Origin of the sequence: Micromonospora sp. DT63, assembly GCF_049841615.1 — a bacterium.
Taxonomy (GTDB): domain Bacteria; phylum Actinomycetota; class Actinomycetes; order Mycobacteriales; family Micromonosporaceae; genus Micromonospora.
In genome coordinates this window covers 1-56,453 of record NZ_JBNCKQ010000001.1, presented here as the reverse complement: position 1 = coordinate 56,453, position 56,453 = coordinate 1, and the positions used below count along the sequence as shown (strand labels likewise).

Sequence of the window (56,453 nt, the reverse complement as noted above, 5' to 3'; positions counted from 1 at the left end):
GGAGCAGTCGAAGCCGACTTTTTTGACTGGGTGCTACATGCTGACGGTGGTTCGGAATTCGTTAGCGAATTGGCGCACCGAATCGCTCGATTCGACTGGAACCAGGTCGAGCACGACGTACTTAAGGTTCTTTACGAGTCAGTCATTAGCCAGGATGAGCGCCGAAGTCTCGGCGAATACTACACTCCCGACTGGCTTGCCGAGAAAATGGTAGAGGAATCAGTATCTAGACCTCTGGAGCAGAGGGTTCTGGACCCTTCCTGCGGCTCAGGAACTTTTCTGTTTCACGCTATCCGCCGTTATCTCGCAGAAGCAGAGTCGGTCGGCATGCCTCATGGAGCACAAGTTGCGGGTGTGGTTGAACGGGTATACGGGATGGACGTGCACCCGGTATCAGTAACGCTCGCCCGGGTGACCTACCTCCTTGCCATCGGGAACGAGCGCCTTTCAGCCAAGGACCGTGGACCAATCTCGATTCCTGTTTACCTTGGAGACTCCCTGCAGTGGGAGCAGCGGCGGGACCTCTTCGGGGGTGCTGAGGATATCCGTATTGCGACTTCGGGGGACGATCTCGTCGAAACGGGCCAGGGCACCCTGATCGACGATGATTTAAACTTCCCCGCCCGAGTCCTCCACGATGCCGGAGATTTCGATCGGCTGGTTGATGCGATGGCGAATCGCGCAGTCATGGAATCAAACAAGTCAAGCGCCGACCTAATGCGGCCCATCCTTCGTCAATTCGGGATCCACCAAGGCGACGTTTCGATGCTAACCACAACCTTCGCTACGATGAGGCGGTTGCACCAGGATAAACGGAATCACATTTGGGGCTACTACGTCAGAAACCTGATTCGCCCCCTGTGGCTATCGCAGCGAGATCATCGCGTCGATGTTCTCATAGGAAATCCTCCCTGGCTCCGCTACTCCTCGATGACCAGCGGCATGCAGGCGCGCTACAAGGCCCTGGCAAAGGAGCGAGGACTACTGACAGGTGCTCTTGGAGCGTCTAGTCGTGACCTTGCAACACTTTTCGTGGCGCGCAGCGTTGAACTTTACTTAAATGATTCCGGCTGCTTTTCATTCGTTATGCCGTACGGAACTTTGACCCGAAAACCCGCTGATGGGTTCCGTTCGGGGCGGTGGGGCGCAAATCTGTCGGTCCGGTTCGGGCCATCCTGGGACCTGGAAAAAACACCCACCGGATTTCCTATGGTGTCGTGTGTCATTCACGGCTCTGTCACTGCCGGCAAGCCCACCCACATGCCTGCGGAGGTGCAGGTGTGGAGGTCAAAGGTTAGGACCCCTAATATCACCTGGTCCAAGCTTCGCGACAAAATGTCGATCGAAGCCGGGGCTGTCCACCAGTTGAGCTCGCAAGCGAAACCAGCGGAGTCGCCATACAAGTCACGTTTTCGAAATGGTGCAATCCTTTATCCTCGCGTGCTGCTGTTTATTGATGAAGAGCCCACGAGCCCTCTCGGAAGCAGTGCGGGCCGAGCAATGGTGCGCACCCGACGCTCGGTGAAGGCTCAGTGGGTTGGTGTCGAGTCGCTCAGAGGGCCGGTAGAGCAATCTTTCATTCGATCCGTGTTCCTGGGTGAGAACATTCTTCCGTTCCGTACGCTCGACCCACTGAAAGCGGTTCTGCCAGTAACCGATTCAACCGTGTTAGACGCCGATCAGATCGAGGGGCACCCTGATCTTTCTGATTGGTGGGCTATCGTCGAGCAGACCTGGGAAGCCCATAAGGCGAAGAACGACATTTCACCATTCCTGCGCCGGATCGACTACCACGGCCAGCTTAGCTCGCAGCTCCCCTCTGCGCGGCACCGAGTCGTTTACAGCAAATCGGGCAACCAGCTAGCGGCGGCTCGGACGGAACAACCAGATGTAATCATAGAAAACCGCCTTTACTGGGCGGCAGTGAGCGGCATTCGCGAAGCCCGCTATTTGACCGCCATTCTCAACTCGGAGATGGTTCTTGAGCGGGTCAAGCCCCTGCAGGCCCTAGGTTTATTCGGCGGACGAGATTTCGATAAGAATGTTTTCTCGGTGCCCATCCCGCCGTTCGATGAAAACAACCTCGCGCATCAAGAGTTGGTGGACTTGGCGGGCGATGCCGAGGAAATGGCAAGCGCCCTGGATATATCGGCAGCACGTGACTTTAAGATTGCAAGGGGAATAATTCGACGGCAATTGATCGACAGTGGCCTGAATTCAAAGATCGAAGCTGTAGTAGCCGAGGTAGTTCCTCCGGCGGCAATCGATAAGGTATAGCGGCTTTGAAGATGCGAGATCAAACGGTTATCATAGCGCCACGATCGCCGCAGTCTCCGCCGGCAACTCGATCCGGTCCCGCATCACGGTGACTCCCTCGCCGGTCGCCAGCAGCACCCGCCGAGCCACCCCAGGCAGCGAGACCCCCTGCCCCCGCCCAGCCAGGTTTGCCACCACAAGCGTGTCCCCCCGTCGCATGAGCAGGAACTGGTCCCCGTGCTGCACGGAAACCGCGTGCAGCCGAGGATCCGACAGGTCCGGCACCGACCGCCGCAGCCCAATCAACCGCTGGTAGAACGCCAGCATCGAAGCATGCTCAGGCTTGTCCAGCTCGGCCCAGTCCAGCCGGGACCGTACGAACGTCTGCGGGTCCTGCGGATCGGGCACGTCCCCCTCGGGCCACCCGTGCGCCGCGAACTCCCGCCGCCGCCCGGTCCGCACCGCAGAGGCCAGCTCCGGCTCCGGATGCGACGTGAAGAACTGCCACGGCGTAGAGGCGGCCCACTCCTCCCCCATGAACAGCATGGGAGTGAACGGCGCGGTCAACAGCAACGTGGCCCCAACGCGGAGCAGCGAAGGCGACAACGAAGCCGAGATCCGGTCCCCGGTGGCCCGGTTACCAATCTGGTCGTGGTTCTGCAAATAGGCCACCATCCGGTGCCCAGGAATTCGTGGATCGACAGGCCGCCCGTGGTGCCGGTTCCGGAAGCTCGACCAGGTGCCCGCGTGGAAGAACCCACCCGTCAGCACGTCAGCAAGCGTCTCCAGCGAGCCGAAGTCGCCGTAGTACCCCTGCCGCTCCCCCGTCAGCAACGTGTGCAGGGCGTGGTGGGCGTCGTCGTTCCACTGCGCGTGCAGCCCGAACCCACCCGCCTCCCGGGGCGTGATGAGCCGAGGATCGTTGAGGTCGGACTCGGCGATCAGCGACAACGGCCGGCCCAGGTGCGTCGACAGCGACTCGACGGCGATGGTCAGCTCTTCCAGGATGGGCACCGCCCGCGAGTCGAGCAGGGCGTGCACGGCATCCAGACGCAGCCCGTCGACGTGGTAGTCGCGCAGCCACATGAGGACGCTGTCGATGATGTAGCGGCGTACCTCGTCGGAGTGCGGGCCGTCCAGGTTGACCGAGCGGCCCCAACTGTTGCTCTGCTCGGCGAGGTAGGGCCCGAACCGCGGCGCGTAGGCCCCGGAGGGCCCGAAATGGTTGTAGACGACGTCGAGGATCACCCCCAGGCCGCGAGCGTGGGCGGCGTCGACGAACCGTTTCAGGCCGTCGGGGCCGCCGTAGGGCTGGTGCGGGGCATACCAGCAGACGCCGTCGTACCCCCAGTTGTGTTCGCCGTTGAAGGCGTTGACCGGGAGCAGTTCGATCAGGTCGACGCCCAACGACACCAGGTGGTCGAGGCGGTCGATGGCCGCGTCGAAGGTGCCCTCCGGGGTGAAGGTGCCGATGTGCAGCTCGTAGAGGATGCTGCCCGGCAACTGCCGGCCGGTCCACAGGCTGTCGGACCACTCGAAGGCGGAGTGGTCGTAGCTGCGGCTCGGCCCGTGCACCCCCGCAGGCTGCCACGGCGAGCGGGGGTCGGGCAGCGGGGTCTCGTCGTCGTTCAGCAGAAAGGAGTAGTCGGTGCCGGGGCCGGCGTCGGGCACCTCGACCTGCCACCAGCCGTCGGCGGCGGCGCGCATCTCGTGGTCGGTGTCGCCGGCCAGGCGCAGCCGCACCCGGGCGGCGTCCGGCGCCCAGACGGAAAACTCGGTCATGAAACGGCCTCCTCGGCAGCGGTGAGAGGAGCCAGCAGAGCGACGGGAAAGTCGGCCAGAAGAGTGTCCAGCGACGTCTCCCCGCCACTGTAGACCCGGCCGGTGAACAGGTCCTTCACCTCGTTAACACCAAGCGACAGGGCTGTGTCGCACCAGCCGCCGGCGCGCGCCAGACCCAGCGGCAGGCGGGTCGCCACGGCGATCGCGCCACCCCTGTCGAACGCCACCACGTGCCGGCCGACCGGCCCGTGCGCCGGCACCGGCCGGTAGCCGGTGAACAGCTCCGGGTGCGCCCGGCGCAGACGCAGCGTCCGCGACACGACGAGCAGCTTCGCCGCGCCGTCGGTGTCGACCGGGGGACGCCAGCCGCCGTCGAGCCGTGCCAGCATCTCCCGGCGTACGTCGAAGTCGACAGGCCGGCGATTGTCCGGATCGACGAGGGAGTTGTCCCACAACTCGGTGCCCTGGTAGGTGTCCGGCACACCGGGCATGGTGAGTTGGATCAGCTTCTGCCCGAGCGAGTTGCACCAGCCGGCCGGGGTGATGGCGGCAGCGAGTTCGGTCAGCTCGTCGTGCAGGCTCGGGTCGTCGTACATCCGGTCGATGACCGCGTGCATGGCCTGCTCGAAGACCGGGTCCGGGTCCGCCCAACCGGTCGAGGCCGCAGCCTCCCGGGCGGCCTTCTCGGCGTACGCGTGCAGCCGCTCCCGCTCGATCGGCCACGCACCGACGGCGGTCTGCCAGAGCAGGTGGGCGAACGACGCATCGGGCAGCGGCGCGTACTCCATCCAGCTCTTGACCTGCTCCGCCCAACGGCCCGGCAGCTCACTGAGCACGGCGAGGCGGGCGCGCACGTCCTCGCCGCGCTTGGTGTCGTGGGTGGAGAGGGTTGTCATGCTGGCGGGCCAGCGGACCTGCTGGGCGGCGGCGAAGCGGTGGAACTCCGCAGGTGGCACACCGAAGTGGGCGGGGCTGCCGCCGACCTCGTTGAGCGCCACGAACCGGGTCCAGCGGTAGAACGCGGTGTCCTCCACGCCCTTGGCCATCACCGCGCCGGTGAGCTGCGGGAAGCGCATCGCCAGCTCGTCGTCGCTGTCGCGCAGCCGGCGGGTGATCGCGTCCAGGGCGCCGGTCAGGTCGGGGCGGCGGCGGCCGGCCTCGGAGCGGGCGGCCGCGAGGTGGCGGGCGCCGTGCGGCGGGTAGCCGCGGTACACCGGGAAGGCTGCGGCCAGCTCGGCGAGCGCCGCGCGGGCCTCTTCGGTCGGCACCTCGGGGGCGAGCGCGGCCAGGCGGGTCAGCTCGGCCGCGAGCAGCGTCGTCGCGGCGGCCAGCTTCGTGGTGTGGGTCAGGTCCTGCCACGAGGTGTGGTGCCCGGTGAGGTGGGTGTCCAGCACGGTGAAGTCGCCCTCGGCGTCGGTGTCGACGAACAGGCCGTTCACGGCGGCGAGGGCGTCGTAGCCGGTGGTGCCGTCCACCGGCCAGTCCGGCAGTTCCTCGCCGTACTCCAGGATCTTCTCCACCACGAGCCAGGCCTCCGGCGCGGCCTCGCGCAGCCGGGCGAGATAGCCGGCGGGGTCGCGCAGGCCGTCCGGGTGGTCGACGCGGATGCCGACGACCTCGCCCGCGGCGGCCCAGGCCAGGATCAGCTCGTGGGTGGCGGCGAACACCGCCGGGTCCTCCACGCGCAGGCCCGCCAGGCCCGCGATGGCGAAGAACCGGCGGTACGTCAGCTCGGCGTCACCGCGCCGCCAGGAGACCAGCTCGTAGTGCTGCCTGTCGTGCACCTCGCGGGCGCTGCCGTCGCCGGTGCCGTCGGCGATCGGGAAGCGGTGCTCGTGGTAGCGCAGCTCCCCGTCGACGACCTTGAGGTCGTCCAGGGCGGCCGGGTCGTCGGCAAGCACCGGCAGCAGCAGCCGGCCCCGGTCCCAGTCGATGTCGAACCAGTCGGCGTACGACGAGTCACGCCCCCGGCGCAGCACGTCCCACCAGGGCGGGTTGGCCGGCGGTACGGCGACCCCGGCGTGGTTGGGCACGATGTCGACGACCAGGCCGAGCCGCTTCTCGCGCAGCGCCCGCAGCAGCCGCCGCCGGGCGGCCTCACCGCCCAGCTCCGGGTTGACCGTGCGGTGGTCGACAACGTCGTACCCGTGCGCCGAACCGGGCGTCGCGGCCAGCAGCGGGGCCGTGTAGAGGTGACTGACGCCCAGGTCGACGAGGTAGTCGAGGATGCCCGCGGTGGCGTCCAGGTCGAAGCCGGGACGGACCTGGACGCGGTAGGTGGCCTGCGGAGGGGTGGAGGCCATGTCAGATCGTCCTTTCCAGCACCACCAGGGAGCGGTCCGGCACCCGGATGGTGCCGCCCGCGCTGATCACCGTGGCGTCGTCGGGCTCGGGCTCGGCCGTGCTGATCACCCGTTCCCACTTCTGGCCGTACTCGCTGCCGGGCATCGTGAAGTCCAACGGCGCGTCGTGGGCGTTGAAACAGAGCAGGAACGAGGCGTCGTGGTGTTTCTGGCCGTACTGGCCGCGCTCGCGGATGCCCTCACCGTTGACGAACAGCGCCACCGAGCGGCCGAAGTCGTTGCCCCAGTCCTCGCCGGTCATCTCCCGCCCGTCGGGCGTGTGCCAGGCCAGGTCGGGCAACGGCTCGTCGATGCCGCGCCCGCCCACCGGCAGGCCGGTGAAGAACCGGCGACGGCGGAACACCTGGTGCCGCTTGCGGAAATCGGTGAGCGTACGGACGAAGTCCAACAGCTGCTCGTCGACGTTGTCCCAGTCGATCCAGGCCAGCTCGCTGTCCTGGCAGTAGGCGTTGTTGTTGCCGTGCTGCGTGCGGCCCAGCTCGTCGCCGTGGCCGATCATCGGGACGCCCTGCGAGAGCATCAGGGTGGCCAGGAAGTTGCGCCGCTGCTTGGCCCGCAGGGCGAGCACCGCGTCGTCGTCGGTGTCGCCCTCCACGCCGCAGTTCCACGACCGGTTGTGGCTCTCGCCGTCCCGGTTGTCCTCGCCGTTGGCCTCGTTGTGCTTGTCGTTGTACGACACCAGGTCGTTGAGCGTGAACCCGTCGTGGACGGTGACGAAGTTGATGCTGTGGAACGGGCGGCGGCCGTCGTCCTGGTACAGGTCGGCGGAGCCGGAGATCCGCGACGCGAACTCGGCGAGGGTGGCCGGCTCACCGCGCCAGAAGTCCCGCACCGTGTCGCGGTACTTGCCGTTCCACTCGGTCCACAACGGCGGGAAGTTGCCCACCTGGTAGCCGCCGGGGCCGACGTCCCACGGCTCGGCGATCAGCTTGACCTGGCTGACCACCGGGTCCTGCTGCACCACCTCGAAGAACGTCGACAGCCGGTCCACCTCGTAGAACTCGCGGGCCAGGGTGGCCGCCAGGTCGAACCGGAAGCCGTCGACGTGCATCTCGGTCACCCAGTACCGCAGCGAATCCATGATCAGTTGCAGCGAGTGCGGGCTCCGGACGTTGAGGCTGTTGCCGGTGCCCGTGTAGTCGACGAAGTAGCGCCGGTCCTCCTCGCTGAGCCGGTAGTAGCTCGGCGCGTCCACGCCCTTGAAGCTCAACGTCGGCCCGAGGTGGTTGCCCTCGGCGGTGTGGTTGTAGACCACGTCGAGGATGACCTCGATGCCCGCCGCGTGCAGCGCCTTGACCATGCCCCGGAACTCCTGCACCTGCTGCCCGAGGTGGCCCAGCGCCGAGTAGCCGTGGTGCGGCGCGAAGAACCCGATCGTGTTGTAACCCCAGTAGTTGCGCAGACCCAGGTCGACGAGGCGGTGGTCGTGCACGAACTCGTGCACCGGCATCAGCTCGATCGCCGTCACCCCGAGCCGGGTCAGGTGCTCGATCATCGGCGGGGAGGCGATGCCCGCGTACGTGCCGCGCAGCTCCTCCGGGATGTCCGGGTGGCGCATCGTCAGCCCGCGCACGTGCGCCTCGTAGATCACCGAGTGGTGGTACGGCGTACGCGGCGGCTTGTCGTTGCCCCAGTCGAAGTACGGGTTGACCACCACCGACTTCGGCATGAACGGCGCCGAGTCGCTCTCGTTCATCCGCTCCGGGTCACCCATGTCGTAGTCGTACACCGCCGGGTCCCACGCCACGTCACCGTCGATGGCCTTGGCGTACGGGTCGAGCAGCAGCTTGTGCGGGTTGCAGCGCAGCCCGTTCGCCGGGTCGTACGGCCCGTGCACCCGGTAGCCGTAACGCTGCCCCGGCTCGATGCCCGGCAGGTACGCGTGCCAGACGTAGGCGTCCACCTCGCGCAGCTCGACGCGGCGCTCGGCGCCGGTGTCCCACTCGTCGAAGAGGCAGAGTTCGATCCGCTCGGCCACCTCGGAGAAGATGGCGAAGTTGGTGCCCATCCCGTCGTAGGTGGCGCCCAGGGGATACCGCTCGCCCGGCCAGACCTGCATGTCGCTCCTTCAGACCATGGTCATGTGCGCACCGCGCCACGAGCGCGCCGACGACAGGTCGCCCGCGCGCACGCCGGTATTGCCCTGCGCCCCGGTGCGCCAATCCATCCTTTCAGGCGATGACCGGAATCCACCTGTCTGATGCGTGCTACACCCTCAGGTGTCCTCCGTCACCATGGACGGTTTCAAGGTGCGTTCCGGGGCTCGATGCCTTTTGCTTGTCGGGGGGCACGCGTCCGCGCGCGACCCCACTCGGCCCTCGGCCACCCTTTCCACCTCTCGCTCCGCCGCCACTGACGCCGGCGCGCACCACCATGCATGGACGGAGATTGATGTGACGACCCTGCGGGTCGATGAGCAGCTCGCTGCCACCAAGGACCGGGCCCACCGGCCCACCCTGACCTCCCGGCCGCAGCTTCCCGCGCAGCCCGGCCCGACCGCGCAGCCCGGCGCGATCGTGCCCGCGCACTCCGGCCCCGGGGTGCCGCCGCAGACCCGTCGCATCCTCATGTTGTCGTGGGAGTACCCGCCGGTGCTCGTCGGTGGCCTCGGCCGCCACGTCCACGCCCTCTCCGTCGCCCTCGCCGCCGCCGGCCACGACGTCACAGTCGTCACCCGCCACGCCGACGGCGCACCCCTGGAGGAATACGCCGACGGCGTACGCATCCTGCGCGCCCCCGAAGACCCCGTCACCTTCCCCCTCGCCACCAGCAGCCTCCTGGCCTGGACCATGGCCTTCAACCACACCCTCACCCGCACCGCCCTACGCGCCACCCAGGCCGGCAGCTACGACGTCATCCACGCCCACGACTGGCTCGTCGCCCACACCGCGATGACGTTGCGCGACCACCTGGACATCCCCCTCGTGAGCACCATCCACGCGACCGAGGCGGGTCGGCACCAGGGCTGGCTGCCCGAGGAGATGAACCGCACCATCCACGGTGTCGAGCAGTGGCTCAGCAGCGAGTCCGGTCGGGTGATCGTCTGCTCCGGCTACATGCGCGACGAGGTGGGCGCGCTGTTCGGCGTACCGGCCGGCCGCGTCGACGTGGTCGCCAACGGTGTCGAGTCGCACCGCTGGAAGGTGCCGGCGCGGGACGTGGCCGCGGCGCGGGCCCGGTTCGCCGGGGACGGCCCGCTGGTCACCTTCGCCGGCCGGCTCGTCTACGAGAAGGGCGTGCAGCACCTGATCGCCGCCCTCCCCCGCCTGCGCGAGCGGCACCCGGGGCTGCGCGCGGTGATCGCCGGCGACGGCCCGTACCGCGCCGAGTTGGAGGCCGAGGTGCACCGCCGTGGCCTGGGCGGCATGGTCACCATGCCGGGCTTCCTGGGCGGCAACGACCTGCCGGCGCTGATGGCCGCGTCCGACTGCTTCGCGGTGCCGAGCATCTACGAGCCGTTCGGCATGGTCGCCCTGGAGGGCGCCGCCGCCGGAGCGCCCCTGGCCGTCGCGGCCACCGGCGGTCTCGCCGAGATCGTGGAGCCGGGAGCGACCGGGATGACGTTCCGACCGCACGACCCGGACGGGCTCGGCGACGCCGTCGACGCGCTGCTGTCCGACCGTGAGCGGGCCCGCGCCATGGCCCGTCGCGCCCGCCGGATGGTCAACGACCAGTACGGCTGGTCGGCCATCGCCCAGCGCACCGCCGCCAGCTACGCCGCGGCCATCGCCAACGACGCCACGTTCACGGCCGAGCGCGCCGAGCAGCGGATGTCCCAGGGCCGGGCCCTCCCGGCGCTGCCCGAGGGCAACCTGCTCGCCGCCGCCGGCCTGCGCTGACGCTGACCTGATCGACCCGGTCTTCGGGACGTCGGGGTGCCCCGGCGCCGGGGACACCCCGACATCCCGCAAGCCGAGCCGATCCCGCAGCGCCGGCCGTGCCTCGCTCCGCAGCGCGGGACGGTCTCGCTGCTCGGCGCTTGCTGCGACGTCGGCCCTGTCTCGGTGCTCGGCGCCAGGCGGTCGGGCCTGCCAGAATATGCGGATGTCTCGTCCTGTTGACGCCCTCGATTCCGCCTTTCCGGTCGCCGCCGCCATCGCGCTTGACCTGATCCGGCGCCCCGAGGTGTCCGCACAGTGGTCGAAGCCGAGCGCCCTGCCGCACCTGTCCGCGGGCGCCCTGGCGTGCCACCTCGGGCATCAGGCCATACGGGCCGCCGAGCTGCTGCCGACGCCCGCCGACCTGCCCACGCTGGAGTCGGCCGACAGCCACTACGAGCGGGCCGCCTGGGTCACCGAGGGCACTCCGGCCGCCGACGCGGTCGCCGCTGGCTCGGACGAGGCCGACGCGCTCCACGGCCCGGAAGACCTGCACGCCCGCTCCGGTGAGGCGCTGGCGAAGGTCAGGGACCTGCTGTCGCGGGGCGCCGCCCTCGACGTCGTGCCGATCCCGTGGCAGGGCTGGTCCCTGCGCCGCGCCGACTTCCTGCTCACGCGCCAACTGGAGATCGTCGTGCACTCCGACGACCTCGCGGTCAGCGTCGGCGTACCCACGCCGGAGTTCCCGGCGGATGTCTTCGACCCCGTACGCGACCTGCTGGTCCGCCTGGCCGTCCGCCGGCACGGCCAGGCGGCGCTGGTCGGGGCGTTGAGCCGCAGCGAGCGAGCCCGGGACATCTCCGCCTTCTGACCCTCAACGTGCGGCGCGGCCCGCACCCGGCGCCGCGCCGCCGGGCCCGGTGTCCCCGGCCCTCCGGGTGCCTTGTTCGCGTCCTGTCGACCTGCCCCATAAGTGGGGCGGACGCTGAAAGCCAAAAGCGCGGATCCGCGCCACCGAAGGGGCGGATGAGCGTCACCGAAGCGCGGATGAGCGCCACCGATAAGCCGAAGGTCGGAGACCGCTCCCTGACCTACCCCCCCACTTCACCGAGATTGGCCGGGACCGCGCCTTGATCGACTCCACCTCGCCGAGGTTGTGGTGTCCCGACGCCGTGGATACCGCGATATCGGCGAACTGGAGTCGATCATCGGTGGGTCCAGTCCGATCAACCCGCCAAGCCGTCCGTCAGCGTGGCCAGCCGGAATCGGGCGCTTGAAGCCTCCCCCGCCCTGCCCTGCCCCGCCCCTCGCCTCGCCTCGCACCGCGTCGCCTCGCACCGCCCGCACCGCACCGCCCTGCCAGCCTCGCACGGCCCCGCCTCGCCCCGCCCCGCCTCGCACCGCCGTGCCCGCCTCGCACCGCGTCGCCTCGCACCGCCCGCACCGCACCGCCCTGCCAGCCTCGCACCGCCGCGCCCCGCCCCGCCTCGCACCGCCCTGCCCCGCCCCGCCCCGCCTCGCACCGCCCTGCCCGCCTCGCCTCGCCTCGCACCGACCCGCGTCGCACCACCCCGCCTCCCGCACCGCCCCGCACCGCCTCGCCCCATAAATGGGGCAGCTCGACAGGGGCCGAACCAGGCGCTCGGGGTATCGGTAGGAGGGTAGGAGGGCCACCGGCCGGTGCGGGCCCGGTCGGCCCGCCAAGCCCGAAGCGCCCAGTCCGCCAAGCCAATGCGCCGCAAGGCCGCCACGCCGCAAGGCCCGGCGGAAGCCGCACGGGCCGCCACGCGAGACAGCGCAGCCAAAGCCCCACGTACAGCCACGCCGCAAGGCCCGGCGGAAGCCCCACGGGCCGCCGCGGGCGGGCGGCCGGGTACGGCGCAGGCCGCCGGCCCGGATCGGGTCGGCGGCCTGCGGGTGGTGCGGAAGAACGGAGGTCAGCGCTCGGCGAAGGGGAGGTAGTCCCGCTCGGCGGCGCCGACGTAGACCTGCCGCGGACGGCCGATCTTCGTCTCCGGGTCGTTGATCATCTCGCGCCACTGGGCGATCCAGCCGGGCAGCCGGCCGAGCGCGAACAGCACCGTGAACATCTTCGTGGGGAAGCCCATGGCCTTGTAGATCAGGCCGGTGTAGAAGTCCACGTTCGGGTAGAGCCGGCGGGAGACGAAGAAGTCGTCGGCGAGCGCGATCTCCTCCAGCTCCATGGCGATGTCCAGCAGCGGGTCCGGCTTGGCCATCCGGCCCAGCACGTCCTGCGCGGCCTTCTTGACGATCGCCGCCCGCGGGTCGTAGTTCTTGTAGACCCGGTGGCCGAAGCCCATGAGCTTGACGCCGTCCTGCTTGTCCTTGACCTTGCGGACGAAGGACCGGACGTCGCCGTCGCCGGCGTGGATCTGCTGGAGCATCTCCAGCACCGCCTGGTTGGCGCCGCCGTGCAGCGGGCCGAACAGCGCGTTCACGCCCGCCGAGACGGAGGCGAACAGGTTGGCGTTGCTGGAGCCGACCAGCCGGACGGTCGACGTGGAGCAGTTCTGCTCGTGGTCGGCGTGCAGGACGAAGAGCATGTCCAGCACCTTCGACATCACCGGGTCGACCTCGTACGGCTCCGCCGGCACACCGAAGGTCATGCGCAGCAGGTTGTCCACGTACCCGAGGGAGTTGTCCGGGTAGAGCAGCGGCTGCCCGATGGACTTCTTGTACGCGTACGAGGCGATGGTGGGGACCTTCGCCATGAGCCGGACCGTGGAGATCTCCACGTGCTCGGAGTCGAACGGGTCCAGGCTGTCCTGGTAGAAGGTCGACAAGGCGCTGACCGCCGACGACAGCACCGCCATCGGGTGCGCGTCGCGGGGGAAGCCGTCGAAGAAGCGGCGCATCTCCTCGTGCAGCAGCGAGTGCCGCCGGATCCACTCGGTGAACTCGGTCAGCTGCTGCTCGGTGGGCAGCTCACCGTAGATGAGCAGGTAAGAGACCTCCAGGAAGGAGGACTTCTCGGCCAGCTGCTCGATCGGGTATCCCCGGTAACGCAGGATCCCCGCGTCGCCGTCGATGTAGGTGATCGCGGATGAGGCAGCTGCGGTGTTGACGAAACCGGGGTCGTACGTCGTCATCCCGGTTTCCTTCAGCAGCTTGCTCACCCCGATGCCAGCGGGGCCCTCGACCGCGGCGTGTACCGGCATCGACAGCTGCCCACCGGGGTGATCGAGCTTGACTTCCGTCATGTGGTTCCTCGCTTCGCCGGCAGATCTACGTTGAATTGCCTTCGCTTCTACCGTAATTGCGGCTCGGGGGACACTGCCCGCCGTGGTTCGGCGGTGAGGTATGCGTCACCCGATTCCCGACTGGGCCGCCGGGAAACCCACCGTCCCGCCAGGCGGGAGCCGAAGAAACCCCGCCGGGAGGCCGGCAGATCAGGACAACGCGAGGCGTCGTAGCGTACCGTCCGCTGCGACCTGGTAGACGTCGAGCTGATTCGTGCCGGCGCGGAACAGCCGGTCGTCGGTGAGCAGCGCGGCGAAGCGCCGGCCGCCGGGGTCGGTCGGCACTACCGGGACCACCGCGCCGATCCGGCCGTTGACGGCGACGGCCAGGAGCGTGCCGTCCGGTATCGCGTCCGGCACGTCACCCCAGACCAGCGCCGGGAGGGTGCCGGTGTCCGGGTCGGTGGCCCGGAAGGCGGCCAGGTCGGCGACCTGGGCGCTGCCCCCGGTCGGGCCGGCGCGGACCTCGGTGCCCACCAGGGGGTGCGGTGTCGGCAGCGGCGGCGGGGTGGGCACGCCGCCTCCGAAGGTGACCACCTGCCCGGGGGTGTCGTAGAAGTGTTTCGTGGCGTCGGCGCGGGGGGCCTGCCGGGCGGAGTGGCCGTCGACGTGCCAGGGCAGGCGGATGCCGGCTTCGTCGGCGACGGTGGGCAGCAGGTCGACGTGTTCCCAGTTGCGGTCGTCCACCCGGCCGGTCTGCTGCCCGGGTTCCTTGACGAACATGGGCACCCACGCGACCTCGCCGGCGGCGGCCTTGATGGCGTCCATGCCCCGGCCCTGCGCCCCCGGATGGAAGCTCACCCCGTGGTCGGCGGTGACGACGACGAGGGCCTGGTCGTAGAGGCCGCTGGCACGCAGCGTCCGCAGGGTCTCCCCGATCAGCCGGTCGGTGTAGCCGAGCTGGGCGAGGTGCCGCTGGCGGGCCAGCTCGACCCAGCCCGCGCCGTCGTTCGGCAGGTCGTCCGGTGCGTCGTAGCGGGCGCCGGACGGCAGGTACGCCCACGGGGAGTGCGGCATCAGCAGGTGCAGGAAGTGCAGGGCGGGTCGGGGCTGCGGCTTCAGGCCGGCCAGGAAGCTGGTGAACCGGGCCGGCTGGTTGTCGTCGAGGCTGTCCCAGCGGAACTTCGGATCGGCGGGGACCGGCTCGGCGGCGTCCAGGCCGGCCTCGACGCGGGTCTGCTCCCGGTACGAGTCCTCCGGATCGACGCGGGTGTTCGTCGGCCCGGCGACCTGGCCGAGCAGCTTGCCGGTCTCGCGGACCAGCACACCGAGGCCCTGTTCGGGTGCGACGGGCTGCTCGCACCGGCTGGGTGGGCAGAGTCGGGTGATGCTCTCCTGGGCCTGGATGTCGTACAGGCCGCCGAAGGCGGTGAACAGGTTGTCCGGGTACTGCGAGTAGTGCGGCGCGACCGCCCGCGCCGGGTAGCGGCCGGTGAGCATCGCCGGCAACGCGTTCGGCGTCCAGCCGCTGACTCCGGTGGCGTTGCGGTACCAGGTCGAGCCTGCGGCCAGCTCGGCGAAGTGCGGGAACCGCGCCGCGTCGATCCGGCCGTCGCCGCCGAGGAGGCTGACCAGCGGTAGCTCGTCGAGGATCAGCATGACCACCGGCGGGTGCACGGCCGCGCCCTGCGCGGTGCCGACCGCGCCGCCGTCGCCGCGCGGCAGCACGACCGCCGAGGTGGGCGAGACGAACAGGAACAGCGCCACGAAGGCCACCGGTCCGGCGGCGGCCAGTCGCAGCGCGCGGCCGGGCGAGCGCCACCGATGGTGCGCGGCCGCGCCGCCCAGACCGGCCAGACCGGCAAGCACCAGCAGGGGTACGCCCCGAAGCGGCGTCGTGTGCCGGCCCACCTGCACGGCGAGGGCGGCGAGCAGCAGCCCGACAAGCGTCGTGTGGGTGAGTGCGCGGGCGGTGCGGCCGGCCAGTCGGCTCAGTGCGCCGAGCAGCGCCACGGGCACGGTGGGCGCGAGGGCCACCAGGGCGACCAGCAGGAGGATCTGGCCGACGTCGGCGCGGTGAAAGAGGAAGAAGTCGGGGCTGCGGCCGAGTACGTCCAGCAGCGGCTGGGTGATGACCAGCCCGACCAGCGCCACGATCTCCAGCAGCCGGCCCAGCTCGCCGCGCCAGCCCCGGTCCCAGCGCCCGGGTGCCGGCGGGCCGGCGACGGGTCCCGACGGGTCGGCGACGGGTCCCGACGGGTCGGCGACTGCCGGTTCAGCCACCCATCACCGCCCGGTAGAGCGTGCGGGTGCCCGAGGGCAGTTCCAGTCGGTCGGTGATCCGGCCCCGGGTCGCGAGGAGCCGTTCGAAGGTGTCGCGCCGGTAGTCCGGGAAGAGGCCGTCGGGCTTGTTGGCCAGCAGGCGGGTGGCCATCGGGTCGTCCGGGTGGACGAACTCCACCACCACGGCGCCGCCGGGTGCGCTCAGCCCGGCCAGCCAGTCGACGACCTCCGGCAGTGGCACGTTGCGGCCGATCGCCAGGTGGTGCACCAGGGCCAGGGCGAGCACGACGTCCGCCGACGCCCGCTGCGCGAAGCCGGCACGTTCGACGCCGCGCCAACCCCCGCCGGGCGACGGGTCGGCCAGGTCGACGACCAGCGGCAGGATCCGTTGCTGCCCCTCGGAGCGCAACGCCCGGTACAGCTCGTCGACCACCGCCGGGTCCTGCTCGACGGCGACCACGTAGTCCGCGTGTCCGGCGGCCAGTCGGGCGTACCGGCCGTCGTTGGCGCCCAGGTCGAGCACCAGGCGCGGACGGGCGGCGGCGGCCACCGCGGTGACCACGAACTGCTCCTTGGCGACCCGGTCGCGCGCCGAGTAGCCGCAGGTGCGCTGGTAGTCCGACCAGTGGCTGCCCGTCGGGCGGTGCTCCAGCCGGCGGACGAGCTTCTCGATGCCGCGTACGGTGGCCACCTGCAGGTCCCGGGAGTAGCCGGCGGCGCGCAGTTGGGCCTTCACGTCGCTGGTGCTGGCTGCGGCGTTGCGCTGCTGCATGGCGCCGTGCAGGTGCAGGTGGGTCAGGACGCCGGGGCGCAGCCGGCGGGTTCCGCCGAAGAGCGGGCGCAGCTGGTCGGCTTCGATGCCGTCGACCTGGGCGCGCAACCAGGGCTGGAAGTCCACGCCCAGGTGGGCGGTGAGCAGCAGCGGGTAGAGCACGGTCTGGCAGAACTGCCGGTAGCCGGCCCACGGCTCCCCGTCGCGCACCGGCTCGAAGGAGCCGATGTCGATGAAGACCGGTTTCGCGCCGCGCCACTGCAGGTTGTAGGCGGAGCCGTCCTTGGTGGTGAAGCCGTTCGCGAGGGCGGTGCGCAGGATCTCCAGGTGCAGCAGCGCGGCGTCGCGCAGCATGCCGAAGGACCACTCGTACGGGTGGGAGACGAACGGGATGCGCTCGTGGCGCAGCACCGCAGCCCACGGGGTGCCGGCCGCGGCGGGCACCAGCGTGGGCGGCGCGTCCTCGGTGGCGCAGACCTTGCCCGCCGAGACGAGCGTGGGAAAGAACGGGCTGGCCGCGAGGGTCCGCCAGTGCTCGGCGGCCTGGGCGTCGAGCCCACGCAGCACCTCGTCGCCGACGTGGAACACCCGGTTGGCGGGGTCGCGGAAGGAGGCGGGCTCGGGGCGTACCCCGGTGGGTGAGGTCGTCATCGTCGCGGCGACCGCTACCGCTGGTCGGTGGGTTGCCGGCGGAACCGGTCGACCAGCCGTCGCCAGTAGAGCTTGGCGGCGACCGCGGCGCCGGCCACCCCGCCGACGACGGCCTGCACGATCAGGCTGCCGGATCCCGCGTCCAGGTAGGCCAGATGGATCACCGACCGCTCCTTCCCCTCGCCCGTCTCGACACCGGCGTCCCGGGAATGCAGCGGTGAGGCTTTTAACCCAGAAAGCCGGACTTGTCCATCACCGTACGCTGCTCGTTCCCGCCGTCGCGGCCACATCGGAGGACTCCCAGCCTGGCCACAGAAAGCGCCAGCCGTCGGTACGCTGCGAAGGTGCGCTGGACAGTCGTGGACGCGCCACTGGACTCCTCCGGCGCGCGACGCGGCGAGGAGCGGGCCCCGGCCGCCCTGCGCCGGGCCGGCCTGCTGGACGCGCTCACCGCTGACGACGACGGGCAGGTGGACGAGGCATGGCTCCGCGACCTGGCCCGTGACCCGGCGAGCGGGGTGATCGGGGCCGCCGGCCTGGTCCGGGCCGGCGCGGCGCTGAGCAGCCGGGTCGCCGCACTGATCTCCGACGGTCGTCGGCCGCTCGTGCTCGGCGGGGACTGCGCGATCCTGCCCGGCATCTGCCGGGGCCTGCCGCGCACGACCGAGCTGTGGTTCGTCGACGCCCATCCCGACTTCCTCGACGGCGCGACCTCGCCGACCGGCGAGGCCGCCGACATGGACCTTTCGGTGGTAACCGGGCACGGCCCGACCGCCGCGATCGGCGTCGACGAGGCCCTGGTCGACCCCGCACGGGTACACCTGCTCGGGCACCGCCCGCCGTCCGACGACGACGGCCGGGTCGAGGCGTCCCGGATCGATCCGGCGATCCACCAGGTGCCCGCAGCCGACCTGCTGCGCCGGGGCGCGGCTGTGGTCGGGGCGGCCCTGGCGGCCGGCGGCGACGAGCCGGCCTGGCTGCACCTCGACCTGGACGTGGTGGACCCGCGGGACCTGCCGGCGGTGACCTACCCCGAGCCGGACGGGCTGCGCTGGCCCGACCTGGCGGCGCTGGTGACCCCGCTGGCCCGCGCCGATCGGCTGCTCGGGATGAGCGTGACCGACCTGAACGCCGACGAGGACCCCGACGGACGCCACGCGCGACGCGTCGTCGAGGTCCTCGCGGACGTGCTGGGCGGCTGACCGCCGGCTGTCTCAGCTCCGCCGGTGGTGCATGCCGAGGCGCAGCAGCACGAAGCGCAGCACTGTCGCGGCCAGGTTCGCGGCCACCAGGACGGCCAGCTCCACCGGTCTGGCGGGCACGGCGACGAGCGCGTGCAGCACCGCCAGCGCCCCGCTGGTCAGCGCCAGGCCGAGCGCGAACGCCAGCAGCCCCTGCGCGTGGTGGCGACCGGCGTGCCGGGTGCCGGTGATGCCGAACGTCAGCCGCCGGTTCGCCGCCGTGTTCGCCACCGCTGTCACCAGCAGGGCCAGCAGGTTCGCCGGCTGCGCCCCGAGCGCGCCCCGGGTGGCCACGAAGAGCAGCAGGTACGCCAGCGTGCTGGCCACCCCGACGGCGGCGAACCGGGTCAGCTGCCGGGGCAGCCCGACCGGCACCTGCGCCGGCGGTTCGGCCAGCGGCGCCCGGCCGAGCTGCGAGCGCAGCTCGGCCAGCGGCAGCGCGCCGGTCATCAGCGCCCGACCGAGGCGGCCCATCCCCCGCAGGTCGGCCAGGGCGGTGGCGACGATGTCGACGCGGCTGTCCGGGTCGTCGACCCAGTCCACCGGCACCTCGTGGATGCGCAGCCCGGCCCGTTGGGCGAGCACCAGCAGCTCGGTGTCGAAGAACCAGCCGGTGTCGCGTACGTGCGGGAGCAGCCCGGCGGCAACGTCCGCGCGGATGGCCTTGAACCCGCACTGCGCGTCGGAGAACCGCGCCGCCAGCGCGCCCCGCAGCAGCAGGTTGTAGGCCCGGGAGATCACCTCCCGCTTGGTGCCGCGCACCACCCGGGACGTGCGCGCCAGCCGGGTGCCGATCGCCAGGTCGGAGTGGCCGGAGATGAGCGGCGCGACCAGCGGCAGCAGCGCCGCCAGGTCGGTGGACAGGTCCACGTCCATGTACGCAAGCACCGGCGCCGACGACGCGGACCAGGCGGCGGACAGCGCCCGCCCCCGCCCCTTGGCGTCCAGGTGGCGTACGCCGACGCCGGGCAGCTCGGCGGCGAGCGCCTCGGCCACGGCGAGGGTCCCGTCCACGCTGGCGTTGTCGGCGACGGTGATCTGGAACGGGTACGGGAAGTGCTCGGTCAGGTGCGCGTGCAACCGGCGTACGCACGGCCCGAGGTCGGCCTCCTCGTTGTAGACGGGGATCACCACGTCCAGCACCGCGCCGTCGCTGGTGGATCGGGTCCGGACGGCGGCACGGGGGCCGCCGAGCGCGGTCACGACGCCTCCGCGCCGGCGCTCAGGTCGTAGACGGTGATCCCGTCCACTGTCTGCGCCGTGAAGGTCTCCCCGACCCAGGCGGAGATCTCCTGCGAGGCGGAGCTGCCACCGTTGGCCCGGAAGCCGCCACCCCCCACGAAGTAGTGGATTTTGTGTTCGGCGACGTGGCGCTGGAACTGCGCGAGCGTCGGTGACGGGTCGCTGCCGTTGAATCCGCCGATCGGCATCACCGGCTCGCCGGTGGCCAACTGGTAGCCGGAGGCGTTGTTGGAACCGATAGTGGCCGCCACCCAGGTGTAGTCCTCGCTGTCGCGCTCCAGCAGCTCGCGCAGCGCGGCGCTGGGCTCGCGGGCGTCGAGCAGACCGCCCATGCCGCCCCCGGCCTCCCGGGCCCCACCGCCGCCGGGGAAACCGCCCGGGAAGCCCGGCGCCTGCCCGCCGCCCGGAGCACCGGGCGCCTGCGCACCGCCGGGTGCGCCCGGCGCCTGCCCGCCGCCCGGGAAGCCGGGGAACTGCCCGCCGTTCCGGTCGCCGGTGCGGCCGTCGCCAGGGACCTGCCCACCGCCGGGGAACGCCATGCCGCCAGGCGGTCGCCCGCCGGGGAAGCCACCGCGACCGAAACCGCCCGCCACCGCCGGGCCGGCGCTCGGGATCGAGCCGGTGTGCGGGGTCGCGGCGGTCTGCGCCGCGTACGCCGCCGGCCCCGCCAGGGCCGCCGCCGCGCCGACGCCCAGCACCACTGACACCAGCCGGCGCGGCAGTCGGGCGGCCAGCAGGATCAGGGCCGCGCCGAGCAGGCCGGCGACCAGCACGGCGGTACGCAACCACGGGTACCAGTCGGGGCTGCGCCCGAGCAGCACCCACGCCCACCACACGGTGACCGCGAGGGTGGCCGCGAGCGTCGCCGTGGCGGCCAGTGGACGCCACCGCCGCCAGCGGGACGCGGCAACCGGATCGTCAACCGGGTCGGCCTGCGGGCGGCGTTCGCGCCAGAGCAGGGTGACGCCGATGCCGACGAGCGCGCCGACGGCCGGGGCGAGCGCCACCGTGTAGTAGGCGTGGAAGATCCCGGACATGAAGCTGAAGATCAGACCGGTGACCAGCAGCCAGCCGCCCCACAGCAGCAGGCCAGCCCGGGTGCGGTCGGTCCGCGCGGTCCGCCCGGCCACCACCAGACCCGCGACCAGCAGGATCAGCGCGGCCGGCAGCAGCCAGGAGATCTGACCGCCGACCTCGCCGTCGAACATCCGCAGCAGGCCGGTCTGCCCGGAGAACGGGCCGCCGCCACCGCCCATCCGCCCGGCGCCGCCGCCGACGCTGCCCACCTCGTCGCCGGTGATCCGGCCGAGGCCGTTGTAGCCGAGGGTCAACTCCAGGATGCTGTTGCCCTGCGACCCGCCGATGTACGGGCGGGAGCTGGCCGGGACGAGTTCGACGACGGCCACCCACCAGCCGGCGGACACCACCACCGCGAGACCGGCCAGCAGCAGTTGCCGCACCCGCCGCCACAGCCCGGTCGGCGCGGCCAGCAGGTAGACACCCGCGAACACCGGCACCAGCAGGAACGCCTGGAGCATCTTGGTCAGAAAGCCGAAGCCGACAAGCGCGCCGGCCAGCACGATCCACCGGGTGCTGGCCGTCTCCAGCGCGCGCACGACGGCGTACGCGCCGCCGACCAGCAAGAGCACGAGCAGCGCGTCCGGGTTGTTGAAGCGGAACATCAGCGTCGCCACCGGGGTGAGGGCGAGGACGGCGCCGGCGATCAGGCCGGCGACCGGCCCGTACCAGCGCCTGACGCCCGCGTAGAGCACGCCGACGGAGGCGACCCCGCACAGTGCCTGCGGGACGAGCATCGCCCAGCTGTTGAGCCCGAAGACGCGCACCGACAGGGCCATCAACCACAGCGAGGCGGGCGTCTTGTCCACGGTGATCGAGTTGGCCGCGTCCGACGAGCCGTAGAAGAACGCCTTCGCGCTCACCGAGCCGGCCTGCACGGCTGCCGCGTAGAACGAGTTGGCCCAGCCGGAGGCGCCCAGGCCCCAGAGATAGAGCAGGCCGGTGCCCAGGAGCAGGACCACCAGGGCGAGCCGGGTCCAGGTCGCCGCACGGCCCGCCGGCGGCGAGTGTTCCCCGGGGCGCGTGGTCGTGCGGGGCGGTCCCACCGGTTCGGCGGGCGTCGTCGGCAGGGTGTCTGTTCTGTCCATGCGGCAAGCCTCGGCGGCCGGACTGGCGGGACCCCGTGCGCCGACTATGCGTCAGCTGTGGGATTGGGCAGGCGGACGACGAACACGGTCCGCCCCGGCCGACTGTCGACGGCGACGGTGCCGTGGTGGGCCTCCACCACCGCCGCCACGATCGCCAGGCCGAGGCCGGTGCTGCCGTGCGCCCGCGACCGGGAGCTGTCGCCCCGGGCGAACCGCTCGAACATCTCCGGCCGTAGCTCCGCCGGCACCCCCGGCCCGTCGTCGGCGACGGTGAGCACGGCGGCGTCCGCCTCGACGGCCAGCGTGGTGGTGACAGTCGTGCCGGGCGGGGTGTGCACGCGGGCGTTGGCCAGCAGGTTCGCCACCACCTGGTGCAGGCGGGCGACGTCGCCGGGCACCCGGATGACCACCTCGGGCAGGTCGAGCTGCCAGCGGTGCTCGGGCCCGGCCACGTGCGCGTCGCTCACCGCGTCCACCACCAGGGCGGACAGGTCGACCGGGTCCACGGCGAGCGGCCGGCCGGTGTCGAGCCGCGCCAGCAGCAGCAGGTCGTCGACGAGACGTGTCATCCGGGTGCTCTCCGACTCGACGCGGCGCAGCGCGTGCGCCACGTCGGCGGGGACCTCGTCGCGGCCGCGCCGGGCCACCTCGGCGTACCCCCGGATCGCCGCGAGGGGCGTGCGCAGTTCGTGGCTGGCGTCGGCGACGAACTGGCGTACCCGGGTCTCGCTGGCCTGCCGCGCGGACAGCGCGTCGGCGACGTGGCCGAGCATCCGGTTGAGCGCCGCGCCGACCTGACCGACCTCGGTCCGCGGGTCGGTGTCCCCGGCCGGCACCCGGACGGCGAGCGCGACCTCGCCCCGGTCCAGCGGCAGCTCGGTGACCCGGGTGGCGGTGGCGGCGACCCGGTTCAGCGGGCGCAGCGTGGCGCGCACGATCAGCGCGCCGGCCGCGCCCGCGAGCAGCAGCCCGACGGCGGCCACACCGGCCTGCGCGGCGACCAGCGCCCAGACGGTGTCCCGCACGCCCGACAGCGGGATCGCCACGGCCAGCACGTCTCCGTTGGGGAGCTGCCGCGCCACCGCCCGGACATCACCGCCCCCGCCGAGGCCGACGGTGCGCGGCCGACCGTCGGTGGGCAGCGCGACCAGCCGCGCGGCGTCCGCGGCTGGCACGTCGGCGAGGCTGCCGTTCTCGGTACTCCTCGTCGCCGTGGTGACGCCGTCGGCGAGGCGCACGGCCAGCGAGCCCGGCGGAAAACCGCGCGGAGGCTCCGGCGGGGGCGGGTCGACGCCGCCCGGACGTGAGGCGGGCCGCCCGGGGTCGCTGCCCTGGCGGAACCACGGCGGCACGTCGGCGCGCGGCCGGTCGCCCATCGTCAACTGGGCGTCGACCTGGCCGACCAGGAAGTGCCGCAGGGCGACAGTGGTGAGCCCGCCGATCGCCACGCTGACCAGGGCGAGCAGTGCCACCAGGGCGAGTACCAGGCGGGTCCGCAGCGACCGGCCCGCAAGCCAGCGCCGGGCGACGCGCAGCGGCCGGCGGCGCGGCCCCCGGTCAGTCGGCGGGCTTGAGGACATAGCCCGCGCCGCGCAGCGTGTGGATCATCGGCGGTCGGCCGGCGTCGATCTTCTTACGCAGGTACGAGATGTACAGCTCCACCACGTTGGCCTGGCCACCGAAGTCGTAGTTCCACACCCGGTCGAGGATCTGCGCCTTGCTCAGCACCCGGCGCGGGTTGCGCATCAGGTAGCGCAACAGCTCGAACTCGGTGGCGGTCAGCGTGATGAGCTGGCCGGCGCGGCGGACCTCGTGGCTGTCCTCGTCGAGGCTGAGGTCGCCGACGGTCAGCAGCGCCTCCCCCTGGGCGGCGACCGCGAAGCCGGAGCGGCGCAGCAGCGCGCGCAGCCGGGCGATCACCTCCTCCAGACTGAACGGCTTGGTCACGTAGTCGTCGCCGCCCACGGTCAGCCCGGCGATGCGCTCCTCGACCGCGTCGCGGGCGGTCAGGAACAACACCGGCACGGTGGGGGCGTGCTCGCGCAGCCGGCGCAGCACCTGGAAGCCGTCCAGGTCGGGCAGCATCACGTCGAGCACGACGGCATCCGGCTGGAACTGCCGCGCGGCGCTCAGCGCCGCCATCCCGTTGCCGGCGCTGCGCACCTGCCAACCCTCGTAGCGCAGCGCCATCGCCAGCAGGTCGGTGAGCGTCGCCTCGTCGTCGACCACCAGCACCCGGACCGGTTCGCCGTCGGGGCGGCGAAGCTCGATCCGGCCCGGCACGGTCTGCCCCTGGATGACCATGGCCCCCATCGTGGGCGGGTCCGCTGTGTCGCGGCTCTGCCCCACCTGTGCGCCAGCTGTGCGGCCGGGCCGCCGGACCACCGCTCAGCCCTCGCCCGTGCTCACTCGGACACCCCGTAGGCGTCGGTCCGCACGAACCGCATGCTCCACCCGCCCAGGCCGTCCGGCCTGTCGCGCTCGTAGAGGTGGTCGGGACCGGGCTGCGTCGGGCCGGTGCCGTCCGGGTGCCGCATGATCCAACGCCGTGGCGGGGCCCCGTCCGCATCGGCCGGAACCTCGCGGACCAGGCCGTCCGCGGGACCGCCCACGAAGCGTACGGTGACCTCGCTCATCGCGGTGTCCCCCTGGTGACCATGCCGGCACGCTCGGTGCGCCCAGCCCTGGATCGCAAGCTACCGCACCCGCCACCGGGCCGCGCCGGTGTACGCCCGGATCGGCCGCGCCCGATCAGCGCACGGTTTGCCCAGCTCGGACCCCGGGTACCGCGTTCGGAGGCACCCGCCGTCGGCGGGCGAGAGCGAGGAGTGGTCGATGCGCACGCTGGACGGGCGTTACCAGCTCGAACAGCGTATCGGCGTGGGCGGGATGTCCGAGGTGTGGCGGGCCCACGACCGGGTGCTGGACCGGCCGGTCGCGGTGAAGCTCATCTCGCCCGGCCCGGGGGATGTGCACGACCTGGTGGACCGCATCCGCACGGAGGCCCGCTCCGCCGCGCGGCTGGTGCACCCGAACGTCGCGAGCGTGCACGACTTCGGCACGTCCTCGACGCTCCCCGGCCGCCGGACGCCCTACATCGTGATGGAGCTGGCCGAGGGCGAGACGCTCGCCGCGCACCTGCGGGCCGGCCCGCTGGACTGGCGCATCTCGGTACGCGTCTGCGCGGAGGTCGCCGCCGCGCTGTCCGCCGCCCACGCGAGCGGCATCGTGCACCGCGACGTGAAGCCGGCCAACGTCATGCTCACCCCGGTCGGGGTGAAGGTCCTCGACTTCGGCATCGCCACCCCGGCCGGCGTCGCGGACCCGATGCCGGACGGCATGGTGCTCGGCACCCCGGCGTACCTGGCGCCCGAGCAGCTCGACGGCACGCCCCCGACCCCGGCGGCCGACATGTACGCCCTCGGTGTGCTGCTCTACTACTGCCTGACCAGTCGGCTGCCCTACCAGGCGAGCAATGCGGCGGAGCTGCTGACGCAGCGTCGGACCCGGCCTCCGGAGCCGCTGCCCGAGATCGACGGGCTGCCGCCGGAGGTGTCCGAGCTGTGCCGCTCCTGCCTGGCCGACGACCCGGCGGAGCGTCCGACCAGCCTGGTCGCCGCGCTGCTGCTGGCCGAGGCCGTGGACGCCCGGGTGTACGTGCCGATGATGATCCCCACGCCGCGCCGATCCGCGTCGACGTCGCCGTGGACCGAACGGGCCGCCGCGGAGGCCACCGAGGCGCTGTCGATGGTCGACGGGCCCTGAACCCGGGTGGCCCGGCGTTTCGCCAGCCCTCGGCCGGGTAGCCGGGCTGGTGAGTGACGGGAGGAACGCGATGCCGAGTCCCAGTTCCTGGCTGCATGAGGCCACCGCGACGGCCGAGGGCGGCCACGTACGCACCGACGACGGGGGGCTCAGCACGCCGCTGGCGTCGCCGCTGGCGGCGCACTGCACCGGCCTGAGACCGGAGCAGTTGTTGGCCGCGGCCTTCGCGTCCTGCCTGCACCACGCGGCGGTGGAGGCGGCCGGGGAGATCACGAACGAGGCGCACACGGTCCAGGTACGCGCCGAGGCGAAGCTGGGCCGCGACGACGACGGCCGTTACCGCGCCGATGTGCACGCCTCGATCTCGTCGGCCGGCCTGAGCCGCGCGCAGTTGGCCGATCTGGTCGAGTACGCCGATCGGCTCTGGCCGTTCTCCAGCGGAGACAACACGCGGCACCGACTGACCGTGACGCCGGCGGAGAACGGCCGACACTGATCAGTGCCGGTCTGCGGGCTGTCACAGGCCCATCCGCCGGACGACCACCGTGGGCCTCCACCGTCCGGTGGCGCGGACACCCTCCGAAGAGTGGATGCTCGGGGAGCGGCCGGAGTCGGTGCGGGATCCGGCAGCGGTGACCGGGTTAGCCGGGCTAATCGGGAATAACCGGCTCGCCTGATCAGCGAGGTTTCACCATTTCCACCGATCTTCGCCCGATATGACAGCCATGATCCGGGCAAATTGTGGCGCATGCCACCGTACGGGCCGATGGCAGCGGGCCGTCGACTATCTAGCCTCGGCGGGTGCATCCCGTCGACCCCGCCGCCCAGAAGCTGACCGACGCGCTCCCGACCACCCGTTCGGGCGACGCCGCATCAACCGAACGGACGATCGGCCGTCACCGGGCCCCTGACCCGCCGCGCCGCCCCCGACTGGGCTCCACCCCCGTCCGGGTCGCCCTGGCCACCGGCGTCACCTGCTGTCTCGGCCTGGGCGCGTTCGCCGCCGCCCGGGGCGCCGAGGACACCCCGCGGCCCGTACGACCGATGGCCGACGCGCTGGCCGACCGCGCCGCCATCGCCGACGAGCGCGCCTCCCGGTCGCTGGACCGCGACGCCGCCCCCGCCCGGGTCATTCCCACCACCCCCACGGCGTCGCCGACGCCCACCCCCACCGCCACCCGCAAGGCGCCCAAGAAGCCGGTCAAGCCCCGCCGGCCGCGCCCGGTGGCCGGGCTCGACCAGACCCAGATGGACAACGCCAAGATCATCGTGGATGTCGGCCTGGAGCTGAAGATGCCGCGCCGCGCCCTGGTGGTGGCGCTGGCCACCGCGATGCAGGAGAGCAACCTCTACAACCTGGCCAGCGACGTGCTGCCGGAGTCGACGCAGTATCCGCACCAGGGCAGCGGCGCCGACCACGACTCGGTCGGGCTGTTCCAGCAGCGGCCCAGCAGCGGCTGGGGCACGGTGGCCGAACTGATGCGCCCCTCGTACGCCGCCCGGGCCTTCTACACCGCGCTGGCCGAGATCCCCGGCTGGGAGGACATGAGCGTCACCGCCGCCGCCCAGGCAGTGCAGATCTCCGCCTTCCCCGACGCGTACGCCCAGCACGAGGAGCGCGCCAGCACCGTGGCGGCGGCGCTCGCCGTCTGAGCCTGCGCTCAGCGGGCCGGACGCCCGCTGGGCGGTTCGGCGCCCGCGTCCCGGCCGCCGGCCGCCACCCGGGTCGCCGGTACGCCCGTTCCGGCCGCCGCCGTGGGCGTGTCGGCCGGCACCGGCTCGACGCTCACGCCGGTGAGGATCTCGTCGACCAGCGCCGCCCGGCGACGCCGCGCCTGCAACGCCTCCTCGAAGTCCCGCCGGGCCTGCACGGCGTCCGCGTACGCCTGCTCGCGCACGCGCCGGGCCTCCTCGCGGGCCTCGTCCAGCTCGCAGCGGGCCTGCGCCAGGATCTCGGCCGCCTCCCGCCGCACGGCGTCGCCGGCCTGCCGGGTCGTCCCCGCGTCGCCCAGGTCGAGCCGCTGGAGCAGCCCGCTGAGCCAGGTCGCCTCCTGGCGGATCTCGTCCCACTCGCGGGTCGCCCCGGCGGCGCCCTCCGCCCGCGCCGCGAGTCGGGACAACCGGATCCCCAGCTCATCCAGGCAGGAATCCACCTGCCGCTGGTCGTAGCCGGTCTTCACGACGGAGAACCTCATACTGTCGCCCCCAGGCAGCCGCTGTTACATCCCCACCTGGATCCTCGGACGCGGCGACGACGACCGAGGCGGTTCGGGAAAATTGTTCAGCATGCGTGCGCGTCAGGCGGGCGCGGCGCGGCGACGGGCCACGTCGGGCCGGCGGCGGGGACAATGCCGACCGGCCGCGCCGGGCGGATCACTGGCGCTTGGGCAGCACGACCACGCGGCCGAAGAACTCGTCGATGCGGCGCACCACGTCGTTGAAGTCGTCGAGGTCGATCGGCTTGGTGACGTACGCGTTTGCCTGCAACGTGTAGCTGCCCACGATGTCGGTGTCGGCGTTCGAGGTGGTCAGCACCACGATCGGAATCGTCCGCAGATCCTCGTCCTGCTTGACCGCGCCGAGCACCTGGCGCCCGTCCATCCGCGGCATGTTCAGGTCCAGCAGGATGACGTCCGGTCGGCGTGCCTGCACGTGCCGGCCCTCGGCGCGCAGGAACTCCATCGCCTCCTCGCCGTCGCTGACCACGTCAATGATCTTCTCGACGTCGGAGTCGGCCAACGCCTCCTCGATCATCAGCACGTCACCCGGATCGTCGTCGACCACCAAGATGCGTACCGGCTGCGGGCTGTCGCCCATCACTACCTGCCTCGGGTCGGCGGAGAAAGGAGACCGGAACGGTCACCGTGCTGGCGGGGAAATCTAGCTGATCAGGAGGCGCTCTTGAACGCCGGGTCGACCGTGTCCGGAAGGTATCGCAGCACGTCCGCCAGACCGGTGACCCGCAACACACGCTCGACCCGCCCGGTGGCGCCCGTGATCCGCAACCAACCCCCGTCGGCGGCGACCTGGTTGTCGCCGCGGACGAACACGGCCATCCCGGTGGAGTCGCAGAAAGTCAGGTCGGTGAGGTCGAGCAGCACCCGCCGCTCGCCCGCCGCGGTGAGCTTGTCGATGGCGGCAGCCAGCTCGCCGGCGGTGCTCAGGTCCAGCTCACCGGCGAGCCGCAGGCAGGCCGCACCGCCGTCGCGCTCGGCGTGGCTGACGCTGAACGTCACCGTTCTCCCCCTCGCTCCACCCGTCGGGTGGGACGTTTGCAGTCCGGCAAGTATACGCAGGGGGGTACGACGGTCCGCAGCGCGTGGTGATCGTCCGGGCGATCCGTCAGAGCGCGGGACGGGACGCCGCGGGCAGCCCGGCACGGCTGAGCGCGAGCGTGTGTGACGCGCGGGGGAAGTCGCGCAGCACGGCGGCGTAGTGCTCCAGGGTCAGGGCAACCGCACCGGCCGGCACCCCCCGACTCGTCAGGATCTCCACCAGCCACTGGACGAACTCGGTGAACAGCGAGGCGTCGTCGACGTAGAGCGAGGCGGCCAGCGAGTCCAGGACGTGCCCCAGGTCGCTCGCTGTCGAGTCGAGCTGAGCGGCCGTGTAGTCGCGGGTCGCCGGCACCCGTTCGCGCAGGTCCGTCAGCGCGCTGTCGATCAGCTCACCCCTGCGGCGCACGAGACTCGCGTACTCGTCGTCGGCCAGGTGACCGAGCTGCGCCGGGGGCACCCGCCGCAGCGCCCGCTCGTCGGCGATCAACTCGGCCGCCGCCGGCGCGTTCGGCGCCCAGGCTGCGCCGAGCCGGGCCGCCCACCGGCCGTCCGCGCCGAAGCCCCGCCCGCCGACCACGACCGGCACGTCCGAACGCCGGCACGCCTCGATCATCCGGTGGGCGTGCGGCAGCCGCATCGGCAGCGCGCAGGCCAACGCGACCGCCTGCGCGTCATGCCGGTGCAGGTACGACACCAGGTGCGCCGCCGGCACGCTGGCGCCCAGGAAGGTCACCTGCCAGCCGCGCAGACGCAGCACCTCGGCCACCAGCCGGGGCGGCAGCGCGTGCCACTCGCCGTCCATGCAGGCCACCACGATCCGCCCGCCGGTCGGGCGCGGGTTGGCGTGCGTTGCCACCGCGGCCACCACCCGCTCGCTGATGTGGGTCGCCGCGTGCTCCTGGGCCACGCTCCACTCGTTGCGGGCCCACCGCTCCCCCACCTCGGCCTGGGCCGGCGCGACCAGGTCGAGCAGCACCCGCTCCGGCGGCACGCCCGCGTCGAGCAGGCCGAGCGCCACGTCGATCGCGGCGTACTCGTCGGCGTCGGCGAGGCAGGCCAGGTAGCCGGGGTAGGCGCCGGTCAGGTCCGTGGTCGTGGCGGGGGCGGTCACGCGGGGCTCTCCCTCTGCTCGTCGGCGCTCGTCGAGGGGGGCACCGAGTGCAGGTGCCGCGCACCCCGCCCGCCCGGGCTGACCGCCCGCAACGCCAGCACCGCGATGTCGTCGTGGTCGCCGTGCCCCAGCCAGTCACAGGTGACCTGCTCGACACGTTCGGCCAGGGCCGGCGCCGGCATCCGCTGGCAGCCGGTCAGGGCCGTGACCAACCGCTCGGCGCCGAACAGCTCGTCGCCGCGGCGGCCCCCACGGGCCTCGGTCACACCGTCGCTGTAGAGCAGGCACGTCTCACCCGGCGCCAACCGCACGGTCACCTCACCGACGCGCGGGTCGGGCACCACGCCGATCAGCATGCCGCGCAGCGGCACCGACTCGACCTCGCCCGAGTTGCGCAGCACCAGCGGCGGCAGGTGCCCACCCCCGGCCATCGTGAGGGTGACGCCGCCGTCGCGCTGCGGACGGGCCACACCGAGCACGATGGTGGCGAAGCGGCCCTGGCCGTGCGCCTGGGTCGTCTCCAGCAGCGCGTCGTTGAGCAGTCGCAGCAGGCGCCCCGGGTTCGACTCCACCCGGTGCAGCGCCTGGAGACACTGGCGGAGCTGGCCGGTGAAGACCGCCGCCTCGACGCCCTTGCCGGAGACATCGCCGAGGAAGAACACGGAACCGCCGTCGGCGAGCCGGTGTGAGCCGTAGAAGTCGCCACCGATCCGCAGCCCCGCCTGGGCCGGACGGTACGCGGTGCCCCACTGCACACCGGCGGTCTCGACCGGCTCGACCGGCAGCAGGCTGGCCTGCAGGGTGTCGGCGACCTCGGCCTGGTCGCGGTAGAGCAGGGCGGTGGTCAGCGCCGCGCCGGCCCGGGCGGCGAAGGCACGAATCAACCCGACGTCGTCCTCGTCGTACCACCGGCTGGACCCTCGGGCGACCAGCAGCACCCCGACCGGAGCGTCCCGGCCGGGCAGCGGAACGACCCGGGCGACGCTGTCGGCGCCCGTCAGGCCGGGCAGCCAGCCGGCGTCGACAGCCTGCTCCACCAGCCAGTCGAGGGCGTGCGGCTCGACGCCGGTCAGCGCTTCGGCGATCGCGGCCGGCAGGGCGGGGCCGGCCAGCACACCGCTGTCGACAATCGGCGACTCGTCGTCCGCCCGGGAGGCCCGCCACCACCGGGCTCGCCCCGCACGCGGCGCCAGCACCAGCACGGCCACCTCGGCGAGGGTCGGCACGGCGAGGCGGACCACCGCCGCGGCGGCCCGGTCCGGGTGCAGCGGGTTGCCCAGCTTGTCGCCCACCACTGCCAGGAACGCCGAGCGGGCCCGTTCGGCGAGCAGCGCGTCGGCGCGGCTGACGCTCTCGGTGACGTCCTCCACGTACCAGCAGCAGCGACCGGCGGACAGGGGCACCTGGCGGGCGGTGAGCCGACGACCGTGGTGGGTGAAGCCGCCGGGGCGCCCCTCGCCCAGACCGGCGACGCCGGACGCGGCCAGCGCGACACCGGGGACCACCTCGGGCAGCAACCGCTCGGCCACCGGGCTGACGTGTTCGACGACACCGTCGGCGTCGCAGACCGCCAGGCCCTCGCGGAAGTGCTCGACCACCTCGGACCAGTCGGGCGCGGCCCGATCACGGTCGGGGGCCAGCGGCGGCAGCGTGGGAGTCGGCCAGGACGGCGCGTCGGCGGACCACGCCGGGGGCCGTGTGGTGCTCGGCGTGGAGATCCGTCCGTCGCCCGGGTCGGTGTCCCTGACGTCGGAAGCAGTCACCAGCTGAGCCTCACTCCTTGTCGTCCACCCGAACCCGCACCGGAACCGGCGTCTGTGGTCAAATCTCTCCGACCACCCTACGCCGGTCCACCGCGACCGGCATCCCACGGCAGGTCGCGGGGCCTCGGTCGCGTACCGGGCGGACCCGCCCGACGGTTGTTACGATCCCCTCGCACCGGCTGGAACGTCGCGTGCGGAAAGGCGTGATCGTGGCATCGGAAGGGCGCGGCCCCGAAGCGACCCAGCTGTGCATGTCCGTCGATCGATCCGATCCCGACATGCCCCTGATCCGCGTGGGCGGCGAACTGGCGTACCTGACCGTGGCGCCGCTGCGCGCCGAGGTCGACCGGGTCCTCGCCGACGCGCCACGGGCCATCGTGCTGGATTTCGCCGACCTGCACTTCATCGACAGCAGCGGCCTGGGCGTGATCGTGCACGCGTGGCGGGAGGGCCAGGAGGTCGGCACGACCCTGCGGCTGCGGGCGGTCCCCCGCTTTCTGGCGACGATCCTGGACATCACCGGGGTGGCGGCGCTGCTCGACCGGCCGCTGCCGACGACACGTGCGATCGGCCCCGGCTCGCCGCGGTCCGCCGCCAGCGCGTGATCCGGCGGGTCGCGGCCCCGGGGTTTGCGTTCCGCCGCCTGACTGGGAACGATGGTGGAATGTCTCACCAGCTGTTGACCATCGAGGTGACCCGGCTCGACGCCGGTCACGTCCGGCTACGGCTGACCGGTGAGCTGGACTACGACACCGCCCCGGAGCTGATGGCTGCCGCAGCTGAGCTGCACGGCGAGCAGCACGTGACGATCGACCTGGCCGGTGTCGGCCTCTGCGACTCGTCGGGCCTCAGCGCCCTGCTGATGGTGCACCGGGGCGCCGGGGCGATCCGGCTGACCGGGGTCAGCGCCCGCCTCCAGCAGCTGCTGGACCGCACCGGGCTCACCGACCTGCTGGCCGTGGAGCACACCGTCGCCGACGACGACGCCACCCACCTGCGCGCCCTGGGCTGACGACCGCACCCACCCACCGCTTGGTCGCCACCCCTAACCAAAGGGGGGTGGCCCCCGACCCTGGGACCTGGGGTCGGGGGCCGGAGGAATGTCTAGGGCGCGGTCATCGGCTGGAGCCGGGGGCCGCCGTCGCGCAGTTCGACGGCCGACGGAGGTTCGATGTCGTCGGGTTCCCCCGAGTCGGGCGTCTGGTACAGGTAGCGGACAAACTCCCCACCCGCCTCGTTGTCGTCCGCACCCGGCCACTGGCCGATGCAGTCCATTCCGACCACTTCCCGGCCGGTTCCGTCGGCCTCCTCCAGCAACGCCCACAGGCTCACCGGATAGCACCGGGTGGCGTCGGGCGCGAGTTGCCAGCGGGCGTACCAGCCGGGTCGAGCGGGAACGATCTCGACGATCCGTTTCATGACGACCTTCCTTCCGCGTACCTCGGAAGAACTGCGGTCCTGCCCCGATCCTGCGGGCCGCACGGGTGAGCACCCCTCACCCCGGGCGGATGAAGCCTCATCGACGCTCCGCCCTACCGGGCCGGCGGCGTCCGTTTCGGCTCCCGGGGCGGCGGGAACGCGACGGGCGCAGGATCGATCCCCAGCGGAAGGGGCGTCACCATGCGCAAGCAGATGGAGGGCGACAACCAGCGGCGCCGGGCGCTGGCCCGGCAGGCCCGCGAACAGGGCGGTCAGCCCAGTGAGTTCGGCGCGAGCCTGAGCGCCTCCAAGCAGCTCACCAGCCTGGACCAGGGCAAGCGGGCCGGCCCACCACCGGCCGGACGGCACAAGTCGGACACCACGCGCGGTGGACCGGCCCCGCCGTCGAAGGGCACCGCGGACAATCCGCGCCCGCAGCCGCCACCCGGTGGCGCGGCCGGAGTGAACAGTGTCGGCTACCAGGATCTGGTCGACGACGTCCGACGCCGCTCGGGCGTCGACTTCTCGACGGCCAAGGTGGGCGCCGAGGCGACGGTGCTGGTGCTGGCCTTCGCACTGGACGCCGCGGAGCGGCAACGCCTGCTCGCCGCCGTGCCGAACTCGCTGCACGACGTCGTGCCCGTCGACGGCATCGAGCGGCACCGCGACCTGCCCGGCTTCCTGGCCGAGGTGGGCCGGATCAGCGGACGTACCCCGGAGCAGGCCCGCTACCAGGTCGAGGCGACACTCGCCGCGCTCGCCGACCAGGACGGCGACCTGGTCGAGTCGCTGCACGTCCCCGACGGCCTGCGGGAGCTGCTGAACCCGCCGGCGGCCGGCGGCGGCATCGTGGGCGCCTCCACCACCACACCCACCCTGGACGAGGCCCAGCTCCGGGCGGCGCTGGACGACCTGCCGTACTGGGCCGGCGACAGTGGCGGCCTGTACCGCGTGATCGCCCTGCCGCCGGACAACCTGGACCGGGTGCTCGCCCGGCTGGACCGGCTGCGCGAGGAGACCGGGCGCGGCCCGAGCATCGGACGTCCGGGCGGCACGGCCGCCGTGCTGACCGTGCGCACCAACCAGGCCGACGGGGTGACCGCGCTCGACGTGGACCTCGCCCACACGATCGACGACGCCATCGACGAGGTGGGCGCGGGGATGGCCGGCGGCTGACCGTCGCCGACGGCGCACGCGGGCCGGCGGACGCGGGTACCTCCCGCGCCGCCGGCCCGTCCGCTGTGCCGCGCGCGGCCCGTCGACCACCGGCCCGTCGGGTCCGCGAGCCGCTCGGTTAGCGTGCCGTCATGAACCGTGCCGCCGACCGGTTGGAGCTGGTAGCCGATCCGGTCCGCCGAACCGGACGAACGCTGCTCTCCGCCGGCGTCGAGCAGTCGTACGTCGATGTCGAGGATCCCCGGCACCTGCACTTCGAGTACGTCCGGCGGATCGCCTCGGCCGTGGAGCTGGCCGCCCCGGCGGGCGTACCGCTGAGCGTGCTGCACCTCGGCGGCGGCGCGTTGACGCTGCCGCGCTGGTTGGCCGCGACCCGGCCGGGCTCCGCGCAGCGGGTGGTCGAGCGGGACCGGGCGGTGGTCGAGCTGGTCGCCCGGGAGCTGCCGCCGCTGCCGCCCGAGGTGCGGGTGGAGGTCGCCGACGCCCGGGACGCCGTCACCGCCACCACGCCCGGCGCGTACGACCTGGTGATCGCCGACATCTACCGGGCGGCCCGGATGCCCCGCCACGTACGCACCGTGGAGTTCGCGGCCGAGGTGGCCCGTGCCCTGCGCCCGGGCGGGCTCTACCTGGTCAACGTCACGGACCTGCCGCCACTGGTCGGCACCCGGGTGCAGGTGGCAACGTTGCGCGCGGTCTTCGGCGACGTCTGCGTGTTCGGGGACCGCCGGATGCTGCGCGGCCGGCGCTACGGCAACCTGGTGCTCGCCGCGACGCACCGCCCGGGCGGTCTACCGGTCGGCCGGCTCGCGGCGGCAGCCCTGCGCGACCCGATCCCCGGCGGGCTGCTGCACGCCGCGGCGCTGGACACGTTCGTCGCCGGCGCCCACCCGTTCACCGACGACTAGGCCGTGCCTTCCCCCGGGGCCCTTTCAGCGGTGGCCATGAGCGGGGGGCGTGGGCTGGCCGAGGACCGCTTTCGACTCGTCGACGAGTCCGGTCAGGCGCGCGACCTCGGTGTCGGTCAACTGTTCGGCAACGTCGGAAGCTGCGATGTTGGACCGCAGGTGGTCGGTACTGCTCGTGCCGGGGATGACGACCATGGAGGGCGAACGGCGCAGCAGCCAGGCCAGTGCGATCTGGGCCGGTGTGGCACCCAGGCGCTCTGCCGGGCCGGTCAGCTCGTGGTGGCCGCTGAGCCGCCCGGCGGCCAGCGGGAAGTAGGGGATGAAGAGGATGCCCTGGGTCTCGCAGTCGGCGAGGACCTGGACGCCGCTGCGGTCAAGCAGGTTGAAGCGGTTCTGCACCGCCGCGATGGGGGTCATCTGCTGGGCGCGGGCCAGCAGCTGCGGGGACGCGCCGGACAGGCCGATGCGGCGGATCAGCCCCTGGTCTCGCAGCTGGACGAGTGCGCCGAGCGACTCCTCCAGGGGTACGTCCTGGTGCGCGCCGGGGGTGTCGCCGACGAGTCGGAGGTAGGTCAGCTCGCTCGCGTCGGTTCCCATGTCGGTGAGGGCCTCGTGAACCTGCCGCCGGACCGTCTCCGGGCGACCGTCGACGATCCAGGACTTGTCCGGGCCGCGCTCTGCGCCGACCTTGTTGCCCACGATCACGCCCTCGGGGATCGGTCCCAGCGCCTGCCCGATCAGCTGGTTCACCGTTCGTGGCCCGTAGGCGTTCGCGGTGTCGAAGAAGGTCACGCCCAGCTCGACAGCCAGGCGCAACACCCGCCGCGCCGCCTCCGGGTCGTCCGGGAATCCCCAGACGTCAGGGCCCGCAAGCTGCATGGCGCCGTATCCCACACGATTCATCGACCTCTCCTGCCCGTATCACTGCGACGGTATTTTCCGTATCGCTGTCCGAACCAGTGATACGCCTTATGCCGTAGCATTGCAACCGTGGATGATGCGAAGACCCGCAGTCGCCGGCAGATCCTGGAAGTCGCGGCCGAGCTCTTGGAACGGGAGGGCGCCCAGGCGCTCTCCACCCGCGCCGTCGCAGCGGCGGCAGGCATCCGTGCCGCCTCCCTGTACCAGCTCTTCGGCGACAAGGACGGGCTCCTTTCGTCGCTGGCCATCCACGCCTTCGACCTCTACCTGGCGCAGAAGCACACCTTGCCGTCGAGCGGCAACCCGGTCGACGACATTCGCCGCGGATGGGACATGCACGTCGACTTCGGCCTGAAACACCCCGCCCTCTACCTGCTGATGTACGGCACCGACCGCCCCGGCCGGCGCCCACCTGCCGCGCGGCAGGCTCAAGAACTCCTCATGACGTTCCTCGGCCGCGCCGCCTCCGACGGCCGCCTACGGGTGCCGCCCGTCCTTGCCGCCCACCTCACGCTGGCAGCGGTAACCGGCACCACGCTCTCCCTGATCGGCATCCCCGAGAGCGAACGCGACCCGGAGGTCTCACCGCGCATGCGGGAAGCACTCATCGACACCCTGACCACCGACACGAGCCCAGCCCCGGACTCCACCCTCGCCGCTCGCGCCCTCGCGCTCGATGCCGCCCTCGGCGGGGCGGATCCAACTGACGTTCCGCTCCGCCCCGTCGAGACCGCACTCCTGCAGGACTGGCTCCAGCAACTCGCCCACTAGGACGAGCCGGGCCCCTCGAAGACCATTTGTCAGCCACGGCCCAGGACGCGCCCGCGCGTCCGCATTGCCGGGTTTCCGAGGGTGCGCGCGGGGAAGGCCCGCCGGGTGAGCAACGCCGACGATCGGACCACCGCCCGCCGGGCCCTGGTCGTGATCGGCCTGGTGCTGGCGACCGCGCTCGCCCTGGCCTTCGTGTACGCGACCCGCCGGGTGCTGGTCTGGGCAGTGGTGGCCGCCTTCTTCGCGGTCGCGCTCAAACCGGCGGTGGACTGGCTGCAACGTCGCTTCGTGCGGCGGCGGGCGGTGGCCACGCTGCTCGTCTTCCTCGCCGCGTTCGTCGTGCTGGCGGTCCTCGCCACGGTCATCCTGGTGCCGCTGCTGGACGAGCTGGGCCGGTTCGCCGATCGGGGGCCCGAGCTGCTGCGCGACGCGCGCGCCGGCCGCGGCCCGGTGGGCCAGCTCCTGGAACGCACCGGGGCACGCCGCTACGTCAGCGAGCACTCCGACCAGCTGCGCGACGCCGGCAGCCGGCTGCGTCAACCCGCCGTCGGCGTGCTGCGCGGTGTCCTGGAGACCGTCGCGGGGCTGGTCACGGTCGTCGTGCTGGCGTACCTCATGGTGTTGGAGTCGCCGCGGATCACCGGCAGCCTCCTCGCGGCGGTCGGGGACGGTGCTGGCGAGCGACTGCGCCGGGTCGGCCGGGAGGTGTCGCGCACGGTCAACGGCTACCTCACCGGCAACCTGCTGATCAGCGTGATCTGCGGGTTGTTGACGTTTCTGGTGCTGGCCCTGACCGGGGTGCCGTTCGCGGGCGTGATCGCGCTGCTGGTGGCGGTGGCCGACCTGATACCGCTGGTGGGGGCGACGATCGGCGCGGTGCTCGCCGCCGGCGCCGGGTTCCTGCACTCCTCCACCGCCGGGATCATCGTGCTGGTCTTCTTCGTCGTCTACCAGCAGGTGGAGAACCATCTGCTCCAGCCGCTCATCCTGTCCCGCGCGGTCCGGCTCAACCCGCTGACCGTGCTGCTGAGCGTGCTGCTCGCGGCGGAGCTGGCCGGGCTGCTCGGCGCGCTGCTGGCCATCCCCGCGGCCGGCATCGTGCAGATCCTGCTGCGCGAGTACGGGCCGCGACGACTGAACCCACCCCCACCGGCGGACCCCGGCGAACCGCCGCCGCCTGCTGTGCCACCGCGCGGACCGGCCGGTCCCGCCACCTCGCGGGGCTGACCGGCCGGAATCGACACGTTGCGCTCAGCGGCCGTGCATTGCGACCTCCGGCGACGTGCTCTCCAGCGGGACCGCGTTCGCCGGGACCAGCCCCAGCTGCACGGCCGAGCGGGTCAGCGCGGCGTCGAGCACCCAGTCGGCCCCCACGCGGGTGCGGTTGCCCGGCATCGCCATCAGGTGGTACGCCCGGGTGACGGCCTTGGCCGGCAGCCCGGCCAGGTTGACGTGCAACGGGTTGGCGGCGGCGTCCTTGCCACCCAGGTCGACGACCCAACCCAGATCGTGGTGCTTGTACGGCTTGCGCTGCCCGAAGCCGTACGACGCGGCGATGTTGTGCGCCACGCGCTTGCCCTGCCGCTGCGCGTGCTGTGCCGTCATGCCGCAGATCTGCCCCGGGTTGACCAGGTCGGGCACTGCGGCGGCATCGCCGCAGGCGAAGACCTCCGGGTAGCCGGGGACGTTGAGGAACTCGTCGGTGACCAGCCGGCCCCGCTCGGTGCGCAGACCCAGCTCGTTGACGAACGGGTCCGGCCGCACCCCCACGCACCACACCAGCGTGCAGGTCGGCACGTACTCGCCGTCGGTGAGCTTGACCCCGTCGCAGGTCGCCTCGGCCACCGAGGTGCCCATCCGCACGTCCACCCCGCGCCGGTTGAGCACCTTGTGCGAGGTCTCGGACATCCGCTTGTCCAACTCGGGCAGCACCCGGGGGGCGACGTCCAGCAGCATCCAGCGGGGCCGGACGGTCAGCCGGGGCCGCTGCGCGTGCAGCGCGTCGGTGAACAGCTGCCCGTGCGCGGCGACCTCGGTGCCGGTGTAGCCCGCCCCGACGACCACGAACGTGGAGCGGGCCTGCTGCTCCGCCGGGTCCTCGGCCTGCTCGGCCAGCTCGACCTGGCGGACGATGTGGTCGTGCAGGTAGACGGCCTCGGGCAGACCGCGGAAGCCGTGCGCGTACTCGGTGACACCCGGGATGGGCAGCAGTTTGTTGACGCTGCCCACGGCGAGCACCAGCCGGTCGTACGCCAGGCGGTTCTTGTCCCCCTCGGGCTGGGTGAAGCCGACCCAGCGGTTCTGCAGGTCGACGTGGTCCGCCTCGCCGATCACCACCCGGACACCCTTGAGGGTCCCGGTCAGCGGCACCGCGATGCGCCGGGGCTCGACCACGCCGGCCGCCACCTCGGGCAGCAGCGGCAGGTACAGGAAGTAGTCGGTGGAGTTCAGCACCACGATCTCGGCCCGGTCCCGGGCGATCCGGCTCAACGTCTTCGCCGCGTGGTAACCGGCGAACCCGGCCCCCACGATCACCACACGAGGTTTCGTCATTGCGGGCCGTTTCCCGTCGCAGCCCGGGACAAACGTCGACGCGCTCAGCGCGCGTCGAGCCGGACGTTACCGCTGGTGCCCACGGCCTCCACGCCCCACTCCTGACCGAAGGCCCGCACCCGGTGAGCAGTTATCCGGCCGAACTCGGGCGGGATGTCCGGGTCGAGCGTGAGCCGGCCGTCGACCGGGTTGATGCCCAGCATCGCGCGGATCAGGGCCAGCGGCGCCCCGGCCGCCCACGCCTGCGGGCTGCACGCGGTGGGATACGGGACGGCGAACAGCAACCGTTGCCGGTCGTACCCGCTGAGCGCCTCGGGCAGCCGGTGGCCGAACTGCTCGGCAGCGTCGATCATCGCCAGGCTGATCCGGTTCGCCTCCGCCCCCACGAAGCCGTCGCCGTCACGGTCGCCGTACTCGTCGATCCACCGCAGCGCGGCCAGCGCGTTGTCGTGCAGGTGCCGGACGGTCTCGTCGTCGCAGGTCCACCGCCAGTACTCCGACAGCAGGATCAGCCAGAGCTGGGTGGCGTCGGCGGTGCCGTAGTAGGGGCTGTACGGTTTCTGGCCGGTGCGGGTCAGCTCGCCGCTGCGGACCTCGTGCAGGATCTTGCCGGGTTCCTCGTCGGTGAAGTCGTCGCAGGTCTCGCCCTGCAGCCGGGCGAGCGTGAGCAGCGCGCCCTTGGCGAGCGCCGGCCCGGCCACCAACGTCTGGTACGCGGTGATCAGCGTGTCCCGCCCGAAGACGGTGAGGAACCAGGGCAGTCCCGCGCCGGGCAGCAGGATCCGCTGACCCTTGACCTCCAGGTCGAGCCGCAGCGCCGCCAGGTCGTCGCGGGACTGGCGGATGGTGCGCTCCAGCGTCTGGTTGTCGCTGCGCAGCACCGCCCGGTCCTCGGTCCACCGGCGCAGCGGGTCGTCGGCGCGGCCGTGGATGACGTCGGCGATGTCGCCCCGCACCGGCTCGACCACGCCCATGCCCGGCGGCAGCGGCACGTGCAGGTCCAGCTGCCGCCCCTCGCGCGGAAGCAGCCACAGGTCCCAGACCAGGTCGTCACCGTCGATCCGGTCCGCCGCCGTCGCGCACCGCACCCGCGTCTCGGCAAAGAAGTCGCCGTTGCGGTAGGAGAAGCACAGCTCGGAGCCGTCGGCGGCGTGGTCGCGGACGATCTTCGCGGAGCGGTCCCGGACCACCGACTTGACCTCGAACAGGTCGGCGAAGTCCACGCCGACGGCCAGGCGCACCTCCACCCGGACCGGCTCGGTCTGGAACGACAGCAGCTCCAGCCGCTCGTGGAAGCCGTCGCCGACGTAGCGCAACCGCCGCATGGCGAGACTGTTCGGCGGCAGCCCCGGCAGCTCGGGGTTGGTGAGCACGTACTGCGCGGAGTAGTGCTCGAGGGTTTCGGCCCGCAACAGCAGCAGCTCACTGCCGTTGACGGTGAGCGTCCAGCCGCTGATCAGGCGGGTGTCCAGGTGCACGAGCCCACCGATGCTGCCCGGCGGCACGTCGCCGCGCGCGTCGGAGTACAGGAACGTGGGGCCGCTGAGCACGGCGAGCGAGTCGGGGCCCAACTCGGGCGGTATCGCCCGCTGGTCGCCGCTCACGCCCGTCACGGAGGCCATGCCGACGGTCGGGTCGGCGGGGGTCGCGCGCACGACAGCCATGACACCCACCGTAGGAACGACGGCAACTGAGTGTCATCACCCGGTGCGGGTGAAAGCTCCCGCACCATCCACGTCCAACGATATGGACAAACGTCACCATCGATGGGCAGGATGCCGGAATGGGATCAGACGACATCGGCGAGCGGCCCACGAGGCCCACCCGCCGCACCTTCCTGTCCGCCTCCGCCGCCGCCACCGCGGCGACCGCCGCCACCGTCGCGGTGCCCTCGCTGGCCGCGCCCGCGGCCGCTGACGCCGGCCCCGCCGGCCCCGGGCGCCCCGCCCGCGCGCAGCGCCCCGAGCGCGAGCTGCGCGAGCTGCTCCGCCAGGTCGACCCACGCCGGATCGAGGCGATCGTGCGCCGGCTGGCCGCCTTCGGCACCCGGCACACCCTCTCCAGCCAGGACGACCCCGAGCGGGGCATCGGCGCCGCCCGGGACTGGATCCACGCCCGCCTGCAGGAGTACGCGGCCACCTCCGGCGGCCGGATGACAGTCGAACTCCAGTCGTACGTGCAGCAGCCCGCCTCGCGGATCCCCACCGCCACCCGGATCACCAACGTGGTGGCCACCCTGCGTGGTGTCACCTCGCCGAACCGCACCTACGTCGTGACGGGCCACTACGACTCCCGGGTCACCGACGTGATGGACGCCGTCAGCGACGCGCCCGGCGCCGACGACGACGCCTCGGGCGTGGCAGTGGTGCTGGAGCTGGCGCGGCTGATGGCCACCCGGCCCACTGCCGCCACCATCGTGTTCGCCGCGGTCGCCGCCGAGGAGCAGGGCCTGTACGGCTCGGCGTACCTGGCCGCCCAGCTCAAGGCGGCCGGCGCGGACGTGCAGGGCATGTTCAGCGACGACATCGTGGGCAGCAGCACCGCCGACGACGGCACCCGCGACCCGTACGCGGTGCGGCTGTTCGCCGAGGGGGTGCCGACCGCCGAGACACCGGCGGAGGCGACGACCCGCCAGTCCGTCGGCGGCGAGAACGACTCACCGTCGCGGCAGCTCGCCCGGTTCGTCCGGGACGTGGCGGACAACGACGCGACAGGCATGCGGGTGCGGGTGATCTACCGGCGGGACCGCTACCTGCGCGGCAGCGACCACATCTCGTTCCTGCGCGAGGGCTGGCCGGCGGCCCGGTTCACCGAACCGAACGAGGACTTCGCCCACCAGCACCAGGACGTCCGCGTGCAGGACGGACAGCAGTTCGGTGACCTGCCGGAGTTCTGCGACTTCGGGTACATCGCCCGGGTGGCGAGGGTCAACGGCGCGGCGCTGTGGTCGCTGGCCCAGGCGCCCGGCACGCCCAAGGGCGCCATCATCGTGACCACCGACCTGACCAACAACACGACACTGCGCTGGCAGCACGGCGACGAGCCGGACCTGGCCGGCTACGAGGTGGTGTGGCGCGAGACCACGGCCGCCGAGTGGCAACGGGTGATCCCCGTCGGCGACGTCACCGAGGTCAGCATCGACCTGTCCAAGGACAACGTCTTCTTCGGCATCCGCGCGGTCAACCGATCCGGCCTCCGCAGCCCGGTGGCCTTCCCCCGCCCCGGCAGCTGACCGCCCACTCCCGCCCTGCCCTGTTGATCAAGAGGTTCGCGTCACGACACGCCGCTGTCGGTGACGCGAACCTCTTGATCACGCGGGAGGTGGGGTGGGAGTGGGAGGTGGGGTGGGGGCGGTTATGGCCCAGCGTTCGTGGTCGCGCCACGCGCCGTCGATGAACAGGTAGTCCGGGGAGAAGCCCTCCAGGCGGAAGCCGAGCTTGCGGGCCACCCGCCGCGAGGGCTCGTTGCCCGGCTGGATGTTCGCCTCCAGGCGGTGCAGGCCGGCCGTCGTGAACGCGTGGTCGATCACCAGCGCGATGCCCGCCGAGGCGTGCCCGGTGCCGCTGTACGGCTCGAACGCCGCGTACCCCAGGTAGCCGCCGCGCAGCGCGCCCAGCACGATGCCGCTGATGTTCACGTAGCCGGCGATCGCACCGCTGGCCCGGTCGCAGATCAGGTAGCCGGCGCTGTCCCGGCGGCGGATGCGGCGCAGGTAGTTATCGTACTCCTGCGGGGTCGCCGGCGCGGCCAGCCACGGGTGGTGCAGGTCCCGGCTACGCCTCGCGGCCGCCACGAACTCGTCGACGTCGGCGGGCCGGGGTCGCCGGATGGCGGCCGGACCACCGCTGCGCAGGTATCTCACGGCGGACCACTCTGACCGACCGGCGCGGCAGTTGTCCAACCGGCCCGCCGCGCCCGACCGCCTCAACCAGGCCCGCCGCTGGTGCTCGATGGCCGGCTGCGGAACCACATCACAATCAAGCGGGCGTACGCCGTCTGCACCGGCCGCGCGCGTCCGCCTAGCATCGTCGGCATGGCAACGCGGCTTGTGCAGATCAACATGAAGGCCCGGGACGACGCCGCCCTGGGCGGTTTCTGGGCGAAGGCGCTCGGCTGGGGCATCTCCAGCGAGGGACCGGGTGTCACCAACCTCGAACCCGAGGGCTTCGTCTATCCCGACCCCGTCGCCGTCTGCGTCGACCTCGTCGTCTCGGCGGAACCCAAGACGGTGAAGAACCGCGTGCACGTCGACCTGGCCACCACCTCGGCGGCCCACCAGTCGGAGCTGGTGGCGCGGCTGCAGGGTCTCGGCGCGACGCTCGCCGACGTGGGCCAGGGCGACGTGCCGTGGACGGTCATGGCCGACCCGGAGGGCAACGAGTTCTGCGTCCTGGACTCGCTCTACGACGAGACCGGACCGATCGCCTCGGTGATCGTCGACTGCGCGGATCCGCAGGTCATGGCCCGCTTCTGGGGTGAGGCGACGGACTGGGCCGTGCACCGGGTGACCGACGACAGCGCGGTGCTGCGCTCCGCCAAGGGTGTGGGCCCCTATCTGCAGTTTCTCCGTACACCCGACGTGAAGACGGTGTGGAATCGCGTCCATCTCGACGTGCGCCCCTACCCGGGTGACGACCTGCAGGCCGAGGCGGCCCGACTGCTGTCGCTCGGCGCCACCGCCGTCGACCTGGGCGACATCGACATCCCGTGGACCGTCCTCGCCGACCCGGAGGGCAACGAGTTCTGCCTCCTCACGCCGGGCTGACCCACACCCCGGCCTCCGTCGTGCTCAGTGCGCGGCACGAACCGCCGAGACGAGGCCACCCACGCCCTCGTCCTGCTCCGGCGGGGTGAGCACCGGACGCCCGTAGGCTGCGGCACGCTCACGCAGGGTGAAGGTCTCCGCCTCCCAGCCGAGGCCGTGCAGCCAGCCGACCGGGTCCTCCGGCATCTCCCAGACCCACATCGACGCTGCCGATCCCGCGGCGGCGTCGTCGCGGAAGCGTTCGACCACACCGCGCGAGCCCAGGGTGAGGCCCATCCTGCTGCCTGCGGCGGACAGCGCGCCGACCCGTTCGAGCAGCGACTCCACCGCGTCCCCGGGTAGATAGATCAGCAGTCCCTCGGCGATCCACACGGTCGGCTGCGCCGGGTCGTGCCCGGCCGCGGCCAGGGCGCCGGGCCAGTCCTCGCGCAGGTCGACAGGAACGGTGATCCGCTGGCAGCGCGCAACGGCACGCTCCTGCCGCAGCACCGCGGCCTTGAAGTCGAGCGGTTCGGCCGTGTCGACCTCGAACAACCGGGTGCCCGCCGGCCAGTCCATCCGGAAGGCTCTGCTGTCCATCCCGGCTCCGAGCAGCACGACCTGCCGGACGCCGGACGCGACAGCCCGATCCAGCAGGTCGTCCAGGAACTTCGTCCGGATGACGATCGAGAAGGCCACACCGAGCCAGCGGCGCCGTGCCACCTCGTCCGCGTGCGCGCGCGGCGGCGTCCCGGGGCCTCGCCCGCCGGCCGTGGCGAAGGCCAGCGCCAGCGGGTCCCGGAACAACGGCTGTTCGCGTGCCGTCTCCATCGCCCGCACCCGGGCCACGCCCACGGCGGTGGCCCACACCCCCGACGGCTCGATCGGCCCCGCCGCGTCAGTCACGCGTCCAGCCTAACCAGCGCCCGTGTCACGCCACCTCGTGCGCGTTCCTGATCACCGCACTACCGGGGCATCAGCAGCCGGAACTCGGTGCCGTCGGGGTCGGCCAGCACCACCGCGCCCTGCCCGTCGGTGCCGACCACTGTGGCGCCGAGGGAGAGCAGACGGTCGACCTCCGCCTGCGGGTCGTCGCCGTCGTCGACGGCGAGGTCGAGCGTCACCCGGTCCCGGTCACCCTTCGGCATCAACGGTGGACCACCCCAGGTGATCTTCGGGCCGCCCAGGGGTGACTGGATGGCGGTCTCCTCGTCCTGGTCCCAGACCAGCGGCCAGCCGAGCGCCGCGCTCCAGAAGTAGCCGACGGCCTGTGTTCCGTCGCAGGCCAGATCACCGAGGAAACCGCAGCCGGCGAGGAACGTGTTACCCGGACCGAGGACGCAGAACTCGTTGCCCTCGGGGTCGGCGAGCACGATGTGGCTCTCCTCGGGGAGCTGGCCGACGTCGGTGTGCCGCGCGCCCAGCTCCAACGCCCTGGCCACCGTCTGCCGCTGGTGTTCCGGCGAGTCGCTGGTCAGTTCGAGGTGTGCCGGGTTCTGCAGGACCTTCGGCTCCGGGATCTGCGGAAAGCGGAGCCGGAAGCCGGACTTGTCGTCGGGCAGCACGAGGACGCCGTCGCGGGGGTCGTCGACCAGTTCCCGACCCAGGATCTCGGACCAGAAGCGTGCGACACGCAGGGGCTCGTTCGCACCGAAACACACCGCGAAGAGGTGACTGGCCATCGCTGCGCTCAGCTCCGATCCTTGGACGGGGGCAGCCCGGACGGGCCGGAGATCGGAGCCTACGGATCCGGCCGCGCCGCCCGCACCCGAGTTTCCGACGCGTTCGCCGCGACGGCGGTTGATCGACTCGACTTCGCTGAAATCGGGGTGTCCCGGGTGCTCGGACACCCCGATTTCGGTGAAACGGAGTCGATCATCGCGCGCTGCGGCGGATAAGCCGGGACGCCCCGGCGGATGCCGCATACAGTTGGCGCGGAACTTCGTATCCCTGGTTCGAGAAACACGTCGCAGATGAACTCGGGACCTCGCCGCGAGCGAGGAGAAGGTGGCGGCTTCAGTTCACGCTGCCCACCCTACGGAGATCGACATGGACATCGGCCTCGGCCTGCCCATCAGCGCACCGGCCCGTCTGCTCGACTGGGCCACGACCGCCGAAGCACTCGGCTTCGACAGCCTCGCTCTGCTGGACCGCCTCACCTTCGACAATCCCGAACCGTTGACCGCCCTGGCGGTCCTCGCCGGCGCCACGACGCGCATCCGCCTCCAGACGGAAGTCCTGCTGGGCCCGCTGCGCGAGACCGCCCTGCTGGCCAAGCAGGTCGCCACCCTGGACCGCATGTCCGCTGGCCGCTTCGTCCTCGGCATCGGCGTCGGTGGTCGCGACGACGACCACGTCGCCGCCGGCACGCCGATCGGGCAGCGAGGTCGACTGCTCGACGGGCAACTCGCCGCCCTGCGCGAGATCTGGCGGGGCGAGCCGTACCGCGGCACGACGATCGGGCCCCGCCCCACCACGCCCGGGGGGCCACCGATGCTGATCGGTGGGTTCGCCGCGCCGGCACTGCGGCGGGTCGGACGGTACGCCGACGGGTTCGTCTGCGCGGCGCCCCTGGCCTGGGCCGGCCCCCTGGTCCGCACCGTGCGGGAGGGGTGGGAGGCGGCGGGCCGTCCCGGTCGGCCGCGCCTCGTGTGCCAGGTCAACGTCGCGGTCGGGTCGGCCGCCACGATCGACGAGGCCCGCGGCGCCATCGCCGCCTACTACGCGTTCACCGGCCGGCCCGGTTGGGGCGAGCCGTTGAGCGACCCGGCGCAGATCGTCGACACCGTGGCCGCGTACCGGGAGTTCGGCGCGGACGAGCTGGTGTTGTACTGCTACGCCCCGGACCCGGGGCAGGTGGACATCCTCGCGGAGATCGTGCGTTGAGCCGGAGCACCCGGATCGGGGTCGCCGCAGAGGCAGCACGCCGCGTCGACACGGTGGCCCCGGTCCTGCCCCGTCCGGTCAGCTGACTGTCCGCTGTGGTGGACGCGGTCCGCGCCATCCGGGCCGAGGCGGATGCGGAAGCGCCGTAGCGGCGGCTCCGCTCAGTGGCGCTGTGTCGCGGGCCGGACGAACCACCGGGCCAGCCACGGGGTGGACCCGACGAAGGCGACCGCGAGGGCGGTGATGACGGCCTGCCCGATCCGGCCCGGTGTGACGCCACCGGCGGGGTCGAGCACGTAGTTGGCGTACCCGTTCGCGGCGGCGTCCGTCACCAGCACGGCGCAGCCCAGCGCGAGCCCCGCCCGACGGCGAGCCGCCAGCAGCAGCGCCGCCAACGGATCCCACAGGGTCAGGGACACGAAGTAGGCGGCGAGCCACCCGGGCAGGGCGAGCGGCGGCCGGAGCCCGGGGACGAACACCTGCAGCACGTGCACGACGGTGCCGTAGGCGAAGACCAGGACGGCCGCCGACACGACAAGCCGGGCCCGCGGTGGAACGCCGTGCCACCGACCGGTGCTCATCCGGCCAGTCTGCCGCAGCGGCGTGGGCGCCGGGTGACCCGTCAGAGCGGCTCGGGAAGCGGCCGTTCCATCGGCATCGGCACCTGGAGGTAGGTGACGCCGCGCATGTCCAGCCAGGCCCGGTCCGGTGCGCGGACCAGGCGCACCATCACCGACTCGCAGGACGGGCAGCGCGCGACCAGGCCCGGCGCGTGCGAGTAGACGTGCAGACTGGCCATCGAGCCGGTCATCCCGCAGTTCTCGCAGCGGCCCATCGCGGTGCTCAGGTCGACGGTGAACAGCTCGCGCATCGGGCCGTCGAGCATGTTGCCGTCCAGGTACGACATCTCGGTCATCGGGTCTCCTCGACGTTGCGTCGGCGGGCGGGACAGGCGGCGGGCGGGACAGGCAGCGGGCGGGCTCTCAGCCGGTGGGGCCGAAGCGTTCGGTCTTGATCCGCCGCGACGGGTGGCCCAGCCCGACCAGCAGATCGGCCACGGCCTCCACGAACCCGGTCGGCCCGCACACGTACGTCTGCGGTTCCAGGTCCGGCGGCCAACCGTGGGTGTTCACGTCGGCCAGGCCGATCCGGTGCGGCTCGCCGCGCCAACCGTCGGGCGCCTCGCGCGTGTAGACGTACGCCACATCGAGGCCGAAGTCGTCGCGGACCCGGCGGCGCAGCTCGTCGGCGTAGATCACGTCCTCCGCGGTACGCACCGAGTAGATCAGCCGGAACGGCACCCTGCTGCCGATCGCCCGCCGCGCCCGGATCATCGCCATCAGCGGCACGATGCCGGAGCCACCCGCGACCAGCTGCACCGGCGCGGTGTCCTCCGACCGCCAGATGAACCAGCCGCCGAGCGGTCCGCGGACCTCCACCGGGTCGCCGGCGCCGAAGACATCGATGAGGTACGGCGACACCTCACCGTCGGGCACCCGCTGGACGGTCACCTCGATGCGCGGGCCGCCGGGGCCGTCCACCGCCGGCCCGGCGATCGAGTACGACCGGGCGGCCTGGTAGCCGTCCGGCGCGGTCAACCGCACGTCGACGTGCTGCCCGGGAAGGTGCCCCGGCCAGTCCGGCACCTCCAGGACCAGCGTCTGCGCCGTCGCCGTCTCGACCCGGCGCTCCACCAGCCGCGCCACCTGCCACTTGATCGGCGCCCGGGCCGGGGTGCCCGTCGCCACGGCCCGCTCAGTCACCCTGGTACCGCTGTTCGCGCCACGGGTCGCCGTAGTCGTGGTAGCCGGCCGTCTCCCAGAACCCCGGCTCGTCCATCGTCTTGAGCCGGATGCCACGCACCCACTTGGCGGACTTCCAGAAGTACAGGTGCGGCACCAGCAGCCGCGCCGGGCCGCCGTGCTCGGCCGGCAGCGGCGCCCCGTCGAAGGTGTGCGCCACCCAGGCCCGGCCACCGCGCAGATCGTCAAGCGGCAGGTTGGTGGTGTACCCGCCGTACGAGTGGGCGAGCGCGAAGTGCGCGCCGGTGTCCACGCCGTCGAGCAGGGTGTCCAGGGAGACGCCCTGCCAGGTGGTGCCGAGCTTCGACCAGTGGGTGACGCAGTGGATGTCGACCATCGGGGTCTCCTGCGGCAGCGCCATCAGCTCCTGCCACGACCACCGGTACTCGGTGCCGTTCTCGGCGGAGATGACGAACTCCCAGGTGTCCAGGGAGACCCGGGGTGTCGGGCCGGCCGACAGCACCGGAAAGTCCTCGGTCAGGTACTGACCGGGTGGCAGGGCCGGCTCCTGTGAGCGGGGCCGACCCTGAAAGCCCGGTGACACGATTCCCATTGCACAGTCGTACCACCCGGGCCGGCCGGGTCGGAGGCTTTCTGGCGTACGCCCTCGTCGACCCGGCGCGGCGCGGTCAGTGCCGCTCCGTGACGACCTCGCGCTGCTCGGGCGTGCCGCCCCGGGTGGCCCGCAGGCTGGTCAGGGTGACCACCGCCAGCACGCCGATGATCACGCCGAGCGAGGCCAGGGTGGGGATCTGCGGCACGCCGGGCCAGATGCCGTGCGCCCAGTGCAGGCCCAGCTTGAGGCCGATGAACGCCAGGATGGTCGCCAGGCCGTAGCTGAGGTGCACCAGCCGGCTCAGCGCCGCGTGCAGGACGAAGTAGAGCGCCCGCAGGCCGAGCAGCGCGAACGCGTTGGTGGCGAAGACCAGGTACGGGTCCTCGGTGATGCCGTACACCGCGGGCACCGAGTCGACAGCGAACACGATGTCGGTGGCCAGCACCGCGACGACCACCAGGGCGAACGGGGTGAGTGCCCGCTTCGCGCCCTGCCGAACGGTCATCCGGGTGCCGTGGTACTCGTCGACCACTGGCATGATCTTGCGCAGCAGCTTCACCGAGCGCATCTTGTTGATGTCGACTTCCTGCTGATGCCCGGAGAGAGCGTCGCGCAGCAGCTTCACCGCCGTGGCGACGAGGATGATCGCGAAGAGCAGGAAGGCGAAGTCGAGGGTCTGCAGGGCCGCCGCGCCGAGGGCGATGAAGACCGCCCGCAGCACCAGAGCGCCGGCGATGCCGTAGAGCAGCACGCGCTGGGCGAGCACGGCCGGCACCGCGAATGCGGCCAGCAGCAGCATGAAGACGAAGAGGTTGTCGACCGAGAGGGACTTCTCGACGAGGTAACCGGTCAGGTACTGCACGCCCTGCTCGGAGCCGTAGCGGGACCAGACCCAGCCGCCGAACGCGAGCGGCAGCGCGACGTAGAACGCCGACCAGCCGATCGCCTCGCGCATGGACACCTCGTGCGGCTTGCGCGTCACCAGGAAGTCCAGCACCAGCAGGAGCACCACGCCGGCGATGGTCACCGCCCAGAGGGTGGGCGTACCCACCGACGACAGATCACTCGCAGCGGCTAGATATGACAATTCGGTCATGGGGTCTCCTCGAACACCGTGTCATGTTCGAGGTCTCCTTCACCCATCACCAGATGGGCAACCACCCGAGGCACGCCGGGCGTGCCGTACTGACCGGAATGGTTCGTGGGAAGTACTCCCCTCGCACGACAAGGTTAGGCCAGGGCCGATCGACACGCCAAGCCGGACGTCGATGGTTGCCCTGGCCAACCGCTGTGCGTCTCGATTTCTGGCACTGTCGTCAGGCGCGGCGCAACGTGGCGCCCGGCGCCATCGCCTGCTCCACGAGGCCCCGGTAGTCGCGCGGCAACTGGGTCGCCACGTCGTCGAACTCCCCGCCGGTGATCGCCTCACGCAGGGTGGTGAACACCGCCCGGACGGCGTCCCGCGCGGCCGGCTCCTCCACGCGGGCGCGCAGCGCCACGCGCGCCACGAACTCGGCCGCTCCGAACCGGTCCGCCTGCTCGGTGCTCGGGCTGGGCTTGAGCACCAGTTGCAACGGCTGCGGAAGCTGCGCGGCCAGGTCCAGCACCTCCCCGCCGGTCAGCCGCTCGGCGAACGTCTCCAGCACGGCCCGGGTCAACTCGACCGCCTGCTCGGACGACGTCCGAGTGCGCTGGGAAACCTGGTCGACGAAGGTGTCGTAGTTCATCGCGTACTCCCTCGGGCTTGTCGGCGGCGCCTGCGGGTACCCGCCGCGCCGTCGTGGAAACGACGCCGGATCTCCCGCGACGACCAGCGCGACCTCCTGCGCCCAGCCGGGCGATTTCCTGCGCCGAGCCGGGCGTGACCGGACGGCGGACGGGTAACCGCCGCCGGTCGTGACCACATCGATGCCCCGAGGGAGCCCCAGACATGGCGAGCTACGCGGACGTCCTGCAGTACCTGTCGAGCCTGGACTACCCGGCCGAGAAGGACGACGTGGTCCGCGAGGCCGAACGCGAGGGTGCCCCGCCGGACGTGCTCAAGGCGCTGCGCGCCCTGCCGCCCGTCGACTACGCCAACGGCACCGAGGTGGCCCGGTCCGCAGGCATCGAGGCCGCCCCGGAGGTGGGCCCCTCGCAACGCGCCGCGCAGGCCCGGGACAAGAAGCACAACCGGGTGTCGCAGCATCTGCGCGGCATCTGACCCGGCGGTGGTGGCGTCCGCCGCGACGGGCGGGCGGCGCGGATGAGCCGCACCGGTCCGCTGTCCCGCCCCCCGGACGGGCACACCCCGGCGGCGGGGCAGCTCGTCGTCGTGGCGGTGGTCGGCGCCATCGCCGGCTGCGTCTTCGCGCTGACACTGTCGCCATCGCTCGCCCCGCTGGCCGGCTGGGACGCCGCCGCGCTGAGCTGGCTGGTGCTGGTGTGGCGCAAACTCTGGCCGATGGACGCGACCCGCACCGCCCGACTCGCCGTACACGAAGATCCCAACCGGGCCATCCGGGACGTGGTGCTGCTGATCGCCTGCCTCGCCAGCCTGCTGGCTGTCGGCCTCGTCGTGGCCAGCGCCCACGCGGCGCCACCCGGCCCGCGCCGGGACCTGTACGGCGGCCTCGGCGTCTTCAGCGTGGTGCTGTCCTGGCTGGTGGTGCACACCGTGTTCGCCGCCCGGTACGCCCGGATCTACTACACGGGCCCCGACGGCGGGGTGAACTTCAATCAGCCCGAGCCGCCCCGGTACTCGGACTTCGCGTACGTGGCCTTCACCATCGGGACGACGTTCCAGGTCTCCGACACCAACCTCACCAGCAACGAGATGCGTCGTACGGTGCTGCGGCACTCGATGGTGTCGTACCTGTTCGGCGCGTTCATCATCGCCGTCACGGTGAACCTGCTGGCGGGTCTGGCCCGCTGAGCGCTCACGCCCGGCTGCGTCACGGGCGGCGGCGGTTGTGTGTCACGGGCGGCGGCCCGTGCGTCACGGCGGCGCCTCGCCGGGACAGGCGGGCGCCCCTTGGCCACGAACCGCGACCGGGGGCGCCACACAAACCTGTCCAGGCGGTGAACCGCGTCCGAACCGGTCGCGGGTCACCAGGCGGTGGATGGCCGCTCGAACCGAGCGGTCAGCACTGCCGGGTACAACCATACGACAGACCATCCTCCGTACGGTCAGTTTTTGGCGAAGTGTGGGCCAGGGCACGTCAGGGACGCCCGGTCAGCTCCGCGTACCGGTGCTCCAGATCGACCCGGGCCAGGGCCCCCACCAGCCATGCCAGCCGCTCGGACTCGCCGCTTGCCAAGCCGGCCAGGTCATCCGCCGAGCGGCCCAACCCCAGCCGACGGGCCGCCGCCAGCGCCCGCCGGTCCGCGACCGGCGCCACCTCCCGCCACAGCGCCTGTGCCTCGCGCAGAAACAGGTCGACCACCTGGTCGTCCACCCCGGGCAGGTCGGCGAGGAGCGCACGCTCGGCAGCCGGCTCGTGGTGGGCGACCGCACGCAACCGGCGCAGGTCGCCCCGGTACCGCTCGACGACCGTCCGGGCCAGATCACCCAGCACGTCGGCCAACGCGTCGACGTCCCCGCGCTGACCACTGTCGCGCAACACCCGCACCCGGTCCCGGTGCAGCGACCGGGCCAGCCGGGCGGCGCTGTCCCACCCCTCGTCGCGCAGCGCCCGCGCGCCGTCCACCGCCCGCCGGAAGTCACCCCGGCGGGCGAGCAGGACCGCGAGGTAGAGCACCTGGAACAGGCTCGCCGGATTGTTGGTCACGCGGAAGCCGTACTGCTCGGCGAAGCCCCGTCCGCTCCCGGCCAGCCGGCGGGCCAGACGTTTGCGGTCCTCCACGGGCGTGATCAGAGTGGTCGCCATGCCGGCGACTACCCACGCCACCGTCGGCCAACCGCCGCCCCAGCCCGCCCAGGCGCGGCGTGTCCCGATCCGGCCCGCGTCCCGGCCCGGCGCGCGTCCCGGCCCGGCGCGCATCCCGTCCCGGCGCGCGTCCCGGCCCGGCGCGCATCCCGGCCCGGCGCGCATCCCGTCCCGGCGCGCGTCCCGGCCCGGCGTGCGTCCTGACCCGGCGTGCGTCCTGACCCGGCCTGTGCCGGTCAGCCGTGCAGGCCGCCGGTGCGGTCGCGCGCCTTGAGCCGGGTGGTGGGCAGGGCGGGCGCCGGCAGCGGCGACGCCGCGTCGTCGGCCACCACTCCGAATCGCCGGCCGGCCATCCAGTCCTGACGAGCGGCGGCGACCTCCTCGTGCGAGCGGCCCACGAAGTTCCACCACATGACCAGCGGCTCCTCGAACGGCGTGCCCCCCAGCAGCAACAGCCGGGCCCCCGCCCCACCGCGCACGGTCACCTCGCGCCGACCCGAACCCAGGTAGAGCAACGCGCCCGGCTCGAAGCCCACCCCGGCGGCCTCGGCGGAGCCGGACATCGCCAGCAGGGCGTACTCGAAATCGGGCCGCAACGACAGCGTGGTCGGCGCAGCCCCACCCAGCTCGAGTTGCACGCCCACCAGCGGGGTGTGCACCACCGCCGGGGACCGCTGGCCGGCGAACTCGCCGACCAGCAGGGTCGCGTCCAGGTCGCCGTCGCGCCACCGTGGCAGGTCGGCGTGGTGGGCGAAGTCCGCGGAGCCGGCCCGCGCCGGGTCCGGCAGCGCCACCCAGAGCTGCACACCGTGCATGACCGGCGGGTGCGTGGCCGGCGACCGCTCCGAGTGGGCGATGCCGTGCCCGGAGGTCATCACGTTCAACTGGCCGGGCCGGATCGCCTGGACGTTGCCGAGGCTGTCGCGGTGAATGATCTCGCCGTCGAGGAGCCAGGTCACCGTCTGCAGACCCGTGTGCGGGTGCGGTGGCACCTCCATGCCGGGGCGCTGCGCCACGTCGTCCGGGCCGAAATGGTCCACGAAGCACCACGCGCCGACCATCCGCCGAGGCCGCTGCGGCAACAACCGCCGGACGGTCGTGTACCGCCCCAACGGCACGTCGTGGCCCGGCAGCAGCACGCTGCCGGGATCGACGTCGGCCACGCCGGGCGGTCGGGTCTCTGCCAGCATCGATTCGGTACGCTCCACCGCCCGACTGTACGCTCGCGCCCTCCCCGGGCAGCGGCGCTTCCCAGCAGGGGTGACCTCCGACCCAGCACGTCACGGGCGGGCCGGTCGGCGTCCCACGCAGCGGCCCGAAGTCCCGCCCGACATCCGGCCCGCTCCCCGGCCCGCTCCCCGGTGGCCCCGCGTTCAGCCCGCTGCCCCGGTGACCCCGCATTCAGCCCGCCCCGCGTTCGGCCCGCTCCGCCGGCGGCCCCGCATTCGGCCCGCTCCCCCGGCCACACCGGCTGACGTCGCCGTCTTTGGCCGCTGCCCCGCCCGGGCCACTGCGCGACGGCCCCAACCAGCACCCCGACGTCACCGCCCGGCGACACCGGCCGGCGCCCGACGGACCTGGTCGGCGTCCGACGAACCTCGTCGGCGTCCGACGGACCTGGTCGGCGCCCGACGGACCTGGTCGGCGTCCGAGTCGCGGGACGGTCACCGAGACTCGGTCACCGTCACGGTGCCGGCACCTGCGACCAGGTCAAGGAAGAGCCGGTTGGCCGAGCGGTCCCACCCTGGCGTACTCAGCAACGCACCCGCGGCGACCCCGGCCCAACGCTCGTCGCGGACCGCGACCGAACCGGCCCCGGCTCCCGCCCGCACCCGTACCGGTGGAGTGCCCGGCACCCGGATGTCGAACTGGTTGACGCCACCGGTCAGCCGCACGGTCGTCGTGCCGCCGTTCACCGGCGGCAGGATGAGGTCGGTGCGGGCGGAGCCGCCGACGAAGTCCACGCCCAGAAGTCGCGCCTGCGCCAGGTCAAGCACCTGTTCGCCCACCCCGCCCTCCAGGCGCAGACGCCAGGCGACCCGCTCGCTGAGCAGCACCCGCGCGGCCCGCCCCTCGGACGTGCCGGTGGCCACCACCCCGAGCCGGACGGTCTCACCCTGCACCACGGGACGGACTGCCACGCCCGAGCCGGCCGGGCTGCTGATCCGATAGAGGTCGTCGCCCAGGTCGCCCACCCGAAGGTCGAACGACGACAACCCGTCCGCCAGCACGAAGGTGGCCTTCTGTCGCCCAGCCAGCGGCGTCGTCATCGTCTGCTCGGCGGCCGCTGCCGCATCCGGCCGGGTAGCGTCCCGTCGGCTGCCGTCCGGGTGGACGCCGTCGGGTACGCCAGAGTAGGTCTGGCCGAGACGGTAGGGGTCGGCGACGATGACCACCACCGCCGAGGCCCCGAGAACCAGCACCACAGCCGCGGCGGCCAACAGCAGCCGGGCACCGACCGACCAGCGCCCCGGTGCGGCGTCGGCCTCCGGTGGTCGCGGCTCCGTCTCCGACCGGCGCCCTGCGTCGGAGGCGGGCCGAGCCGAGCCGCCCTCGCACTCCGGCTGAGCTGCGGCCGAACGCTCCACCCCCGACCGCGCCGCCGGTTGCGCCACCGCCGAGCGCGCCGCCGCCGGGTGGGTTGGTTGCTGCCCCGGTTCGTGTTCTGCCTGGTGCTCGGTGCCGTCACCCACTGCGGCCATGCCTCTGCCCTTCCGCCGGTCCCCGCCGGGAGGTACGTACCCGCCCGCCGATCGGATCACTCCGCGCCAACCACGCCGCTCCGCTACGTCGCATCGGTGAATCTTGGACAGTTTCCGTTAGCAGCTAACGGAAACTGTCCAAGATTCACCGTCACGCAGGCCGACAACGCCGTTCATCGGAACTGCAGCGGTGGATGTGCGGGGGCGGCCGGTCACTCTGGCGAAGCTGGCTATGCCGCTGGCCGGCCCCCGGTTTCGAGGTGGCGGCCAGGTCAGTGGGCGGGGTTGGGTGTGCCGATGGCCGGCACCCCGGTTTCGGGGTGCCGGGCGGGTATGCCGATGGCCGGCGCCCCGGTTTTGGGGTGCCGGCCATCGGTTGGTGCGGTGGGTCAGCTGTTCCAGTGCTGGGCGACCAGGTCGGTGGCCTGCTGCTCCCACTGGGCGTACGCGTCCGGG

51 protein-coding genes (1 of these 51 running past the window's edge) are annotated in these 56,453 nt (G+C 72.3%); 18 read left to right on the top strand and 33 right to left on the bottom strand.

Annotation, left to right across the window (positions count from 1 at the left end):
- A protein-coding gene (locus ACLQ27_RS00255) for an N-6 DNA methylase (protein ID WP_425865257.1) crosses the window boundary here: on the top strand, positions 1-2,277 show its 3' portion. 792 nt of this gene lie to the left of the window's left edge; the window shows 2,277 of its 3,069 coding nt (coding positions 793-3,069); the start codon falls outside the window, past its left edge; the stop codon is at positions 2,275-2,277.
- Between the two features lie 30 nt (positions 2,278-2,307).
- On the opposite strand, the gene treZ is transcribed toward ACLQ27_RS00255, so the two are convergent.
- Genes treZ through glgX form a run of 3 tightly spaced genes read right to left on the bottom strand, consistent with a single transcriptional unit; the run spans position 2,308 to position 8,460 of the window.
- Positions 2,308-4,038, bottom strand: a complete 1,731-nt coding sequence (treZ, locus tag ACLQ27_RS00250; protein ID WP_425865256.1) for a malto-oligosyltrehalose trehalohydrolase — start codon at positions 4,036-4,038, stop codon at positions 2,308-2,310.
- The gene (treY, locus tag ACLQ27_RS00245) at positions 4,035-6,341 is read right to left on the bottom strand and encodes a malto-oligosyltrehalose synthase (protein WP_425865255.1); all 2,307 of its coding nucleotides are present in this window, start codon (positions 6,339-6,341) and stop codon (positions 4,035-4,037) included. Before treY ends, treZ begins: the two co-directional genes overlap by 4 nt.
- A gap of 1 nt (position 6,342) precedes the next feature.
- Entirely contained in the window at positions 6,343-8,460 is a 2,118-nt protein-coding gene (glgX, locus tag ACLQ27_RS00240; protein ID WP_425865254.1) for a glycogen debranching protein GlgX, read from the bottom strand.
- A 334-nt stretch (positions 8,461-8,794) separates the two neighbouring features.
- On the opposite strand from glgX, the gene ACLQ27_RS00235 reads away from it, so the two are divergent.
- On the top strand, positions 8,795-10,240 hold the full coding sequence (locus tag ACLQ27_RS00235; RefSeq protein WP_425865253.1) for a glycosyltransferase family 4 protein: 1,446 nt from the start codon (positions 8,795-8,797) through the stop codon (positions 10,238-10,240).
- 205 nt (positions 10,241-10,445) lie between these two features.
- Positions 10,446-11,090, top strand: a complete 645-nt coding sequence (locus ACLQ27_RS00230) for a maleylpyruvate isomerase N-terminal domain-containing protein (protein ID WP_425865252.1) — start codon at positions 10,446-10,448, stop codon at positions 11,088-11,090.
- Between the two features lie 1,066 nt (positions 11,091-12,156).
- Here ACLQ27_RS00230 and ACLQ27_RS00225 read toward each other — a convergent pair.
- The 4 genes from ACLQ27_RS00225 to ACLQ27_RS00210 all read right to left on the bottom strand — a co-directional run bounded on the left by ACLQ27_RS00225 (position 12,157) and on the right by ACLQ27_RS00210 (position 17,289).
- A complete protein-coding gene (locus tag ACLQ27_RS00225) occupies positions 12,157-13,440 on the bottom strand; it encodes a citrate synthase (RefSeq protein ID WP_357575309.1) in 1,284 nt (427 codons plus the stop codon).
- A 189-nt stretch (positions 13,441-13,629) separates the two neighbouring features.
- On the bottom strand, positions 13,630-15,702 hold the full coding sequence (locus tag ACLQ27_RS00220) for a sulfatase-like hydrolase/transferase (RefSeq protein ID WP_425865251.1): 2,073 nt from the start codon (positions 15,700-15,702) through the stop codon (positions 13,630-13,632).
- Positions 15,695-17,125, bottom strand: coding sequence for a class I SAM-dependent methyltransferase (locus ACLQ27_RS00215; protein ID WP_357490061.1), 1,431 nt, complete (start codon positions 17,123-17,125; stop codon positions 15,695-15,697). Before ACLQ27_RS00215 ends, ACLQ27_RS00220 begins: the two co-directional genes overlap by 8 nt.
- 14 nt (positions 17,126-17,139) lie before the next feature.
- Positions 17,140-17,289, bottom strand: coding sequence for a hypothetical protein (locus ACLQ27_RS00210; protein WP_007459587.1), 150 nt, complete (start codon positions 17,287-17,289; stop codon positions 17,140-17,142).
- Between the two features lie 180 nt (positions 17,290-17,469).
- Here ACLQ27_RS00210 and ACLQ27_RS00205 point away from each other — a divergent pair, with 180 nt between their 5' ends.
- Positions 17,470-18,327 (top strand): arginase family protein, encoded by an 858-nt coding sequence (locus ACLQ27_RS00205; RefSeq protein ID WP_425865250.1) that lies wholly within the window; start codon positions 17,470-17,472, stop codon positions 18,325-18,327.
- A gap of 12 nt (positions 18,328-18,339) precedes the next feature.
- Here ACLQ27_RS00205 and ACLQ27_RS00200 read toward each other — a convergent pair whose 3' ends face one another.
- The 5 genes from ACLQ27_RS00200 to ACLQ27_RS00180 form a co-directional block, all read right to left on the bottom strand.
- Entirely contained in the window at positions 18,340-19,569 is a 1,230-nt protein-coding gene (locus ACLQ27_RS00200; RefSeq protein WP_425865248.1) for a glycosyltransferase, read from the bottom strand.
- Positions 19,566-21,773, bottom strand: coding sequence for an ArnT family glycosyltransferase (locus tag ACLQ27_RS00195; RefSeq protein WP_425865246.1), 2,208 nt, complete (start codon positions 21,771-21,773; stop codon positions 19,566-19,568). The genes ACLQ27_RS00200 and ACLQ27_RS00195 overlap by 4 nt, the downstream gene beginning before the upstream one ends.
- 44 nt (positions 21,774-21,817) lie before the next feature.
- Positions 21,818-23,353, bottom strand: coding sequence for a sensor histidine kinase (locus ACLQ27_RS00190; protein WP_425865245.1), 1,536 nt, complete (start codon positions 23,351-23,353; stop codon positions 21,818-21,820).
- Positions 23,331-24,077, bottom strand: coding sequence for a response regulator transcription factor (locus ACLQ27_RS00185; RefSeq protein ID WP_357490053.1), 747 nt, complete (start codon positions 24,075-24,077; stop codon positions 23,331-23,333). The genes ACLQ27_RS00190 and ACLQ27_RS00185 overlap by 23 nt, the downstream gene beginning before the upstream one ends.
- Positions 24,078-24,178: 101 nt before the next feature.
- Positions 24,179-24,409, bottom strand: a complete 231-nt coding sequence (locus ACLQ27_RS00180; RefSeq protein WP_357490051.1) for a hypothetical protein — start codon at positions 24,407-24,409, stop codon at positions 24,179-24,181.
- Positions 24,410-24,608: 199 nt separating this feature from the next.
- Here ACLQ27_RS00180 and ACLQ27_RS00175 point away from each other — a divergent pair, with 199 nt between their 5' ends.
- The 3 genes from ACLQ27_RS00175 (at position 24,609) to ACLQ27_RS00165 (ending at position 27,191) form a co-directional block, all read left to right on the top strand.
- A complete protein-coding gene (locus tag ACLQ27_RS00175; RefSeq protein ID WP_357490049.1) occupies positions 24,609-25,538 on the top strand; it encodes a serine/threonine-protein kinase in 930 nt (309 codons plus the stop codon).
- 70 nt (positions 25,539-25,608) lie between these two features.
- On the top strand, positions 25,609-26,034 hold the full coding sequence (locus ACLQ27_RS00170; protein ID WP_266241740.1) for an OsmC family protein: 426 nt from the start codon (positions 25,609-25,611) through the stop codon (positions 26,032-26,034).
- Between the two features lie 305 nt (positions 26,035-26,339).
- Positions 26,340-27,191 carry a hypothetical protein gene (locus ACLQ27_RS00165; protein ID WP_357490047.1) on the top strand — a complete coding sequence of 284 codons (852 nt, stop codon included), beginning with the start codon at positions 26,340-26,342 and terminating at the stop codon, positions 27,189-27,191.
- A gap of 8 nt (positions 27,192-27,199) precedes the next feature.
- Here the strand turns inward: ACLQ27_RS00165 and ACLQ27_RS00160 are convergent, their stop codons facing one another.
- The 5 genes from ACLQ27_RS00160 to ACLQ27_RS00140 all read right to left on the bottom strand — a co-directional run bounded on the left by ACLQ27_RS00160 (position 27,200) and on the right by ACLQ27_RS00140 (position 31,690).
- Entirely contained in the window at positions 27,200-27,733 is a 534-nt protein-coding gene (locus ACLQ27_RS00160; protein ID WP_234588612.1) for an ATPase, read from the bottom strand.
- Between the two features lie 178 nt (positions 27,734-27,911).
- Complete coding sequence (locus tag ACLQ27_RS00155) at positions 27,912-28,355, bottom strand: response regulator (RefSeq protein ID WP_007459564.1); 444 nt, start codon at positions 28,353-28,355, stop codon at positions 27,912-27,914.
- 71 nt (positions 28,356-28,426) lie between these two features.
- A complete protein-coding gene (locus tag ACLQ27_RS00150) occupies positions 28,427-28,774 on the bottom strand; it encodes an STAS domain-containing protein (RefSeq protein WP_357490044.1) in 348 nt (115 codons plus the stop codon).
- Between the two features lie 106 nt (positions 28,775-28,880).
- Complete coding sequence (locus ACLQ27_RS00145) at positions 28,881-29,927, bottom strand: cobalamin B12-binding domain-containing protein (RefSeq protein ID WP_425865244.1); 1,047 nt, start codon at positions 29,925-29,927, stop codon at positions 28,881-28,883.
- On the bottom strand, positions 29,924-31,690 hold the full coding sequence (locus ACLQ27_RS00140; RefSeq protein WP_425865243.1) for a PP2C family protein-serine/threonine phosphatase: 1,767 nt from the start codon (positions 31,688-31,690) through the stop codon (positions 29,924-29,926). Before ACLQ27_RS00140 ends, ACLQ27_RS00145 begins: the two co-directional genes overlap by 4 nt.
- Before the next feature lie 278 nt (positions 31,691-31,968).
- Here ACLQ27_RS00140 and ACLQ27_RS00135 point away from each other — a divergent pair, with 278 nt between their 5' ends.
- Together ACLQ27_RS00135 and ACLQ27_RS00130 are read left to right on the top strand one after the other, a co-directional pair.
- The gene (locus ACLQ27_RS00135; RefSeq protein ID WP_357490038.1) at positions 31,969-32,295 is read left to right on the top strand and encodes an STAS domain-containing protein; all 327 of its coding nucleotides are present in this window, start codon (positions 31,969-31,971) and stop codon (positions 32,293-32,295) included.
- 59 nt (positions 32,296-32,354) lie between these two features.
- Positions 32,355-32,702: an STAS domain-containing protein gene (locus tag ACLQ27_RS00130; RefSeq protein ID WP_425865242.1), complete on the top strand. Its 348-nt coding sequence runs from the start codon at positions 32,355-32,357 to the stop codon at positions 32,700-32,702.
- Between the two features lie 92 nt (positions 32,703-32,794).
- On the opposite strand, the gene ACLQ27_RS00125 is transcribed toward ACLQ27_RS00130, so the two are convergent.
- On the bottom strand, positions 32,795-33,109 hold the full coding sequence (locus ACLQ27_RS00125) for a hypothetical protein (RefSeq protein WP_357490034.1): 315 nt from the start codon (positions 33,107-33,109) through the stop codon (positions 32,795-32,797).
- 201 nt (positions 33,110-33,310) lie between these two features.
- Between ACLQ27_RS00125 and ACLQ27_RS00120 the strand changes: the two genes are divergently transcribed.
- Positions 33,311-34,285, top strand: coding sequence for a DUF2267 domain-containing protein (locus ACLQ27_RS00120; protein WP_357490032.1), 975 nt, complete (start codon positions 33,311-33,313; stop codon positions 34,283-34,285).
- A 131-nt stretch (positions 34,286-34,416) separates the two neighbouring features.
- A complete protein-coding gene (locus ACLQ27_RS00115) occupies positions 34,417-35,193 on the top strand; it encodes a spermidine synthase (RefSeq protein ID WP_357490030.1) in 777 nt (258 codons plus the stop codon).
- A 24-nt stretch (positions 35,194-35,217) separates the two neighbouring features.
- Here ACLQ27_RS00115 and ACLQ27_RS00110 read toward each other — a convergent pair whose 3' ends face one another.
- On the bottom strand, positions 35,218-36,096 hold the full coding sequence (locus tag ACLQ27_RS00110) for an aldo/keto reductase (RefSeq protein ID WP_425865241.1): 879 nt from the start codon (positions 36,094-36,096) through the stop codon (positions 35,218-35,220).
- Between the two features lie 87 nt (positions 36,097-36,183).
- Here ACLQ27_RS00110 and ACLQ27_RS00105 point away from each other — a divergent pair, with 87 nt between their 5' ends.
- Positions 36,184-36,885 carry a TetR/AcrR family transcriptional regulator gene (locus tag ACLQ27_RS00105; protein WP_357490026.1) on the top strand — a complete coding sequence of 234 codons (702 nt, stop codon included), beginning with the start codon at positions 36,184-36,186 and terminating at the stop codon, positions 36,883-36,885.
- 81 nt (positions 36,886-36,966) lie between these two features.
- Positions 36,967-38,112 (top strand): AI-2E family transporter, encoded by a 1,146-nt coding sequence (locus tag ACLQ27_RS00100; RefSeq protein WP_425865240.1) that lies wholly within the window; start codon positions 36,967-36,969, stop codon positions 38,110-38,112.
- A 24-nt stretch (positions 38,113-38,136) separates the two neighbouring features.
- Here ACLQ27_RS00100 and ACLQ27_RS00095 read toward each other — a convergent pair whose 3' ends face one another.
- Positions 38,137-39,438 (bottom strand): NAD(P)/FAD-dependent oxidoreductase, encoded by a 1,302-nt coding sequence (locus ACLQ27_RS00095; protein WP_357490022.1) that lies wholly within the window; start codon positions 39,436-39,438, stop codon positions 38,137-38,139.
- 44 nt (positions 39,439-39,482) lie between these two features.
- Positions 39,483-41,102 carry a glycogen debranching N-terminal domain-containing protein gene (locus ACLQ27_RS00090; protein WP_425865239.1) on the bottom strand — a complete coding sequence of 540 codons (1,620 nt, stop codon included), beginning with the start codon at positions 41,100-41,102 and terminating at the stop codon, positions 39,483-39,485.
- Between the two features lie 119 nt (positions 41,103-41,221).
- On the opposite strand from ACLQ27_RS00090, the gene ACLQ27_RS00085 reads away from it, so the two are divergent.
- Positions 41,222-42,670: a M20/M25/M40 family metallo-hydrolase gene (locus tag ACLQ27_RS00085; protein ID WP_425865238.1), complete on the top strand. Its 1,449-nt coding sequence runs from the start codon at positions 41,222-41,224 to the stop codon at positions 42,668-42,670.
- Between the two features lie 78 nt (positions 42,671-42,748).
- Here the strand turns inward: ACLQ27_RS00085 and ACLQ27_RS00080 are convergent, their stop codons facing one another.
- Positions 42,749-43,300, bottom strand: coding sequence for a GNAT family N-acetyltransferase (locus tag ACLQ27_RS00080; protein WP_357490016.1), 552 nt, complete (start codon positions 43,298-43,300; stop codon positions 42,749-42,751).
- Between the two features lie 171 nt (positions 43,301-43,471).
- Here ACLQ27_RS00080 and ACLQ27_RS00075 point away from each other — a divergent pair, with 171 nt between their 5' ends.
- Positions 43,472-44,203: a VOC family protein gene (locus ACLQ27_RS00075; RefSeq protein ID WP_425865237.1), complete on the top strand. Its 732-nt coding sequence runs from the start codon at positions 43,472-43,474 to the stop codon at positions 44,201-44,203.
- Positions 44,204-44,227: 24 nt separating this feature from the next.
- Here ACLQ27_RS00075 and ACLQ27_RS00070 read toward each other — a convergent pair whose 3' ends face one another.
- The gene (locus ACLQ27_RS00070) at positions 44,228-45,088 is read right to left on the bottom strand and encodes a class I SAM-dependent methyltransferase (RefSeq protein ID WP_425865236.1); all 861 of its coding nucleotides are present in this window, start codon (positions 45,086-45,088) and stop codon (positions 44,228-44,230) included.
- Positions 45,089-45,147: 59 nt separating this feature from the next.
- Positions 45,148-45,864: a VOC family protein gene (locus tag ACLQ27_RS00065; RefSeq protein WP_357575359.1), complete on the bottom strand. Its 717-nt coding sequence runs from the start codon at positions 45,862-45,864 to the stop codon at positions 45,148-45,150.
- A 367-nt stretch (positions 45,865-46,231) separates the two neighbouring features.
- Between ACLQ27_RS00065 and ACLQ27_RS00060 the strand changes: the two genes are divergently transcribed.
- Positions 46,232-47,068 (top strand): LLM class flavin-dependent oxidoreductase, encoded by an 837-nt coding sequence (locus tag ACLQ27_RS00060; RefSeq protein ID WP_357490010.1) that lies wholly within the window; start codon positions 46,232-46,234, stop codon positions 47,066-47,068.
- 161 nt (positions 47,069-47,229) lie between these two features.
- On the opposite strand, the gene ACLQ27_RS00055 is transcribed toward ACLQ27_RS00060, so the two are convergent.
- The 6 genes from ACLQ27_RS00055 to ACLQ27_RS00030 form a co-directional block, all read right to left on the bottom strand.
- On the bottom strand, positions 47,230-47,649 hold the full coding sequence (locus tag ACLQ27_RS00055) for a hypothetical protein (protein ID WP_357490008.1): 420 nt from the start codon (positions 47,647-47,649) through the stop codon (positions 47,230-47,232).
- A 41-nt stretch (positions 47,650-47,690) separates the two neighbouring features.
- Positions 47,691-47,984, bottom strand: a complete 294-nt coding sequence (locus ACLQ27_RS00050) for a DUF6510 family protein (protein WP_234588577.1) — start codon at positions 47,982-47,984, stop codon at positions 47,691-47,693.
- Between the two features lie 67 nt (positions 47,985-48,051).
- A complete protein-coding gene (locus ACLQ27_RS00045; RefSeq protein WP_234588624.1) occupies positions 48,052-48,816 on the bottom strand; it encodes a ferredoxin reductase in 765 nt (254 codons plus the stop codon).
- Positions 48,817-48,823: 7 nt separating this feature from the next.
- Entirely contained in the window at positions 48,824-49,423 is a 600-nt protein-coding gene (locus ACLQ27_RS00040) for a sulfite oxidase-like oxidoreductase (protein WP_234588575.1), read from the bottom strand.
- Between the two features lie 76 nt (positions 49,424-49,499).
- Entirely contained in the window at positions 49,500-50,522 is a 1,023-nt protein-coding gene (locus tag ACLQ27_RS00035) for a TerC/Alx family metal homeostasis membrane protein (RefSeq protein ID WP_425865235.1), read from the bottom strand.
- A gap of 220 nt (positions 50,523-50,742) precedes the next feature.
- Positions 50,743-51,153 (bottom strand): DUF2267 domain-containing protein, encoded by a 411-nt coding sequence (locus tag ACLQ27_RS00030; protein ID WP_357490005.1) that lies wholly within the window; start codon positions 51,151-51,153, stop codon positions 50,743-50,745.
- 203 nt (positions 51,154-51,356) lie between these two features.
- On the opposite strand from ACLQ27_RS00030, the gene ACLQ27_RS00025 reads away from it, so the two are divergent.
- Together ACLQ27_RS00025 and ACLQ27_RS00020 are read left to right on the top strand one after the other, a co-directional pair.
- Positions 51,357-51,629, top strand: coding sequence for a DUF2795 domain-containing protein (locus tag ACLQ27_RS00025; RefSeq protein WP_234588572.1), 273 nt, complete (start codon positions 51,357-51,359; stop codon positions 51,627-51,629).
- A gap of 42 nt (positions 51,630-51,671) precedes the next feature.
- Entirely contained in the window at positions 51,672-52,340 is a 669-nt protein-coding gene (locus ACLQ27_RS00020) for a DUF1345 domain-containing protein (RefSeq protein WP_357490003.1), read from the top strand.
- Positions 52,341-52,626: 286 nt separating this feature from the next.
- Here the strand turns inward: ACLQ27_RS00020 and ACLQ27_RS00015 are convergent, their stop codons facing one another.
- The 3 genes from ACLQ27_RS00015 to ACLQ27_RS00005 form a co-directional block, all read right to left on the bottom strand.
- Positions 52,627-53,295: a hypothetical protein gene (locus tag ACLQ27_RS00015; protein ID WP_357490001.1), complete on the bottom strand. Its 669-nt coding sequence runs from the start codon at positions 53,293-53,295 to the stop codon at positions 52,627-52,629.
- Positions 53,296-53,531: 236 nt separating this feature from the next.
- The gene (locus ACLQ27_RS00010) at positions 53,532-54,503 is read right to left on the bottom strand and encodes a pirin family protein (protein ID WP_425865234.1); all 972 of its coding nucleotides are present in this window, start codon (positions 54,501-54,503) and stop codon (positions 53,532-53,534) included.
- Positions 54,504-54,959: 456 nt separating this feature from the next.
- Entirely contained in the window at positions 54,960-55,997 is a 1,038-nt protein-coding gene (locus tag ACLQ27_RS00005) for a hypothetical protein (protein WP_425865233.1), read from the bottom strand.
- Positions 55,998-56,453: the final 456 nt, after the last annotated feature.

Bases quoted from the DNA above. Each gene is read 5' to 3' on its own strand.
- ACLQ27_RS00115 (WP_357490030.1), top strand. From the start codon at position 34,417: ATGAACCGTGCCGCCGACCGGTTGGAGCTGGTAGCCGATCCGGTCCGC.
- ACLQ27_RS00075 (WP_425865237.1), top strand. From the start codon at position 43,472: ATGGCAACGCGGCTTGTGCAGATCAACATGAAGGCCCGGGACGACGCC.
- treZ (WP_425865256.1), bottom strand. From the start codon at position 4,038: ATGACCGAGTTTTCCGTCTGGGCGCCGGACGCCGCCCGGGTGCGGCTG.
- ACLQ27_RS00215 (WP_357490061.1), bottom strand. From the start codon at position 17,125: ATGACGACCTCACCCACCGGGGTACGCCCCGAGCCCGCCTCCTTCCGC.
- ACLQ27_RS00015 (WP_357490001.1), bottom strand. From the start codon at position 53,295: ATGGCGACCACTCTGATCACGCCCGTGGAGGACCGCAAACGTCTGGCC.
- ACLQ27_RS00120 (WP_357490032.1), top strand. From the start codon at position 33,311: ATGCGCAAGCAGATGGAGGGCGACAACCAGCGGCGCCGGGCGCTGGCC.
- ACLQ27_RS00005 (WP_425865233.1), bottom strand. From the start codon at position 55,997: ATGGCCGCAGTGGGTGACGGCACCGAGCACCAGGCAGAACACGAACCG.
- ACLQ27_RS00160 (WP_234588612.1), bottom strand. From the start codon at position 27,733: ATGAGGTTCTCCGTCGTGAAGACCGGCTACGACCAGCGGCAGGTGGAT.
- ACLQ27_RS00060 (WP_357490010.1), top strand. From the start codon at position 46,232: ATGGACATCGGCCTCGGCCTGCCCATCAGCGCACCGGCCCGTCTGCTC.
- ACLQ27_RS00175 (WP_357490049.1), top strand. From the start codon at position 24,609: ATGCGCACGCTGGACGGGCGTTACCAGCTCGAACAGCGTATCGGCGTG.
- ACLQ27_RS00055 (WP_357490008.1), bottom strand. From the start codon at position 47,649: ATGAGCACCGGTCGGTGGCACGGCGTTCCACCGCGGGCCCGGCTTGTC.
- ACLQ27_RS00230 (WP_425865252.1), top strand. From the start codon at position 10,446: ATGTCTCGTCCTGTTGACGCCCTCGATTCCGCCTTTCCGGTCGCCGCC.
- ACLQ27_RS00095 (WP_357490022.1), bottom strand. From the start codon at position 39,438: ATGACGAAACCTCGTGTGGTGATCGTGGGGGCCGGGTTCGCCGGTTAC.
- treY (WP_425865255.1), bottom strand. From the start codon at position 6,341: ATGGCCTCCACCCCTCCGCAGGCCACCTACCGCGTCCAGGTCCGTCCC.
- ACLQ27_RS00125 (WP_357490034.1), bottom strand. From the start codon at position 33,109: ATGAAACGGATCGTCGAGATCGTTCCCGCTCGACCCGGCTGGTACGCC.
- ACLQ27_RS00225 (WP_357575309.1), bottom strand. From the start codon at position 13,440: ATGACGGAAGTCAAGCTCGATCACCCCGGTGGGCAGCTGTCGATGCCG.
- ACLQ27_RS00135 (WP_357490038.1), top strand. From the start codon at position 31,969: ATGCCCCTGATCCGCGTGGGCGGCGAACTGGCGTACCTGACCGTGGCG.
- ACLQ27_RS00025 (WP_234588572.1), top strand. From the start codon at position 51,357: ATGGCGAGCTACGCGGACGTCCTGCAGTACCTGTCGAGCCTGGACTAC.
- ACLQ27_RS00110 (WP_425865241.1), bottom strand. From the start codon at position 36,096: ATGAATCGTGTGGGATACGGCGCCATGCAGCTTGCGGGCCCTGACGTC.
- ACLQ27_RS00195 (WP_425865246.1), bottom strand. From the start codon at position 21,773: ATGGACAGAACAGACACCCTGCCGACGACGCCCGCCGAACCGGTGGGA.
- ACLQ27_RS00130 (WP_425865242.1), top strand. From the start codon at position 32,355: ATGTCTCACCAGCTGTTGACCATCGAGGTGACCCGGCTCGACGCCGGT.
- ACLQ27_RS00185 (WP_357490053.1), bottom strand. From the start codon at position 24,077: ATGGTCATCCAGGGGCAGACCGTGCCGGGCCGGATCGAGCTTCGCCGC.
- ACLQ27_RS00085 (WP_425865238.1), top strand. From the start codon at position 41,222: ATGGGATCAGACGACATCGGCGAGCGGCCCACGAGGCCCACCCGCCGC.
- ACLQ27_RS00020 (WP_357490003.1), top strand. From the start codon at position 51,672: ATGAGCCGCACCGGTCCGCTGTCCCGCCCCCCGGACGGGCACACCCCG.
- ACLQ27_RS00180 (WP_357490051.1), bottom strand. From the start codon at position 24,409: ATGAGCGAGGTCACCGTACGCTTCGTGGGCGGTCCCGCGGACGGCCTG.
- glgX (WP_425865254.1), bottom strand. From the start codon at position 8,460: ATGCAGGTCTGGCCGGGCGAGCGGTATCCCCTGGGCGCCACCTACGAC.
- ACLQ27_RS00050 (WP_234588577.1), bottom strand. From the start codon at position 47,984: ATGACCGAGATGTCGTACCTGGACGGCAACATGCTCGACGGCCCGATG.
- ACLQ27_RS00170 (WP_266241740.1), top strand. From the start codon at position 25,609: ATGCCGAGTCCCAGTTCCTGGCTGCATGAGGCCACCGCGACGGCCGAG.
- ACLQ27_RS00040 (WP_234588575.1), bottom strand. From the start codon at position 49,423: ATGGGAATCGTGTCACCGGGCTTTCAGGGTCGGCCCCGCTCACAGGAG.
- ACLQ27_RS00190 (WP_425865245.1), bottom strand. From the start codon at position 23,353: ATGTCCTCAAGCCCGCCGACTGACCGGGGGCCGCGCCGCCGGCCGCTG.
- ACLQ27_RS00090 (WP_425865239.1), bottom strand. From the start codon at position 41,102: ATGGCTGTCGTGCGCGCGACCCCCGCCGACCCGACCGTCGGCATGGCC.
- ACLQ27_RS00030 (WP_357490005.1), bottom strand. From the start codon at position 51,153: ATGAACTACGACACCTTCGTCGACCAGGTTTCCCAGCGCACTCGGACG.
- ACLQ27_RS00035 (WP_425865235.1), bottom strand. From the start codon at position 50,522: ATGACCGAATTGTCATATCTAGCCGCTGCGAGTGATCTGTCGTCGGTG.
- ACLQ27_RS00065 (WP_357575359.1), bottom strand. From the start codon at position 45,864: ATGGCCAGTCACCTCTTCGCGGTGTGTTTCGGTGCGAACGAGCCCCTG.
- ACLQ27_RS00155 (WP_007459564.1), bottom strand. From the start codon at position 28,355: ATGGGCGACAGCCCGCAGCCGGTACGCATCTTGGTGGTCGACGACGAT.